Origin of the sequence: Helcococcus kunzii ATCC 51366 (genome assembly GCF_000245755.1) — a bacterium.
Classification (GTDB): Bacteria; Bacillota; Clostridia; order Tissierellales; family Peptoniphilaceae; genus Helcococcus; species Helcococcus kunzii.
Genome location: NZ_JH601088.1, coordinates 807335 through 865005 on the forward strand (window position 1 = coordinate 807335; position 57671 = coordinate 865005).

Sequence of the window (57671 nt, forward strand, 5' to 3'; positions counted from 1 at the left end):
GGTTCTTTGTCAAATAGTGTTGGTAAAGAATTAGAATAACATTTTATTGGAGTTAGAGTAGAATCTAGCTCCATTGTTATTTTAAATTGTATTAAATTGTTGTTTTAATTTGAAAGAAATTAATATTCTATTTCTAAAGTGAAAGAATGACTTATATCCAAAAGCAACCTTTTTTATAGTTTTGATATAGTTATTTACTCCTTCAGTATAACCGTTTGAATAAGTATATTTTAATGCGTTGGTCACATATTCTATATGTTCAATTAATGTTTCAAATACTGTCCTCATCTCATCTGATACATTATCTTTTAGCATTACTAGATGTGTTTGTAAATCTTCAAAATTTTTAGTTCTAATGTCGCCTAGAATTATTTGATATGCATCATAAGTGTCTTTAAGCTCTTGATCACATTTTATACAATCTTCAACCAGTGTTTCCTGAGACTTAAGCTCTCTAAAATGTGTATATTTGTAAAAATGTGAAGATCGTAAGGTAGAAGAATCTTTAAGAATTAATTTCCAATATTTTTTAAGTCGTTTATATTCCATAGTTGAAGTGTTAAAATTTTTCATAGCAGCTATCCTAGTCTTATTTAAGGCTTTAGATATTAAATTTACAATATGGAATCTATCAAGAATTATCTTTGCGTTAGGAAACATCTCTGTTATCAAACTCATGTAAGGTGTGTATATATCAATACATACAGTCTCAACCATAGCTCTCGCTTCATCTGTAAATCTAGAGAAGTATTTAGTCAGAAAATGAAGTTGTCTATTTTCAACAATATCAATTATTTTATTATTTTCAACATCAGTAAAAATGAAACTCATTGAACCGTCAGCATCTTTAGTTGATTTAAACTCATCGAAAGAAATATGTTTGGGTAACCAAAGATAACTAGGTCTGTAAGATCTAAAGTCTTTGTCAATATATTTTGAAACAGTAGAATGAGAAACATTGTTTAAATTAGCGATATCAATCTCACTTACTTTTAGAGAAATATCTTTTAAAATTTTAGTTTTAAGTCTATTTGAAATTGATTTAAATTTACTAATTAGACTAGTTTCAGCGATGAAAGTAGATTTACATTCTTTGCAAAGAAATCTCTGTTTTTTAAGATCAATGGCGGCAGGTTGACCATTTACAGGAAGAATTCTAACAATTGAATTTTTGCTACCGTGTTTAATTATTTTACTATCATCACAATTACCACATTTAGGGCAAGAGTGAGATTTATATGTTAATTTAGCACAAAAAACAATAGTATGAAGATTGTTAATCAATTTTTCATAAATTTCATCAGAAAAACTTATATTATCATCTGTTATTGAAAGCATTTTTGTAGTAAAATTATTAAAAGACATTTTGTTCTCCTTAGATATGTTTTTGGTTAATCTAATTCTAAGATAAATTGAGCAATTTGTCTTTTTTTATTTTAAATTAAAGATAGCGTTGATGAAATTTATCCACCAACACTATTTATTGTAGAACCATATTTTAGAGGCAGTGTAAAAGCTGCCTTTTTTAATTATTTTTTATAAAGTATAAAAAAATTAATGTTTTCAAAAAATTAAATAAATAAGTTAAATCTTTATTCCTGTTCTCGCTAAATTGTATAATATAGAACGTTTATACAGTTTATTAATTAATGAATGAAAATGTTCACTTTTTTTTTTTTTTTTTGATATAATTAAAATAGCATAAGTAAATAATTTATTTGGAGGGAAAAATGGAAAACATAAAAAATAAAAAGAATATTAAATTATTAGTAAGTATGATGGCTTTCGCTTTAATTTTTGTATTTAGTTCCTTAGTAAATTCATTTCAAACAAAAATTAGTATTCCAAATAATCAAAAAAAAGTATTAGAATATAAACCTAGCGAGTATAGAAGAATGTATGCTTTTCATGATTATGGTTCTGTGGTTCCATTTGATGATGCAAAATTCCATGGAGAAGCATATGGTTTTGATAGAAATTACGTATATATGCAATATAAGAATGCTATTGGTGATAGTAAATATGTATATAAAATTGATGAACAATTCAATGGGAAAAAGGCGAGTAGGACTTCAGAAGCAAAATATGATTTCTTTAAAACTGATTCATATCTTAAAGTAGAAGGTGGATCAAATCAATATAAGATAACAATAAAATAATATGAAAAGAATTTATGATTTAACAAAATTAAATATTAAACTACTAAAGAATTATTTTATAATTTTATTATTACAATTTTTATTTATGCTAATTGTTTTTATGGGAATTGTTCCTAACTATAGATTTACTAATCAAACATATAATACATTTAAAAATTCTGCATTGTCCAAGTCTATACTATATTATAATGATATAGATGCGATAAATTTTAATGTTATGGATATAAGTAAGAAACAGAAAAATGATATTATAAATAAAATAAAAACTAATTTAATAAAATTAGAGGAAATTAGTAGAAGTAATAGCAATATTACTTCTACTTCTCCTAATATAAATAGATATTTTTTTGAAATAAATGGTGAAAAATATGATGCAGAAGTCATTGAAAAAGAAATACTTGATATATATTTAAGGGATAAAATCGATTTAATTTCTTCTGATAATATTAAAAAAAATACTATTCAAGCTTATATACTATCTAATGATAGAACAAGAGAGCTTTTTAATATTGGAGATGTTTTTGAAACATCAATAAATAATTACTATGATGATAAAACGGTAAATTCTACAGATGTAAAAATACAGATTGCTGGATTTCTTAGCAATGATATTCCTAATATTATAAGTAGGGGTGTTTACTCTGATGGAATTTCATCGGCAGGTTTATTATTTGATTATGAGTTACCTTCTGTAAATGATATACATATATTTTTTGAATATAACGATTTATTAAAATCAATAGATTCAATTGATAAAATGTCGAGTAATAACTTATTTTCTAAAATAATTTATTTTAATCAAAATACTAAAGACGAAGAAATAAACAAACTTAATGAAAAAATATTATCACTTAATATAGGTAATTCCAATACAAGTAAACAATTGCTTGAAAACCAAAAAAATAATATCAATTATTTATTAAGTAAGTCAGTTGATAAAATAATTATTGCGATTATTCTGATTATTACAACTATTATAGTTTCTTCTTTTATTAATTCAAAAAAGACAAAGAAAGCTATTATAATATATAGATTAAATGGAGCAAAAATAAAAGATATTATTATTGCAAATTTTATTACAAATATATTACCTTTTATAATTGTATTTTTACCTTATACAATCTTTTCACTAATAAGAAATTCTCGATTTTATGCAAATATCACCGGAGATATTTATTTTAGTAAAATCAGATCATTATTAACTTTAAATGAAATTTTAATTATTTCACTATTTGTATTTAGTATTATTCTAATATATATAGTTTTATCCAGTATAAAGATGATTAATTTTTATAAAACTGATAAGAAAGTAGGAAAATGAAATGAGGTATATAAAATTTTATATAAAAAATACTATTAAATGGGTTTTATATAATTCTTTACTACTATCGATTATTCTTTTTTGTATTTTTCAATTATATGGAAATATAAATTTTCAGTATTACAAGGATAATTTAGAGATATTAAAAAATGTTGGAATATATGGAAATATAGATAGAATTGATATGAATATTATCAAAAAATTAGAAAAAATTGATAAGTTTCGAAATATAAACTTTTTATTAGAATTGCCTGATTTAGAACATGGTAAAGACGAATATATAGATAAAATAAAATTTAGTGTAATATATGGAGAGAAAAACAACATTTTGAAAATGGGAGAAATAATTGATAATAATTCTTCTGGAAATATAATTGTTTCACCAGAATATTTTAGTAAAAATGGATATTCATTACATGATAAAATAAAAATAAATGACAGTATTTTTACTATTGTTGGAGTAAGTAATTATAATATTGAAAATACGTTTATTATCTCATATAAGGATTATAAAAAACTTGGTTTGAAAGTAAATGGGTATTTTTTACGAGCAAATGATAAAATAAAAAGAAATGATATTAATGAATTTCTTCAAAGCGCAAGAAATATATTTAATGATGAAACATTAAAAATAGATCATCCAAATAATGATATTTCAAATATATTGGATGAGATAATATTTTCATTTATAATTTTTGTTTTAGGTTTATTAAATATGTACAGTTTATATAAATTTACATTATACAAAAAAGCAAATTTTATGAATGTACTACTCTTATCTGGATTTAGCAAAAAGCAAATTTATATTTCAGAGATTGTGTCAATTTTATTGACTTTTGTATTTGCTAATATTTTTTCAATATTATCTTATCTATTATTTAATAAATTTATTTTAAATAATATTTTTAATATAAATAATAATCTTATGTATGCAGAAAATTATATATATGTATTCTTAATTTATATTGTTTTCTATTTATTATCTATGTTGCTAATATTAATTAATAATTTTACTATATTTATTTCAAAAAATATTAAGGAGTCTAATATATGATAAGTATGTCTAAACTATCAAAAACATTTGTTACTAAAGGGTTAGATAATCTTCAAGTACTAAAAGATATTGATTTTAGTGTTAATAAAGGAGATTACATTTCTATAATGGGTACTAGTGGTGTAGGGAAAACGACTTTACTTAATATTATTGGTTTGATTGAAAAATTTGATTCAGGTACATATCTTTTTGATAATATGGATGTAACTAAATTAAGTGAGAACGAATTAGCTAAAATTAGAGGAAAAAGAATTGGATATGTATTTCAAGATTATTTTTTACTAGATGAACTTACAGTTTATGATAATATATATGTTTCATTAATATTAGAAAAAAAATCGAATAAAAAAGAACTAAATAATCGAATAAAACAATCGATTATTTCTTGTGGATTGGATACTAAAATATTAAATAAAAAAGTAGGATTACTTAGTGGGGGACAAAAACAAAGAGTAGCAATAGCTCGTGCAATTGTAAAGAAACCGGATATTATTCTTGCAGATGAGCCAACTGGTTCAATAGATGAATCAAAAAAAGAAGAAATATTAAATTTGTTTGATTTATTAAATGAACAAGGAATTACAATTATATTAATTACACATGATATAAGTGTTGCAAATAGAGCAAAAATAAGATATAAAATTGAAAATAAAAATATTTTTAAGTATTAAATTAAGAATATATAAATCATACTTTTTTATAAGAAAAAGATTAATAATAAGATTAAATGGAGTTAGAGTAAAATCTAGCTCTATTTTTTTTATTTATCTTGAAAACATTAACATAATATTGTAGAATATGATTATAATATTATAAAATATTATAATGCATTATAAAATATTATAGGAGGCATAATGAAACATAACAAAATAGTAGTTGGTATTTCAGGTAGTGTGATTGTCGATCAAGGTGGTATTTTCCCAGGTTATAGACGTTCATATGTTAATGAAGATTATGTGTTATCTGTTATTGCTAATGGGGGAGTTCCATTTATATTACCTGTAACAACTGATGAATCCATTATCGAATCATACATAGATAATATAGATGCTTTAATTTTATCTGGTGGACATGATATATTTCCATTAAATTATTCTGATCAGCCTTTACAGAAAATAGGTGAGGTATATCCTGATAGAGATAATTATGACTTTAAGTTATTGGAGTTAGCAATAAGGAAAGATATTCCGATTTTGGGAATTTGTCGAGGTTTTCAAATAATAAATGTGTTTCATGGTGGATCTTTATATCAAGATTTATCATATAGAGATGAAGAGACATTTAAACATAATCAAGGACATTCTTCAGATTTGGTGACACATACTATACATATAAAAAAAGATAGTAAATTATTTTCATTGTTAGAAGATGAAAAAATACTTGTAAATTCATTTCATCATCAAATTGTAAAAGAGGTAGGTGATGATTTAGAAGTGTCAGCACAAGCGGAAGATGGTGTAGTTGAAGCTATTGAACATAAATCATATAAGTTTATGTTAGGGGTACAGTGGCATCCTGAGATGTTACATAAAAAAGAAAAGCTTATGAATAATATATTTAAAGAGCTAATAGATCAAGCTAAAAAGTGAGGAAATCATGAAGAAGAAATTAGGATTTTATTCGATAATTTTATTGACAATTAATTCAATAATTGGGACAGGAATATTTTTATCACCAGGTTCAGTAGTTGCAAAAGCTGGCGATAAGGCACTTATTGTTTATGTACTTGCTGCTATATTTGCAGCAGTATTAGCGGTGACATTTGCTGCTGCAGCGAAATATGTTTCAAGTGGTGGAGCTGCTTATGCTTACACAAAAGAAGCTTTTGGTAATGACGCTGGTTTTTATGTTGGTATAACTAGATACTTCGCAGCAAGTATTGCATGGGGAGTAATGGGGACAGCAGTTATAAAAACAGTGTTAAATATTTTTAAGATGGATAGTTCAAATACTGTAAATATTAGTATTGGTTTTTTAGTGCTAATGGCTGTATTATTAATTATCAATTTATTAGGGACAAAAGTTTTTGAAGCAATTAATAATTTATCTACTATAGGTAAAGTTGCGGCCCTGATTACAACTATATTGGTAGGATTTGGAATTATTATTTTTTCAGGTGTAAATAATATTGATTCAATTAAAAACTTAGTAGATGACAGTGGCAAAGCTTTAGGATCAAATATGGATATATCCACTTGGGTAATGGCAGTTATTGCAGCATTTTATGCATTCACAGGGTTTGAAAGTGTTGCTAGTGGATCAGAAGATATGGAAGAACCTGAAAAGAACTTGCCAAGAGCTATACCGATAGCTATTGGAATTATTGCTATTATTTATATTGGTATTGTTGGTGTTGCTATTATGATTGATCCAAAAGCAATTGTAGAATCAAAAGAAGTTGTTGCACTTGCTGATGTATTCCAAAATCCAATTATAAATAGAATAATCATAGTAGGAGCTTTAATATCAATGTTTGGTATAAATGTTGCTGCTTCTTTCCATACACCACGTATCCTTGAAGCCATGTCTAGACAAAAGCAAATCCCAAGTGTATTTGCAAAACGTACTGATAAGGGATTCCCAATAGTTTCCTTTTTAGTAACTATAACAATTGCAATTATTATACCTTTAGCATTTAAATTTGATATGACAAGTATCATGATTATAAGTTCAATATCTCGTTTTGTTCAATTCTTGATTGTTCCTTTAGCCTTGATTACATTCTATTATGGAAAAGAAAAAGGAAAAGTAAATAAAGTTAAAAAGAGTACGATTGTAGATCTTATTATACCAATAATTGCATTTGTTTTTACTTTATTACTATTATACAAATTTAATTGGAAAGGTCAATTTACAACATTAAATGAATCAGGAGAAAGTGTAACAAATACATTTGCTATAGTCTCAATGATTATAGGATATGTAATTATGCCACTTATTCTTATGATTTGGAGAAAGAAAGCACATAGAAAATAATTGAATTAAAGATTTGAGGAGGGAAGTATGATAAAACGATTAACATGTAACAAAACACCAAAAGCTGTAGGGGCATATTGTGTAGCAACTAGAGTTGGAAATTTAATTTTCACTTCAGGTCAATTACCTATAAATGCAGAAACTGGTAAAATTGATGAAGTAGATTCTATAGAATGGCAAGTAGAACAATCAATGAATAATATTAAATACATTTTAGAAGAAAATGGCTCTTCATTAAATAGTATCGTAAAGACAACAGTATATCTTTCAGATATTAATGATTTTGCTAAATTTAATGAAGTATATAAATCATTTTTTGAAGAGTCATATCCTGCAAGAACTGCATTTGAGGTTGGTAAATTACCGATGAATGCTTTAGTTGAGATAGAATGTATCGCAGAGGTAGAATGATGTGTAACACTAAACTTTTACATGGATATGATGTAGTTGATAAATACACTGGTGCGGCTTCCATACCAGTGTATCAAACCTCTACATTTAGCGTGAGTGATTTATATACTGAAGAAAAACGACATATGTACACAAGATTTTCAAATCCAACGATTGATGCTCTTGAAGGAGCAATTGCATGTATTGAAAATTCCAAATACGCATTAGTGTATTCTTCAGGAATGGCAGCAATATCTCAAGTATTGATGTTATTAAAAAATGGAGATCATGTAATTTTTCCAAATGAAGTATATGGAGGAACTTGTCAATTTTCAAGAAAAATATTACCACAATATGGTATAGAAACATCTTATGTTGATATGTCAGATATTGAAGTGGTTAAATCACATATAAAAACTAACACAAAGATGATATATATTGAGACACCTTCAAATCCTTTATTGAAAGTAACAGATATAAAAACTATTGTGGAAATTTGTAAACAAAGAAATATTTTAAGTGTAATAGATAATACATTTATGACAAGTTTATCTCAAAATTGTATAAATCTAGGTGTAGATATAGTAGTTGAAAGTGTGACTAAGTTTATTAATGGTCATAGTGATGTTGTTGCAGGATTGGCTGCTACGAACAATGAAGAAATTTTTGATAAATTAAAACTATATCAAAAGAATTTTGGGGCGATTTTAGGTGTACAAGATGCATGGCTTGTCTTAAGAGGGATAAAAACTATGGGGATAAGATTAGAAAAGTCTATATCAAATGCTCAAAAAATAGCCGATTTTTTATCACATCATCCTAAAATAAAAAAGGTATATTATCCAGGACTTAAAGATCATAAAAACCATGATATACACATGAGTCAAGCTAAAAATGGCGGAGCTGTTTTATCATTTGAATTAGAATCAAAAGAAGCTTTAATTAAATTTACAAATAAAATAAAGATTCCTATTATCGCTGTAAGCTTAGGTGGTGTTGAATCCATTATCTCTCACCCTGCAACGATGTCTCATGCATGTCTATCTGAGGAAGAAAGAAGAGAACAAGGGGTGTTATGCACGCTGTTAAGACTTTCATGTGGTATAGAAGGTGTTGATGATTTAATTGAAGATTTTAAGCAGGCACTAGAAGATTAGATATTTGGAATTTTGTGGTAGGAGGGGGAATGGATATATTAGATAAATATATAAAATTTTTAGATTTTCTTGTTGAATTTTTAGGTAAAGATACAGAAGTTGTTTTACAGGATTTTAGAAATGGTTTTGATCATTCTGTCGTTTATATAAAAAATAACTTATCTGGTCGAAAAAAAGGTGCACCAGCAACAGATTTTGTTATGGATGTATTTAAATCTAAGATATATTTACATAAAGATTATATTGTTAATTACCGTACAAAATCACTAAACGGTATGCAGTTATATTCATCTTCATTTTTTATTAAAGAAAATAATAAATTAATAGGTATGATTTGTCTAAATACTGATAAATCTAAAATATTAAAATTGAAAAATTTATTTGAGGCAAGCTTAAAAATAATTGATGAAGAAACCACAATAGAATACATAGATGACGATGAAGAACTTGTTAAGGAAACATTTTTTTCAAATTCTGAAAATTTGATCGATGCTGTAATTTTAGAAGAAACTCAAGGTAAAGATATATCTAAATATCCTCTTACCAAAGATGAGAAAGTCGCAATTGTGCGTTCTCTATATCAAAAAGAATTTTTCAACTTGAAAAATAGTATTGAAAAACTAGCTAATGTTTTTTCTATGTCAGAAGTAAGCATTTATAAATATATTCAACAAGTTAAAAGTGAACAGTAAATTTTTTTGATAATTTCTAAATATTATGTTATCCTATAAAAAATAATTTGATAGGGGGTTTTATGGATAATATAAAAAATATTGTTGAAAAATATAATATTGTAAAGATAGAGCCTATTAATAAAGGATGGTCAGTTGATGATAAATATATCTTAATTGATAAAGATAACAATAAGACTATTTTGAGAATTTCTCCCCCTGATCAGTACGAAAAGAGAAAACGACAATATAAGATGTTACAAAAAGTTTCCACTTTAGATATCAATACAACTAAAGCTATAGACTTTGGTTTATTAGATAATGACTATGTTTATATGATTATAAGTTTTATCGAGGGTGGAGATGGCATTGTTATGTTACATGATGCTGATGATGAAACAGCATATAAATTTGGATATGAAGCTGGTTGTATATTACAAAAAATCCATTCATTAGATGTCGGTAGACAAGAAAAAACTTGGAAGGAAAATTATCAAAATAAAATAGAAAGAAAAATATTTGCAATAGAAAATTGCGGTGCAAAAATTGAAATGCAAGATGAGATTATCAAATACTATAGAGAAAATGCACATATAATTGATAATCAACCAATTAAATTTTGCCATGGAGATTATCATTTAGGAAATATGTTAATAAAAGATGATGATTTAGGCATAATAGATTTTGACAAATCTGCTTTTGCTGATCCCTATGATGAGCTTAAGACTTACAGGTGGAATGTAATAGTCAATAAGTATTTTCAGACTGCGTTAATAAATTCATATTTTGATAATAAAATTCCAGATAAATTTTGGAAAATTCTTAAGTTTTATACGGCTGAGGCGATGATATCTCAATTGCCATGGGCTATGCAATTTGGCAAGAAAGACATAGAAATGGCTTATTTTATGATAAAAAAACAATTAGAATGGTATCAAAACCTAGAATTAGATATACCAACGTGGTATATGGGGATTAAATAAGAGAAAGGAGCTGATTCTAAAAAAAAGAAAGTCTTTAGAATCAGCTCCTTTTATTATTTTTTAAAATAATTTTTAATATACCTAAATCTCAATCTTTGCTCTAAATCCTCTTGCAGCATAATAGGAGTCTGCACCATTGTGGTATATGAAACAAGTATTATATCTTTTATCTCCAAATATAGCTCCACCAAGATTTCTTATACTGTCTGGAGTAAGTAACCAGGATGAAGTTTTTAAATCAAAGTCTCCTAATGATTGTAAAAATTTATATTCTCCTTCATTTAACATTGTCAATCCATATTGTTCGCATATTTTCATTGCACTATTTTCTGGTTTGTTTTTCTTTCTAGATTGTAATGCTTTATCATCATAGCAATAAGATCTCCTATTTGGGCTTTCTTTACTTGTATCCATAATTATATATTTATCGTTTTTATCATCGTAAGAAACTATATTTGGTTCACCTTCAGTTTCTTCCATGTAATCTAAAGCTTGTATTATTTTATCATCTTTAGAGATTTTATCTTCAATTTTGTCCCACTCTACATTGACAAATGCGCTTTTATTTATTCTCTCTTTTAATATGTTTAGTAAAACTTCTGTTTCCATTTTATCCTCCTATAATATTTAACTCTATTATAACGTATTAGTGAAAAAATGATTTATTTTAATATTATTAAAAATAATTACATTATTGCAAAAAAATGATGTTTAGGTAATACCCCCGGGGGGTATATTAGATGTTGTAGTTAGAAATTACAAATAAATGACAATATATATAAAGGAGAAAAATTATGTCAAAGAAAATTGGAGTTATGGTAGGAAGTTTAAGAGCGGAATCATTTAATAAAAAGGCTGCAAAAGCTATAGTGGAATTATTACCTCAAGATTTTGAAGTTGAATTTTTAGAAATTGGAAATTTACATTTCTACAATGAAGAATTTGATGTGGAAACACCAGAAATTATTGAAAAATTTAGAGAAAAAATTACTGAAAAAGATGGATTTATTATTTTCACACCAGAATATAACAGATCCGTAGCACCTGCATTAAAAAATGCAATTGATATAGCTACAAGACCATGGGGACACAATCTTTGGATAGGTAAAAAAATTGCTGTAGGTTCTGCTTCAATATCTGGTACAAGTGCGTTAAGATCTAATTATGAAATGAGAACAATATTAACTTTCTTAGGCGCTGAAGTATTATCTCAACCTGAATTAATGCTAGGAGCAGTACAAAATATATTTGATGAAAATGGTAATGTTATAGAAAGTTCAAAACCATTCTTTCAAGCATTTGCAGATGGATTTATAAATTTATTTAATAAATAATTAATATCATAACAAATGATGAGGCTGTTCTAATATAACTTTTTGTTATTTTAGAACAGTCTTTTTTTTTTATATAATTTTTAGGAATATATTACTAAAAGATTACAATTTATATGATTATTGTTTTCAATTTAAAATAACTGGGTACATATTAGTTATAGAAAATAATAATATTATTTAGTTTAGAGATTTAATTTATTGTATTATATTTTCTATTAAACTAGATATTCATAAAAAACATAGGGGATAAATTATGAATTGGATAGTAAGTATTATAGTAGGTGCACTAGCAGGTTGGATTGCTAGTATGATTATGAACAAGGATCAATCAATGGGAGCATTCGCTAATATCATTGTTGGTATTATCGGTGGTGCAATTGGTAACTTTATAGCAACTCAAGTAGGAGTAGCTCCAGTTGGTAGAGAATTCTCCATTGGTGGTATAGCTATTTCAGTACTTGGTGCAGTTATTTTACTATGGATTATTGGTTTAGTAACAAGAAAATAATTATTGTCTAATATATTTTAATCATGTAGGATGTTTAGTTCTACATGATTTTTTTTATTTAAATACATTTATTAAATTTCGAAAATGTGATTTAATATATATGAGTGTATAATTTATATTAGGAGGATTTCATGATTGAAGTAAAAAATCTTAGAAAGGTTTTTGGAGATAAAGTTGCAGTAAATAATATCAGTTTTGATGTAAGAAAGGGAGAAATTTTAGGTTTTTTAGGACCTAATGGTGCTGGTAAGACAACTACAATTAATATGATAGTCGGATTATTGGAGCCAAATGCGGGTGAAATCAGTATTGAAGGGATAGATGCGATTAATGATTCTTATGAAGCAAAGAAAAAGATTGCTTATCTTCCTGACAATCCAGAAGTTTATGAAAATATGACGGGAAGAAAATTTGTTAATTTTATAGGCAATATATTTGAAGTGCCAAAAGAATTGATAGAAGAAAGAACAAAGGAATATGCTAATTTATTTGATTTAATCCCTGATTTGGATGATTTAATTTCGTCATATTCCCATGGTATGAAACAAAAAATTGCACTTATTTCTGCTTTAGTTCATGATCCAGAAGTTTTGATTTTGGATGAGCCGATGGTTGGACTAGATCCAAAGTCTTCATTTAATCTTAAAGAAATATTTAAGCAAAGATGTAAAGAAAATAAATCTGTTTTCTTCTCATCACATGTGATGGAAGTTGTTGAAAAAATTTGTGATAGGATAATAATCATCAATAAAGGCAATATAATCGCACAAGGTACTATTGAAGAATTAAAAGAACACTCAAATTATAAAGGTGATTTAGAACAATTATTCTTGGAGTTAACAAATGAATGATTTAAGAGTTTTGTTAAAGAAAAAATTAGGGTATTACTTTGATTTAAAAGCATTTTTTAATAGTGAAAAAAATGGTAAGAAAATAGCAACAGCTATTTTTGCATCTATTTTTATTTTAATATATTTTGTAATAGCTCAAATGTTTTTATTTGCGATTTATGATATCTTTTTAAAAAATGGTGCACATAAAGAAATAATTATTATCGCAATGGCAGTCTATATATTTTTAATAATAGCATTTTATATGCCTATTTTGATATATAAGACATATTATTCAGATGATGTAAAGATTCTTTTAACATTACCTGTCAAATCAGATAATATCATGTTGAGCAATTTGATATTTTCAAGTTTTTCAGCTATGGCATATTCACTTTTATTTACCTTACCTATGTTGATAAAAGTAGGTAGATATCTGAATAAAAGTATACTATTTTATATAATTGCTTTGATTGCAATTTATCTTGTAACTTCAATTATATTAAGTATAGTATCATTTATTTCTACATTTGTTATGAAATACATTAATAGAAGCGAAACATATAAAAAAATATTGAGATTTATTTCTACACTTATTTTAATGTTAGTAATGATTTTCTTACAAGTTTATATACAAATTATGTTTAGAGATTTTGCATCTTCACAATTAATTGATAAAGCATCAGATTTTACTAATAAAGTATATATTACTATGCCTTATTTGAAACTAATGATAAATGCTTTATTTGCTGATAATGCACTGATAGTTATAATGAATATCTTAGCACTTGCAATTATAGCTGGAGTGCTGTTATATATTATCGTTAAGACTTTTTCAAAGATAATGGTTCAAGGTATTTTATCAGCTGGAAGTGTTAAAAATAAGAGAAACAGAAAGGCTGGAGAGATTAGAAATACTTCAGTTATAAAAGAAATAATGATAAAAGATATAAAAAATATTTTATCTACACCAATATTTTTTATGAATAAATTGCTTGGTGGTGTAATTATTTTAGTATTATTATTTCTTCCAATGTTCACTGGAGAATGGGATAATACAGCGATGCAATCTACTCTTGACATGTTAAGAAGTTTTTTAAATAATTTTAATTTATTAACAATGGGATTGGTTATTTTGGGTGTAATGATAATAACAATGTTTATATCTAATACTTCAGAAACAACCAGTTCAACATTCACAAGAGAAGGAAAGAATATTTGGTTGATGAAATCACTACCAATTAAAGCGACTGATCAGGTAAATGGAAGGATTTTGGCGTCCGTTATTATAACTATATTATCTGGAATTCCAATGTTATTGGCTTTGATGTATTTATTAAGACCAAGTATTTTAGTCATATTAACAATACTTTTAACATTTTTAATTACCATAGTATTTATGAGTACAGTTTGTTTAATCCCTGGGATATTAATAGTTGACACGAAATGGGAAAATCCTTCAAAAGCCATAAAAGGTGCAAAATCATTAATACCTATAGCAATATTTTTTGTGATTGCAATATTAATGGCTGGTTCAGTATATCTAACTGTAGGTTTGGAATTTGATAAAATTGGTGATAGTATTTTTTATATTGCAATATCATGGTTAATGGTGTTTATTATATCAACATTTATATTAAATAAAGTATTAGTAAAACTATATGAAAAAAATTTAAGAAAGATGGACTAAAATGGCGTTATTGTTTAAGATTGTTGATTCAAATTTAAATTTTAATAACATTAATTTAAAAGAATTTAATAATTTAGAAGAAGTAAGTGAACTTAATTCATGGAAGAATGATGTAAATATTATACATGTTTTGGCTTATTCTGATAAAAACACAAATATTAGTTTAGATTTAGAAAAAACATCTGATATAAACTATACAATTTATAGTGTTAAAAAAAGTAAAGTATATGGGGGAGAACCAGTACCACCTATACCACTATATACAGATGAGGATAGAGTAGATTCTTCTGATATATTGATTAAGAAAAATGAAATCAAATTATCAGCAAATGAGTTCCAATCATTTTTTATAGAAATATATATAGATAAAATTTTTCAATTTGATCATACAGACATTAAAATTAAACTTGAGGTTGATTCAAAGATATATTCAAAAAATTTTACAATAAATATTGATGATAAAATTGTAGATTTTTCTTATCACTTTGATATCGAATTATGGCAATATCCTTATAGAGTTGCTGAATACTATAATGTAGAGGCTTTTTCTGAAAAACATCTTGATATTTTAAGACAACATATCAAACCATATAAATCAGTTGGAGGAGAGTTTACAACAGCTACTTTATGTGAAGATGCGTGGGGTGGTCAAACATATGGGAAAGGTGATGTCAAATATCCATCAATGATTAAATGGATCAAGACTTCGAACGGAGTTAACTTTGATTATACAGATTTCGATAAATGGATTGATTTTTGTTTAGAAGAAAATATCGCAAAAAAAATAATTGTATACGGGATGGCTCCTTGGCATCAATCATTTACTTATTATGAAGATGATAAATTAATTTATGAAAAATTTGATTTTGATTCTGAAAAATATATGAATACCTGGAAAATATTCTTGACAGACTTTATTTCTCATCTAGAAGATAAAAATATTTTCGAAAAAATATATTTAGGAATAGATGAACAAGGTTTTTGTAAAGAAGTGTTTGATGCTGTAGAACAAGTAAAAAACTCTAAAGGCGAGACCTTGAAAATTGCTGCAGCAATTGATAACTATACTGCTAATGCAAAATATGCAGAAAAAGTATCACATGTATCAGTATCTATGATAGAGTTTGAAAAAGATAGAGATAGATTTTATAGATTTTTGGATGATAGAAGAAATAAAGGCAAAACTACTTTACTTTATTCATGTGTGGGGCATAAACCTGGAAATTTCTCTTTAAGTCAGCCGGGAGAAACTTATTTTACAATAGTTTCTGCTAGTTTGGCGGATGGATTTTTAAGATGGGCGTATGATGCATGGGTAAAAGATCCTATAAAAGATGCAACTCACAAGTCTTTTGAACCAGGTGATTGTTTCTTAGTTTATCCATCACTTGATGAAAAATATTTACCAAATATATCTATTCGTTTGCTAAAGATAAAAGAAGCTCTATATGATGTATATAAAATTAGAGAAAGACTGAAATACGATAAAGAAACAATAATGTCAGTGCTTAATAATTCCAATACAAAAATAGTTCATAGTACAGATTATTTAAATAAAAACGAAATTAATAAATTAAATGAAGATATCAAGCGTATTAAAGAGCTTTTTTAATTTACTTAATTCTGTTTATTGCTATAATTAAATTAGGTGACGTAGTAATTTTAAAAACTTAGGGGTGAAAAATGAAAATTAAAGCATTATTGTTATCAATCGCAGTATTATTACTTGTGGGATGCAATCAAAAACAAAATAATGAAACTGAAACCAAGCCAGAATCTAATATAGAAACTAAAACAGAAGTAAACAAAGAAAATGATACCAAAGATGAAGATGATATAGCTAATAAAAAGATAAATTTTAAATCATCCGATCTAAAAATTAACGAATATAAATTTGCAGACGGTACAACAGAACAAGAAAAGAAAGAATACACAAGTACAATGAATGAATTGTTTCCTTATGGTGTAGAATGGCAAGTTAAATTGTACAATGACGAAATATCTGCTGATGAATATAAATGGAGTGAAGAAACAATAAAAGATCTAAAATCTACAAATGAACAGCTTCACAAAAAAATAAGTGAAATAATATCTTATTTGAAGAGTGAAGGATTTTACCCAAATCTAAACTCAAGTACATGCCAAATATTTGTAAATGAAAATGAAATTCAAGGTGTTGTGGTATACACTACTTGGATATCTGATACAGATAAAACTGTTAATAATTTTGAAGTTCATATTGCACCAGATAAATCTATAATTGTTGCGGGTATAAAATCTGTAGAATAACTTTTATTAAACAATAGACTGATATCTTTAACTATAATAATGACAGAAGAATCCCTTATATTTATAATACATATCCTGAAGGGTTTAAAATATAGAAATTATATTTCATAAGTTTGCCTTTTTGTTGAAAGTAGTTAATTTTTTTGTTATTATTAAAAATGTCGAAAGGCAAAAATTTAACAAAATTAGGGGGGAAAAGTGGATAGAAGAAAAAGACTACTTTGTATAATATTATCTTTAGTATTTTTGCTTAGTGCATGCACTACAAATAAAGATATGGATACAAAAATAGAAAATTCCGAAAAGATGGGAAAAGCTAAAATCTCTGGACATAATGGAGATATTTCTGTAGAGGTTAACTTTAAGGATGGGAAAATTGATAATATTAAGTCCGAGCATAAAGAAACAGAGGGCTTAGGCTCAAAAGCAATCGATGATTTAACAAAGAAAATTATAGATAATCAAAACCTAGATATAGACATAATTTCAGGTGCTACTGTAACATCTAATGCTTTTATTTCTGCAGTAAAAGAAGCTGTTAAAGATGCGGGTTACAAAACTGAAGATTTTAGTAAAAAAACTGAAAAAGTTACTAAAAAAGAAAAAGAACTTACATATGATTTAGTAGTAATTGGTGGTGGTGGAGCTGGATTTGCCTCAGCAATATCTGCTAAAGAAGAAGGGGTTGAAAAAGTTGCAATATTTGAAAAGCTACCAAATGTTGGTGGTAACACTTTAATATCAGGAGCTGAGTATGCTGCTCCAGCAAATGATTTACAAAAAAAAGAAGGTATCAAAGATAGTCCTGAACTATTTGCGAAAGATGTAGAAAAAGCAGGAGGAAATCCTGAGTTGATAAAATATCTTTCAGAACATGCAACTGAAACTGCTAAATGGTTAGCAGATGATGTAAAAGTTGAATGGTTGGATTCACTAATGTTTTTTGGTGGACATTCTGTTAAAAGATCTTTAATTCCAAAAGGGCATTCAGGAGTTGAGTTAATCAATAAATATCATGCAAAATCAAAAGAATTAGGCATTGATGTACTTACTGAACATAATGTTAAAGAAATTTTGACCAATGATAATAAGGTAGTAGGAGTTAAAGTTGAAACTCCAGATTCAATAATCACTGTACATTCAAAAGCAGTTATTATTGCTTCAGGTGGATTTGGAGCTAATGATAAAATGCTATATAAAAATGATAAAGAAATTGACGATAAGGTATTATCAACAAACAGTCCTGGAGCAACTGGTGATGGTATTGTAATGGCTCAAAAATTGGGTGCCGACACTGTTGATATGGATAAAATCCAGTTATATCCAATATGTGATGTTGAAACAGGAAGATTATTATATGTTGGAGATACAAGATTAGTAGGTGGAGCTTTATTAGTAAATAAAGAAGGTGAAAGATTTGTAGAAGAATTAGCTACACGTAGAGAAATTTCACTTGCAATTAAACAACAAACAGATAATGTGGGATATCTAATTTGGGATGAAAAATCATCAGAGCTAACAGGTACAATTCATTCACATGAAGCTGAAGCTAAGAATTTATACGATCGAGGTTTATTAGTTAAGGCTAATACAATTGAAGAACTTGCTGAACACTTTGGTGTAGATGCAGATAAATTAAAAGCTACAGTAGAAAGTTTTAACAAAAATTCTAAAGAAAATAAAGACCCTGAATTTAATTTACGTATGCTTGGTTGGACAATTGAACAAGCACCATTTTACATGTTAAAAGCTGGTCCAGCTGTACACCATACAATGGGTGGATTAAAGATTAATGTTAATGCTGAAGTTTTAACTAAAGATAATGAAATAATACAAGGTTTATATGCGGCAGGGGAAGTAACTGGCGGTATTCATGGTACAAATCGTTTAGGTTCAGTTGCGCTTGCTGATATATCCGTATATGGAAAACAAGCCGGCGTACAAGCTGCTAAATATATTAAAAAATAAAATTAATTAAAAAGTTAGAGAAATTTAGTGTAGAAAAGATTTAATATCTTAAACACTAATTCTCTAACTTTTTTTATAATCTTATATTAAATAATCATTAAGTAAAAAACGATTATTGCATAAAGTATGCTATATAATGTACCTATTAAATAATACTCAGCAAATCGTTTATTTTCTTCTATTTCCTTAAATCTTGCGATGGATTTTGCTGTATAAATTAACCCGATAGCACTGACTTGTCCCATTGAAAGAAAAATTATTGATAAAATTCTTTCTAGTGAACCGATTAATGCACCAGCGCCAATCTCTGTTTCTGTATCAACTGATTTAATATTATATTTCTTAAAACCAATTTTAAATAGTATATTTGCCGGTTTTGTAACCAGTACTAAAATAAGAATCCAATTTAATATTGTTCTATCAATAATTAATTTTGAAATTACAAAAAATTGTTTTTTAAATAGAATTTCTGTAAAAAGTAATATTACAAAAATGTGAAGAAATTGATCTACTAAAAATAATTTTAATTCTTGTCTACTATTTTTTATTGAGATCTTACTTTTAATTATATCGATTAAATAATGTGATACTACAATGATTAAAATGGTCAATAATCCTATCACAACTGTATTATATTTTATAAAAAGTATAACTGGTAAAATAAGTAATGCTGCATGGGTTAAAATATGCTTAGTTAGATGTTTTTTACTTTTTAATTTCATATCTGAAATTTCTTGGCTCTGTAGTTGAAAATCACCTAAAAAATGTATTATTAAAAGGATTATGGTTATATCACTCAACATATTCATAATTGTCCTCCAAAATTTTTGTGATTTGATTTCTTGCGTGTAAATATATTTTTATATTACCCAAAGATAATCTTTTACTTAAGCTACTTTGGGATATTTTCATTTTCTTTGCTAAATTTTGCTGATTAAAGTTTTCTTTATAGATGTCTTCATTTAACATTGCTTGAAAAGTCTCTTTTTGTAAATCAGTCCACTGATCTTTTATTGTTTCAGAAAGTAAAAAGATTGTATTGATAATCTCATCTATATCTTCTTCTTCGCTTTTAAAATATATATTACTTCTACCACTGTAATTGTTATTATAGATATATTCTATAGCGGCTCTTGCATACCAAAAAGCTTCACCATCAGATCCTATGCTCAGTATAGGGTTTATTTGGGTGCTTATTTCTCCATAACCTATTCCGATTCTAAATTCATGGGGGATTAACAGATACAATTCATCTAATATTTTCATTAAATTATTATCTAGTTTCAATATCGCCTGGAATTCATCTCCAATCGTCAATGTAAAATTGGAAATAATGGTTTCTTTATATTTTTTATTTAAATTATTAAATATTTGTTTTAAGTTTTCTTGAAAAACATTTCTATTTTCTATTTTTTTTGATTGAATTAAATCGCCAATGATGGCTATATATTTGTTCATAATATATCCTTTCCTTAAATAAGGAAAATTTATATTTTTTCCGTATTTAAGACAAATATAAAAAATTGTGTTGATTTGCATATTTTTGTTATAATTTCCTCAAATAAGGAAATTATCGATTATTTCCTTATATATGGAAATAATATAATAAACAATATATTTTGTCAATAATTATATTATTAACTATTGAAATTATGCGAAATGCAGCAATTATAATATTCTTTGTGGATAAGTATTTTGCAATTGTTTACAGAGAATATTTATGTTAAAATATTTGTATAAAGGAGAAATCGATGAAAAACAAAATTTATATAACAGGACATAAAAATCCAGATACTGATTCAATAGCTTCAGCTATTGTTTATTCAGATTTGAAAAGTAGGATAGACAGTGACAATGAATATGTGCCGATAAGACTTGGGGATTTAAATCTTGAGTCAAAATGGGTTTTAGAAAAATGGCATCAAGATGCACCTAAATATGTTGAAAACTTAAAACAAAAAGTTGAAGATTTAGGATTAGTAAAACCATTGACAATTAAAGATAATATTTCAATCTATCAAGCAGCAAACTATTTGCAACCAAGAAATATATCATTTTTACCAATAGTTGATGATGAAGGTAGATTAAAAGGGATAGTTACACTTTCAAACTTGACAAAATCATATATGGATGTTTGGGATGATGTTATTTTATGGAGAGCCGGTACAAAAATTGAAAATATTGTAGAAGTGCTTTCAGGTGAAATAGTACATTTACCAGAAAATCCGAATAAATTTGATGGAAGGATGTTGGTATACGCTTCTCAAGTTGACGAAGAGGGACATTCCAAAGAAGGAGACATTTTAATTGTTGGTAATAGACTTGACTCTCAACGTGAAGCGATTGAAAGAAAAGTTGGTATACTTATTGTTTCTTCAGGACATAAAGTTGAAGATGATATTTTGCAAAAAGCTAAAGAAAACAATGTAACTGTCTTAACGACAAAATATAATTCATTTATGGCAGCTAGATTGCTACCTCAAGCAATACCAGTTTCATATGTTATGACAACTGATAATTTACAATATTTCAAGCCAGAGGAATATCTTGAGGATGTAAGTAGAAAAGTCAAAAATACAAGATTTAGAAATTTCCCAATTGTAAATGACGACTTAGTTGTTATCGGTGAATTAAATCGAAATGATTTACTATTTGATAAGAAAAAACAACTTATACTTGTGGATCACAATGAAAGCAATCAATCAATTGATGATAGAGATAATGTAGAAATTCTTGAAATTATTGATCATCATAGGGTTGCAAACATTCATACCAATTCTCCAATTTACTTCAGAAATGTACCAGTTGGATGTACATCTACAATTTTAGCAATGATGTATAAAGAATATGGTCTTACACCAAGTAAAGAAATGGCTGGATTAATGGCATCAGCTATAATCTCAGATACTTTACTATTTAGATCACCAACTACAACAGAAGTAGATAAGAAAATATTAAGAGAATTAGCAGAAATTGCAGAAATTGATTTAGAAGCATATGGTGAAGAAATGTTTTCTGCAGGTACATCACTTGAAGGTGTAAGTGTAACAGATATACTTATGACTGATTCAAAGAAATTTGAAATTGAGGATAAAAATGCTAGAGTTTCACAAGCATTTACAACAAATTTAGATTCTGTAGAAAAATTTATTGATGAAATAATTACATCAATGACTAATGTAAATAACAACGAAAAGACTGATGTCTTTGCATTATTTATAACTGATATATTTAATGAACAATCATTAGTTATAACAGTTGGAAAATTAAATGAAGTTATTGCGAACGAATTTGGAGTTGAATATAAAGAAAAAGGATACCTTGTAAAAGATTTATTATCAAGAAAAAAACAATTCATACCAGCACTAACACGAGCTGTTAGCAAAATTAAAGAAGAAGAATGAGGATGAATTATGAACGCATATTTTAGACGTGATTTAGATGAGGAAATCTATTTATTTAATGAAGGTAAAAACTATGAATCTTATGAGTTCTTAGGAGCTCATAAGTATCAATACCAAGGAAAAACATGGTTAAGTTTTTGCGTATGGGCACCAAATGCAAGAGAAGTTTTTCTTATGGGGGATTTTAATGGATGGCATGATCATAATTTAAGGATGAGTAATATTAATAATTCTGGAATTTGGAATATCTGTATTGATGAATTCCAGGATTATCAAAATTATAAATACAGAATTATCACTCCTGATTTTAGATCCATTATCAAATCTGATCCATATGCATTTTATTCTGAATTTAGACCTGGTACTGCAAGTAAAATTTATGATTTTCGGGGTTTTCAATGGTCAGATAAATCATATATGAAAAAAAGATTAAAAAAGGATCATCAACATAAACCAATGTCAATATATGAAGTACATTTAGGTTCCTGGATGAGACATTTTAACAATGATTATTATACTTATATGGACTTATGTAAAGTATTACCAGACTATGTAAAGAGTATGGGCTACACTCACGTTGAAATTATGCCTCTAACAGAGTATCCATTTGATGGCTCTTGGGGATATCAAGTAACTGGATATTTCTCAGCTACATCAAGATATGGGGATCCAAAAGGTTTAATGAAATTAATTGATGAATTTCATAAAAGAGGTATAGCGGTTATTTTAGATTGGGTACCGGTACATTTTGCAAAAGATGATAGCGGTTTACGTTTATTTGATGGTACAGCTTTATTTGAAAAAGCTGACCCTTATAGAGCTGAAGTAGAAGGTTGGGGTACTTTGTACTTTGATTTTGGGAAACAACAAGTTAGAAACTTCCTGATTTCTTCAGCATTGTTTTTCCTTAAATACTTCCATGTAGATGGATTAAGAGTTGATGCTGTTTCAGCTATGCTTTATTTAACTTATGGAGGAAAAAATTTAGTTAATGAATTTGGTGGAGATCACAATCTTGAAGCAATTGAATTCGTTAAAGAATTAAATTCAGTTGTGCATTTATATCATTCAGATACTGTTATGATAGCAGAAGAATCAACAGCTTTTCCAAATCTTACAAAACTTGTTGATCAAGATGGTCTAGGTTTTGATTTTAAATGGAACATGGGATGGATGAATGATACACTAAAATACTTCGAGAAAGATCCAATAGATAGAAAATATCATCACGATAAGTTGACTTTTTCTATAACATATTGCTTTAGTGAAAATTTCATTTTACCATTTTCACATGATGAAGTAGTACATCTTAAGAAGTCAATGATATCTAAAATGCAAGGTGATTATTATACTAAATTTAGAGCTTTGAGAGCATTATACGCATATCAATATGCTCATCCTGGAAAGAAACTTATGTTTATGGGGGATGAGATTGGAGTTTTTGATGAATGGAATGAAAACAAAGAATTATCTTGGTTAGTTCTAAATTATGACAATCATAAATATTTACAAGAGTTTGTTAAAAATCTAAATGAAATTTATAAAAAAGAAAAACCACTACATCAAATCGATGATTCATATGATGGTTACAATTGGCTAGAATTAGACAATGCCGATGAAAATATTATAGCTTTTGAGAGAATAGATAAGGATGGAAACAAGGTAATTTGCTTCTTTAATTTCTCACCTGTTTATAGGACTAATTATAGATATGGAGTGGATGAGAAAGGAATATATAAAATAATTCTTAATTCCGCTCATAGAAAATATGGTGGTGAAATACAAAGAAATACACCTATATATTCGAAAGAAATACCACACAAAGATAGACCATATTCAATAGAAATTGATCTACCTTCATATCAAGCTTTGTTTATTAAATTAAGTACAAAAAAATAACAGGAGGGAAAAATGGCTTCAAAAAATGAAATGGTAGCAATGCTACTTGCAGGAGGACAGGGAAGTAGACTTAAATCACTAACAGCTCATACAGCAAAACCCGCAGTTCCGTTTGGAGGAAAATATAAAATAATTGATTTTGCAATTTCAAATGCTGCAAATTCAGGTATTGACAATATTGGTATTTTAACTCAATATAAACATTTTTACTTAAACGAACATATTGGTTTAGGACAAGCGTGGGATTATGACAGATTAAAAGGTGGACTAAAAACACTATCTCCTTATTATACTGAAGATGGAGGAAGATGGTATAAAGGAACTGCAAATGCTATATATGAAAATATCGATTATTTGGATAATATTGCACCTCAATATGTTCTGATATTATCAGCGGATCATATATATAAAATGGATTATGATAAAGCATTACAATTCCATAAGGATAATAATGCCGATGTCACTATTGCTGTAATGGAAGTTGATTGGGATGAGGCGAGTAGATTTGGTATCATGAATACAGATGAGACTGATCAAATTATAGAATTTGAAGAAAAACCAAAAGAACCAAAGAGCAATTTAGCATCTATGGGAATATATATATTTAATTGGAATGTTTTAAGATCAGCTTTAATTGAAGATTATAACAATAAAGAATCTTCATATGATTTTGGACATGATGTTATCCCAATGCTTTTAAATGAAGGCAAAAAGATGATGGCATATAGATTTAAGGGATATTGGAAAGATGTAGGTACAGTGAAGTCATATTGGGAAGCAAATCTTGATTTAATCAAGGATGAAAGTGGTCTTGATATTTACGATACAAAATGGAAAATAAACACCACTTCTAAAAACTTACCTCCACAATACATAGGTAAAAATGCTAAAATCACAAATTCCTTAGTCAATGAGGCGTGCCAAGTTTATGGTATTGTAGAAAATTCTGTATTATTTGACCAAGTGACTATTGAAGAAGGTGCTGAAGTATATAATTCAGTCATTTTACCTGGTACAATAATCTCAAAAGGATGTATTATCCATAATGGTGTGACAAATCCTAATGTGTATCTAAAAGAAAATACAAAAGTTGGTACTAGAGGTTCAGACAAAGTTTATCTAATTCAAAAAGATAAGATTACAGAAGAGTAGGAGATTATTATGAAAAAATTAATGGGAATAATTAAATCAGGTATTAACACTAGTGCCTATAATGCTCTATTAAACACAAGACCAGATTATATGCTACCTTTTGGATCAAGATATAGAGTTATAGACATTACACTTTCAAATTTTTCAGAACATGGCATTACAAATGTCCTATTACATGGTAGCCAACATATAAGATCAACACTTGACCATGTTGGTAATGGGAAGCATTGGGAAATGGATAAAAGACAAAATGGACTTGTGATTAGTTCACCTACAACTAGTGAAACAGATATTAGAAATAGAAGAATCGCCTCTTATTATGATTCTCTACCATTTGTTGAAGACAGTCCATGTGAACATGTGTATATTGCAAATCCTATGTTAATCGCAAGGATAGATATAACATCAATTTATAAAAAATACTGTGAGGGAGATTATGATGTAATTTTCCTTTATAGAAAACAAGAGGATCCTACTGGAAGATATTTAAATGCTAGAAAAGTTATCTTTGATAAAGAAGGAAATGTAGAAAATATCGGTGTTAATTTAGGTACAAAAAATGTATTTAATTTATTTATGGATCATATAATAATTAAAAAAGAAGTTTTTAAAGAAGTAATCACAGAAGCAATGGAAACAGAAAATGCATTTACACTTTCTGAATCTATTATAAATAATAAAGATAGACTAAAAATCGGTGTATATGAAATAAAAAATCATGTTGAATACATTAGAGATTTAAATTCTTATTATTTAGCAAATCTAAATTTATTGAATCCTGGTATATATGCAGACTTATTCTTATTTGGATCAGGCATTTTGACAAAAAATAAGGATGAACCTTCTACACTATATCAAGAAGGTAACAATGTAACAAACTCTATAGTTGCAAATGGTTCTATCATTGCAGGAGAAGTATCAGATTCTGTTATATTTAGAGGTGTTCAAATAGGTAAAAATGCTATAATTAAAAATTCAATAATATTTGAAGGTGCAAAGATTGGGGATGGAGCAATAATCGTTAACTCAATTGTTGATAAAAAATCAGTAATTAAAGATGGAGTTTTTGTACAAGGGACAAAAAACAATCCTTATGTTGTTCCTAAGAAATCAGTATTGGAGAAGTAAATGAATATATTATACGTTACTAGTGAATCTACTCCTTTTATAAAAACGGGAGGTTTAGCAGATGTCGCAGGTTCACTTCCAAAATATATTAAGAAACAAGGACATGATATTAGGGTAGTCTTACCTTTATATTCTCAAATCGAAGAAGAATTTAAGAAAAAATTAAAATATCTAAAATATGTATATATTGATATAGCCTGGATGCATAGATATTGTGGAATATTTGAAATTGAATATGATGGTGTAACTTACTATCTACTGGATAATCAAGATTATTTCAATAGGCCAAAAGTTTATGGAGAATTTGATGATGCTGAAAGATTTATTTTCTTTTCTAAAGCAGCAGCTCTTCTTCCAAAAATACTAGAGTTTCCAGTTGATGTTATCCATACTAATGATTGGCATTCAGGATTAGTGCCAGTTTATGTGAATGATTTTAGAACAGGTGATGACTTTTATAAAGATGTGAAAACTGTTTATACAATTCATAATCTTAAATATCAAGGTATTTTCGATGGTTCCGTATTTCATATGACTGGCCTTGATGTAAAATACATGAATTACAATGATTTAGAGCATCATGAAGCTATAAATTTTATGAAAGGTGGAATTGTACATTCTACTAAATTTAACACAGTTTCAAAGACATATGCACAAGAAATAAGAACTGAATTTTTTGGTGAAGGCTTAGATCCAGTTATTAATTTCCATTCACACAAATTATCAGGTATAGTAAATGGTTTAGATTTCGATGTATGGAATCCTGAAACAGATAAATTAATTTATAAGAATTATAATAATAAAACTTATAAATTAAAAGCAGAAAATAAGAAATATTTACAAAAGAAATATGGATTGCCAGTAAGAGAAGATGTGCCATTAATTGGTATGGTTACAAGACTAACATCAATGAAAGGGCTAGAAATATTAAGATTTGTATTTGAAGAATTAATACAAGAAGATATTCAATTTGTAGTACTTGGTACAGGAGAATATGAATATGAAGAAATGTTTAAATACTTTGAATATAAATATCCTGATAAAGTGGCAGCAAGGATATACTTCAATGCAGAAGAATCTAATCAAATTTATGCAGCATCAGATTTATATATGATGCCATCCATTGCTGAACCTTGTGGTATTTCTCAATTGATTGCCATGAGATATGGATCCTTGCCAATTGTCAGAGAAACAGGTGGATTAAAAGATACTGTTGAACCATATAATAAGTATGAAAATACAGGTACTGGATTCACTTTTGCAAATATCAATGCTCATGACTTACTGTTTAAGACAAAAGAAGCAATTCAATTGTACTGTAATGATAGAGAAAAATTTAATATTTTAATAGAAAATGCTATGAAATCTGATTTTGATTGGGAAAGATCTTCACAAGAATATATTGAACTATACAGGAGTTTATAGTGAAAAAATATGATGAATTAGAAAATCAAATAGAAGGAAATCTATATGAACTTTTTGCTAAAGATTTTTCTACAGCTAGAGAAGGCGAAATTTTCGCCTCTCTTGCTAATAGTATTAGAAGATTTATTGGGAAAAAGTGGTTTGAGACATATAGAGATAATATAAAAAATAAAGTTATTTATATTCTTTCTTATGAGTATACAATTGGTGATCAATTATTAAAAAATTTAATAAAATTAGACTTCTTAGAAGAAACTAAAGAAGTGTTAAAGTCAAAAAATATTGACTTTGATGAAATCAGAGAAAAAGATATAGAATTTGCTTTAGGTTTTGGAGACATGGGGGATTCTACCCAAAAATTTGTCGAATTACTTACAGCAAAAAAAGAAAATGTATATGCTTATGGTTTAAGATACAGAAGGGGGATGTTAAAACAAGAAATTGTACAGGGTGAACAGATAGAAAAACCTGATGATTGGCAAATAAACAAAAATCCTTGGGAACACGAAAAAGGATTTAGTCATTTTGTTAATTTTAAAGATTTTTCTGTAAAAGCTATACCTTATGATATCCCAATATTATCAAATGATGGAGAATATGTAAACACATTAAGATTATGGAAAAGTTTTTCTATAAATGATTTGGATTTTCAAATGTTCTCAAATGGACAAATATTAGATTCATATGATGAGATAAATAGAGCTAATTCTATCGTTGAATTTTTATATCCAAGTGAAAACAATAAAGAAGGATTAAAACTTCGATTAATGCAGGAGTATTTCTTTGCAAGCTCTTCTATGCAAGATATTTTCAAGAAATTTAAGAAATATCAAGGTAACAATATACTTGAGATGGATAAACATATTAAAATTCAGATACATGATGTACATCCAGTGCTTGCAATGCTTGTATTTATTGATTTAGCAATGGGAAAATATGAACTATCATTTGAGGAATCATTAAATATCGCAAAAAAAGTGTTTGTATTTCTTCATGCATCACTATTACCAGAATCATTCCAAGCGTGGGATATTAATTTAATAGGTGAGGTTTGTCCAAATATATTGGATATCATATTTAAACTTGATAAACATATAAAAGCAGAATTCTTATCATCTGAAAGGGATTTTGATTATCCTCTTTTAATTATTAAGGATGGTTATGTTGATTTGTTAAACATTGCTTATTATATATCTAATAGTGTTATAACGGTAAGTGATGCACATATTGATTTGATAAAGCACAAATATATGAAAGATCATTATAAGAGATATAACTATAAAATGTACAATCTTAATGTACCATTTGATGGTAAACAATATATTAAAGAAATTTATCCAGAATATAAATATAATCCTGAATCTAATGGTTATGTCGACTTTGATTTTTATAAAAAAGTTAAAATGGAAAAGAAAATTAAGATGTTAGATCATCTCAATATAGATAAAAATTTAATCAATATGAATTCCGCATTTGTTTCACATCTTGGAGTTTTTCATGAATATAAAAGACAAATGCTTTCCGTATTAGGTGTTGCACTGCAATACTTTAGATTAAAGAGAAATCCAAATTTAGATTTACCTGAAAGGACATATTTATTTGGAGGTAAGACTTATCCTAATTACTATATTGCAAAAGAAACTATTAAATTTATCAATGAATTAGCAAATCAAATAAATAATGATTTATTTATTAAAGACAAGATTAAGATTGTATTTATTGAAAATTATAATTTAACTAAATCTAATATAGTAATTCCTGCAACTGACATATATCAAAAATTAGGTATTTTTTCAATGCAATCGGATGATTATGGTTTGGATAGAGCTATACTAAATGGTTCAGCTATAGTCAGCACAAATAGCTATTTTGATGATAATATTCTTAATAAAAATGATGTTAAATCATATACATTTGGTGACAGTAAAGATGACATGATATTTAGTAATAATTATAATTTGTATGAATTCTTAGAAAACAATCCAGAAATAGAGGATTTATTTAATTTCTATAGAAGTTTACCAATGAGTACATTTCCATATGATATAGATAAAATTTATAATTCGATATATTACTTCAATGATGAAAATCACATTATTAAGGATTTATATGAATACACTGATACATTAGAAAAGGCAATAAAAGATTATTCTGATGAAAAATTATGGTATAATAATTGTCTGTATAATGCTGAAAAAGTATTATCTTTAAATGATAAAAATTATTTAGAAAAATATATTGAAATTATGGAGAAATAAATGACAGAAGTAAAAAACTATTTAGACGATATAAAACTAGGATTAACATATACGCCTGAAAAGTCAACTATTAGAGTGTGGGCACCATCACAAGATAATATAATTTTATGTTTATATGACACTTACAATACTCAAAAACGTGATGAGTTTGAAATGAAAAAAAACATTTACGATGTTTTTGAATACTCACTTGAAGGTGATATGGAGGGTAAATTTTATACTTTTCTAATTGGAAATCAAGAAGTTGTTGATCCTTATGCATTTGCAAGCTCTGCGAATAGCAAAAGAGCAGCTGTTATCGATTTAGAGAAATCTAATCCTGAAGGTTTTAAGGAACATGAAATACCATTTAATGATAAAGATAAAGCAATTATTGTAGAAACTCATGTTGCCGATATTTCCATAGATGTTACTTCGGGGGCAGAAAATAGGGGATTGTTTTTAGGTTCAAGTCAAGAGGGGACAAAATATAATAATTATAGTACGGGTATTGATCATTTTAAGGATTTAGGTGTTACTCATGTTCACTTATTACCAGTTACAGACTATTTAACAGTTAATGAGTTAAAACCTCTATCACAATATCCTGATAACTACAACTGGGGATATGATCAAGAGCTATACAACAATATTGAAGGTTCTTTTTCAACTTCGCCAAATGATCCTTATAGTAGAATAAGAGAGTTTAAGACATTTATACAAAGGTATCATGAAAATGGGATGTCAATTGTTCTAGATGTTGTATATAATCATACCTTTAGATCAAAAGACTCACCTTTTAATGTTATCGAACCTAATTATTACTATAGATTAGAAAACGGTTATTTCTCAAATGGGTCAGGTTGTGGTAATGAGTTTGCATCAGATACTCAAATGGGAAGAAAATTTATTGTTGACTCACTATGCTATTTAGCGAAAGAGTACAAAATAGATGGATTTAGATTTGATCTAATGGCTTTAACTGATATCGATACAATTATGTTAGCTAAAGAAAAACTTAGAGAAATAAATCCAAATATTCTTATATATGGTGAGCCATGGATGGCTTTATCTTCACCTTTAGCTTATGAAAAGCAAATTGTTATAGGAGCTCAAAAAGATAAAGGTTTTGCTATTTTTAATCCATTTTTCAGGGATGCCATAAAGGGAGACAATGATGGTAGTGAAAGAGGGTATATTCAAGGTGAGTATTATTATAAGAAAAATATTCAAAATGGGATAATTGGATCGGTTGGATTAAAAAATAATAAGGGAGAGTCATTCGCTAATCCTTTAGAATCAATCAACTATTTTAATGCACATGACAATCTAATTTTTTATGATAAATTAGTAAAATCAGATGTAAAAGAGAGTGAAATTAAGGATATCACATATATGGCTTTTTCTCTATTAATGACTAGCCAGGGGTTACCATTCTTCCATTCTGGAAATTCATTTTTAAGAAATAAAAAGGGCAATCATAATTCATATAATGCTCCAGCTGATGTAAATGGAATTGATTGGGCGTTGAAAGAAAAAAATTATGATTTGTTTACTAAGATTAAGGAATTAATTTCATTAAGAAAAGAATTGGGTATATTTAATCTGAAAACTGAAAATGAAGTAAGAGAAAAGATTGAATTTTTAAATGATTTAAAAGATTCACTAATTGCATATACAATAAAAGGTGAGACAGATAATTATCTAATAATTCATAATTTTGGTAATTCTTCTGAAGAAATACCTATGTTTGAAGATATGGATAAATTAAATCTGATTTGGAAAAATAAAAGAATAGATGAAACTGTAACAACAATTGAGATTGAAAAATACACAACAAATATTTACAAAATTTTATAGGAGGAAATATGGATTATAAGTCAGTATATAACGAATGGCTAAATAACAGCTATTTCGACGAAGAAACCAGAAAAGAAATTTTATCTCTTGAAGGTAATGAAGTAGAAATAGAAGATAGATTTTATCAAAATCTAAAATTTGGTACTGCTGGTTTAAGAGGTAAAATTGGAGCAGGTACAAATAGAATGAACAAATACACTGTTTCACTTGCAACTCAAGGGCTTGCTGATACAATTAATGAATATGGTCAAGAAGCAATGCATAGGGGAGTTGCTATTTCTCATGATGTAAGACATAAATCTAGAGAATTTGCAGAAATTACTGCTTCTGTTTTGGCGGCTAATGGAATAAAAGTATTTATTCATAAGGATATAACTCCAACTCCATTACTTTCATATACAATAAGAAAATTAGGAACAATTTCTGGTGTTATGATTACAGCATCACATAATCCAAGAGAGTATAATGGCTATAAAGCATATTGGGAAGAAGGATCTCAAATTTTAGATGATATTGCTAATAAAATTTTAGAAAACATTGAAAAAGTTGGTGATTACAGCAATGTTAAAATGATGGATTACAATGAGGGCTTAAACAAAGGAATTATTGAAATTGTTGATCAAAATGTTATTGATTCATATTTCCGTGATGTATTAAATCTTTCTATTGAAGATGAAAATATTGATAAGAGCATTAACATTGTCTATTCTCCATTAAATGGTACTGGTAGAGAGCTAATTACAAAGATTCTTAAAGAAAGAGGATTTGAAAATGTTCATGTAGTTAAAGAACAAGAAATGCCAGATCCAGATTTTACTACAGTTGGTTATCCAAATCCAGAAGATCCTAAAGCATTTAAGCTTTCTGAAGAATTAGGTAGAGAAGTTGGTGCGGAATTATTAATAGCAACTGATCCTGATGCAGATAGAACGGCACTTGAAGTAAGGGATAAAGAAGGTAACTACATTTTCTTAACTGGTAATGAAATTGGTACTTTACTAACAAATTACATTCTTTCAAGACTTTATGAAAGAGGAGAATTACCTGAAAATCCAGTGATAGTTAAATCAATTGTAAGTTCAGATTTACCTGATAAAATAGCTAAAAAATATGGTGTTGAAAGCGAAAATGTGTTAACTGGTTTCAAAAATATTTATGCTCCAGCTAACGAATGGGATAAGACAAAAGAAAAGACTTTTGTGTTTGGTTATGAAGAAAGTATAGGATATTCATATGGTTCCAATGTAAGGGATAAGGATGCCGTTTCATCTGCGATGATGATTGCTGAGATGGCTGCATACTATAAAGCTCAAGGCAAATCTTTATTAGATGTGCAACAAGAGCTTTATGATGAATTTGGATATCACGGTTCAAAACTTATTTCAATCGTTTTAGAAGGATTAGATGGGCAAAAATTAATTGGTAGAATTATGGAAGATTTTAGAAATAATCCTATTAAAGAAATTAATGGTCATAAATTGGTAGAAGTAATTGATTATGCAAATGATGAAACAGGTCTACCTAAATCAAATGTAATGAAATATATTTTAGATGATGGTTCATGGTATGTTTTAAGACCATCTGGTACTGAACCAAAGATTAAATTATATATTTATTCAAACGCAGAAACTAAAGAAGCTGGGGATAATATGGTTAATGCTATATTTGAAGCCGCAAATGGGAAGATTAGGGAAACAGAGTAATAAAAAAGCAAAAAAAGATAAAAAAGCAAAAAAAGATAAAATTTATATGTCGCTACTCCGCGGCAAATAAAAAGTCAGAAAAATAGTTTTGGTTATCTAAAGCTATGTGGTCTGACTTTTTATTTTTGCTCGTTTTACGCGAAAAATTATAAATTTTATCTTTTTTTTACGCGAAATTGTGTGGGGCTAGGGTGTTTGTTGATTATTTTGAAGTATATATGAAATGATTGATGGAAAATTGTATTTAAAAAAATTGTATTTAAAAAATTAATAATTTTGAGAAAGAGGGTTAGAGTTAAATCTAACTCTTTTTTTAATAATTTCTTAATAATTACTTTATAAGATTGTAAAGTAAGGTGTGTTGTTCATTATTATGTAATTTGATATAATTATTTTAAATTAGAATAAATAAAAGTAACAGGAGAAAAAATGAGAGAGATAGTTAATGGATTACGTAATGTATTCTTCACAGATTTTATTGGTGATTTGAATTTGTATACAATCATTTCTTCAGTGTTTAAGTTTGTTTTTGTATTTATCGTTCTTTATTATATTTATATTATTGTTAAATTGATTATTCTTGATATTAAAAATATTGATTTAGTAAATAAGGTAGAGAAGGCGTATATTACATTTATTGATCATGGAGAGCAAAGAAAGTATTTATTAGAAAATTTAACTACAATTGGTAGAAGTTTTTCAAATGATATTGTACTGGATAGTAAGATTGTGTCAAAACATCATGCGGATATAAAAAAATCAGATGGTAGTTATTATATTATTGATTTAAATTCTTCAAATGGTACTAAGTTAAATGGAGAGTTTGTTGAGAAAAATTTAGAGTTATTAGATAAAGATGTCATTGAAATAGGTGATTATAAATTATATTATTCACTTGAAATACAAGATATTGAAAAATATAAAGAAGAAATATAGGAGCAATTATGGATATAAAGACACTTAATGCAATTAATTTGCAAAAGAAAAAATCATATCATAATTTATTAATTTTTTCTCTACTGGTTTTTCAAATTGTTGGCATATTTCTTGCTATATTAAAAAATGATGAGATTACTTATAATGCATTATATGGTTCATTTGCATTTATAATTTTTTCTCTACTGGTATCTATCTATATCCCTAAGCTTACAAAGGGGGATAGTACTTTTATATTTTTAGTAAATTTTCTATATAGTATATCTTTAGTTATACTGTTAAGATTGGATAGTTCAACTGCATTTAAGCATATATTGTGGTATTTTTTAGGAATTTTCGTGTTTTTTATTGTCTATAATATTATGAAATATTTCGGAAAATACTTAAAAGACAAGTTTTGGCTATATTTTGCAATCACTCTATTAACATTTTTAGCTACTTTAGTTTTAGGGTTTACTAGTGGTGGTGCAAAAAACTGGATAAGTATAGGTGGATTTTTTACAATACAATTGTCCGAGTTTGCTAAAATTTCTTATGTGTTTATGATTGCAAGTTTTTACAATAATTATGATGATTTTGTTAAGCGTAAATTTGGAAAATATTATTTAGTATTTTCAACATATCTTTTTTCAGGATTATTCTTTTTACAAGGAGAATTAGGTACTGCAGTGTTATTATTTGCAATAATGCTAGGTACTATGTTTATATTTGAAAGAAGATATACTTTTATTATATTAAATATTTTAATTGGATTAGTTGGTGTCTATCTTGCTTCTTTTGTGCTTTCACATATTAAAGTTAGGATAGATATTTGGCTAAATCCATGGAGTGACGCAAATGGACGAGGGTATCAAATTATCCAAGGTTTATTTTCAATTGCGAATGGTGGATTTTTTGGTACAGGTATAGGTTTGGGTAGACCAGAATTGGTTCCAGTTGTAGAGTCAGATTTTATAATAACTGCAATCATGGAAGAAATGGGAATATTTATGGGATTCTCAATTCTTATGATGTATATTTTAATGTTTTATAAATCAATTAAAGTATCTCTTCAATTAAAATCTAAATTTTATAGTTCATTAGCTTTAAGTATTGGTTTATTATTTGCTATGCAGACATTGATAATCTTTGGTGGAGTATTAAAATTAATACCTTTAACTGGAATTACCACACCATTTTTAAGCTATGGTGGTTCATCTATGATAGCTAATTTTGCTCTATTATCTGTATTGCAATACTTAACAGCAAGATCAGGAGATTGGGATGGAAATTAATAAATCAAAAAATAAAAAATTAGTATTTCTTCTAGCATCTATTGTTGCTTTGTTTCTAATTCAAGCTTTGTATTTAGTTTTTTTTCAATTAACTAAAGCTGATGAATTAAATAATCATAAATTAAATGCTAGAAATCAAGTCGATGAGACTTTGATAGCTAGAGGTACAATATTTGATAGAAATGGTAAAGAACTTGCATATTCTAAATTAGTAGATGGTGCTTATCAAAGAGAAAATCTATATAATTACTTATATTCTACAATTATAGGATATAACTCTATACAATATGGAAAATCAGGACTTGAATTAACATATAATGCTGATTTATTAAATTTAAAACACAATGCGGATATCTTTACGCGATTAGATAATTTATTCGATAATAGCGAAAAAGGAAATGATTTATATTTGACAATAGATGATAAATTACAATCATATACCTATGATTTACTTGGAGATAAAAAGGGAGCTGTTATAGTTGCAAATCCTAAAACTGGAGCAATTTTAAGTATGGTTTCAAAACCTTCTCTAAGTATTAAAGGATTAGAAGATAATTGGGATGAAATTGTAAATTCAGAAGATGGTTTAATGTTAAATAGAGCTACACAAGGTTTATATGAGCCTGGCTCAATATTTAAGGCATTTACATCAATTGCCTTTCTAAGAAGTGGAATGGACTTAAATTATAATGATACGGGAGAGGCAACTATTGCCGATTATACTGTACACAATTTTGATAATCAGAAATATGGTGAAATGGATTTAGAGAAAGCTTTACAAGTATCATCAAATACTTATTTCTTTGAAAAATCACAAGATGTGACAAATGAAATGTTCTCAGATACATTAAAGGATTTTGGTATTGGAGTTGATGACAGTTTCCCAATAAACAGAAATAAGTCAATATTCCCATATAAGAAGGGTTTATCAAATCTAGAAAAAGGAAATACTGCGTTTGGGCAAGGTGAAATGTATGTTACTCCTATTGATATGTTACAAATTGCAATGGGTATTGCAAATGATGGTGTAGTTTATAAACCATATATAGTAAATAAGATTAATAGATCAAATGGGGAAGAAGTTACTAATCCTAAAATTTTATCTGATAAGATTGAAAAAAAATATGCTGAAACAGTCAGAAAATACTTGCTTTCAACTGCAAAATATAATGGCTATACATTAAATTCTGGTCAGACAATGGCAGGGAAAACTGGTACTGCAGAGACTACAAATAATCTAAATAATGCATGGTATTTAGGTATGTCACCGGCTGATGATCCAAAATACGTAGTTATTGTAGTTGTTGAAAGAACTGAACAACTAGCCGGACGTGTGGCAGCACCAATTGCTATAAAAACACTTGATTATATCTATCAAAACAATATTGACAGTAATTAACATAGAATTTAATTAGATTTTACCTAAACTTTACATTGGTAAATTTTACTATGATATAATTTTTGTAGAACTAAATATATTTTTACAGGAGAATATAATGTCTAAAAAAATTTTTAAGAAGATTTTATCTTTAGTAGTAGCAATTTCAATCATTTTACCATTTTCACAGGTAAATGCTTTTACGGATAAGTCACTTCCTGCAGATTTTGAACTTTCAATTAGTAATGGTAAATATAGAGCGAGAAGGACATCATTTCCATATGATTATTCTAAACTTATTGACCCAAATACTATGAAGGAAATAACTGCAGACAATAACTATAGTATAATTAATGATAGGTCATATTTTTTCCTTGTATTAGAGGGAATGGGCTTTTCTTATGTTGACTTTGTGACAACACAAAAAAAGGACAATGGTCATTATTATACATTAGATGATGTGGATCAAAATTTATTAACTCTAAAAAAATTAAGTAATAGGACTTTCTACAATAATATATTAAATAATTACTATAATTATCTTGTAAGTAATGAAAAGAAATTATTGGGAACAAAAGATTCAAATAATAGAACTATTACTCAAGAAATAATTAAAAATAATATTTCCAATTATAAAAGAATAGTTGATAAATTAAAAAATATACCACTACCTGATAATAGTAAAATTTTTTATAAAGCAGCTAGTGCTGAATTATTGGATTTTCATTATCAAATAAGATTTTATAATTTTGATTACAATAGATACACAGATTATAAACAGGCTAAAGAAATGACTAAATTTTTAGCTAATGCGATCGCTCATTCTCACAAAGATTTGAGTGTTGAAAAAATAATAGAACACGGCGATACTATATATGAACCAGTTGTGCCACAAGATTTTACTAAAATTGGTGAAGCGAGATTTGAAGAAGCTTGGTATAATCAAATGTATGATAAAAAACTTGATGGTTATAGATTTATGAAGAAAAATGGTAAAGAAGCATATGGTTGGAGTTGGACTCCCTTGTATGATTTAAGTGGTAAACCATTAGGTAAGAGTAATTGGAAATTCTTTAATTCAAAAGGTTTCAATATGAATCAAACATACAATGAAAATGGAAAAACTTGGTTATCACAAGAAGGACCAAATACTCAATATTATAGAGGTTGGTGGACAAATCCTAGCAATGGATCAAAATATTATTTCAGATTAGGATCTGGTACTATGGTAAGAGGTCACCAATACATTGATGGATATTGGAGATATTTTAGAGGATCAGGTACACTAGCTATAGGTTGGCAATTTATCAATGGAAGTTGGTATTATTTTAGAAAAGGGACAGGTACAAGAGTCTCAGGTAGACAATATATTGACGGAAGATGGTATAGATTTACATCTGAAGGAAAATTAATAGACAGAAAATAAAAAATATGGAGCTGTCGCAAAAATTTCTTTTGCAATAGCTCCATTTACTATTTTATATGTTTTATCATATATTGAGACAAATTACATAATAAATTTTTCTGTAATATTTTTCCAGAACCAATTTTTATCAAATATTATTTTCTTAATTCTTTTATCTGATAATTTAATTTCTATATTATTTATGTGTTCTATCTCTTTATGAAGTCCATCCACACCAAAAGCGAAATATGATTCTTCAGGCTTTGAGGTTATAAGTTTTATAATAGTATCCTTTGGAACAATTAGGCTCTTATCAAGTGATCTATGTAAAGTAGATCTAATTGGTGCGAGTGGAGTTATTTGAAATGCATCTATATTTTGAAATAATATAGCTCCTCCTGCAGAAAGATTATATGCTGTTGAACCTGAAGGAGTAGAGAATATAATCCCATCGCCAGCAAATTTTTGAAGAAGAACATCATCTACAAATAAATCAAAATGAATGGCTTCAGTGTATTTAGTTTTTAATACCAACTCATTAATTGACTTAAAAATATGTTTATCATTATCTGTATTTACAATACAATCTATTACCCTTAAGTCAATTTCTATAAAATCCTTATTTCTTATCTTTTCTATAGCATCTAAAACATCAGTATGTTTAACATCATTATAAAATCCAAGATGTCCTGTATTTATACCGATAAATGGTATTTCTGAAAAATTGGAATCATGTATCGCTTTTATAAAGGTCCCATCTCCACCAATTACAATGTTAAAATCTGCTGTTTCATCGTATTCTTCATTAATGACAAAGTCATGCTTTTTTAATTCGTTTATGACTATTTTTTTTATATCTTCTGTTAAATTGTATCTATTAGAAAATATATTTACTTTTTGAGACATTACGACCTCCGTGTTTTCTTATAATAAAATTACCATATTTAAAAAAACTTTTCAAAAATAGTGTTAAATATTTAAACTTTGGGTATAGTTATGTTATAATAAGTATATCCACAGAGATTTTATAATTAACCTACACTTATTATAAGGGCATCCGGAGTTCATGTGTAGATGTAACGCCTTAAATGGACTATTGATATACGTGACAGGTAGCCCACCTTCACATACTGAAGGTGTAATTATGGTTTCTGTGGATTTATTATAATAAAAAGTAAATTGTAATAAAAAATATAGGGGGAATATATGTCAATAAAAGACTATTTTGTAGCAAAACAAAGAGAACTTGATAGAAAAAGAAAAATGGATACAGCTGGTAAAGTTGGATTAGGATTAGCTATTGGATCATTAATTGGATCTGCTGCTGGTTTACTACTTGCTCCAAAATCAGGTGAAGAAACAAGAGAAGATATTAGATTAGCTGCTGAAAATGCTGGAGACTCAATTAAAAACAAATCCAAAGAAATTAGTAATGAAGTTTCTAAGACATATAAAGACACTGTAAATAAATTAAGTAAATTTAGTGATGAAAAATTGACTGACTTAAAAAATATTGCAGATGATGTTGAAGATAAAGCTGTTGAAACAAAAAATAAAGCTGAAGACAAAGCTAAAGAATTAAAAGACAAAGCAGAAGATACAGCTGAAAATGTTAAAGATAAAGCTAAAGAAACTAAAGACAAAGCTGAAGACAAAGTTAAAGAAACTAAAGACAAGGTAGAAGATAAAGCAAAAGAAACTAAAAAAGACGCAGCTGAAGGTGTTGAAAAAACAGCAGAAAAAGTTGCAGATAAAGCTAGAGAAGTTAAAAACAAATAAGGGGGCATTAAATGCTTGCAAATAATGCAATAAATATCTCATTCACATTTTCCGATTTTTTAATGGCTCTACTTGCTATTGCTGGTGTTGTTGCATTAGTGTTTTTAGCTAAGCTATTAATATCAATATCTAAAATAACTGATTCAGTTGGTAAAGTCTTAGAAGATAATAAATCTAGTCTTGATGAAGCTATTAGAGATTTACCTAAAATTACAACAAATATTACTGGTGTATTAGATAATACTAATAGACTAGTTGCTGATGTGAAACCAAGTGTAGTTTCTATGCTTACAGATGTAAATAATGTTACAAGTAAAATTTCAAATGTAACTACAAATGTATCTGATACAGTTGAAGTTGTAGGTTTAGCTGCAGCTGATACTGCAAGTAGATTTACAAACACTGTAACAAATGCCACAGATTATTTAGCTTTAATTAAAGGTATATTATCTTATATCGGAAAAAGAAGAAAATAAATAAGCAAATTTAAAGATGGAATGAAAGTTTCATCTTTTTATTTTGTATTTATTATACTATTTAAGCTATATAATAAAGTATACAAAATACATTTAAATAGCGATTTAGACAATTATTCCACTTGTAAATATTGACTTTATATGTTATAATTCATTAGTCAAATAAACACATTATCTGTTTATATTTGTGTGCCAAACTGGTCGGATATTTATAGGATAATGGAAGAGGCAGAAAAAAACACAAAGGAGAAATGATATGTCAGTTATATCAATGAAAGCCTTACTTGAGGCAGGTGTACATTTTGGACACCAAACAAGAAGATGGAACCCTAAAATGGGTAAATTTATTTTTACAGAAAGAAATGGTATCTACATTATTGACTTACAAAAAACAGTTAAAAAAGTAGATGAAGCTTATGATGTAGTAAGAGAAGTTGCTGCTGAAAGTGGAAATATCTTATTTGTTGGTACAAAGAAACAAGCACAAGATGCTGTAGAATTTGAAGCAAAAAGATGTGACCAATATTATGTATCACACAGATGGTTAGGTGGTATGTTAACAAACCACAAAACAATCAAAAAATCAATTCAAAGATTAGAAGACATCAAAACAATGTCAGAAGATGGTACATTTGATTTATTACCTAAAAAGGAAGTTATTAATTTAGAAAGAGAATTAGAAAAATTAGAAAAATTCTTAGGTGGTATCAAAGATATTCCAGCTTTACCAGATCTATTATTTGTAATTGATCCTAAAAACGAAAATATTGCAGTAAAAGAAGCAAGAAAATTAGGTATTCCAATAGTTGGTATTGTTGATACTAACTGTGATCCTGATGATGTTGATTACCCAATTCCTGGTAATGACGATGCTATTAGAGCGGTTAAATTAATTACTGCTGCTATGGCTGATGCAGTTATCGAAGGAAGACAAGGTGAATCAAATGATGTTGATGCAGCAAGCTTTGCTGAAGAAACAGAACAAAATGAATCAGAAGAAACAATTGAAGAAGATACTACAGAAGAAACATCTGAAGAAGTTGACTTAGAAGAAGTTAACGCTGAAGATTTACAAGATTCATTTGATGAAGATTCATCAGTTGATGCAGAATAATATAATAAACAAAATTAATAGGAAGTAGTATATCTACTTCCTATATCACTATAATAACATAAAAATATTTAGGAGGATAAGATGGAAATAACTGCAAAAATGGTTAAAGAATTAAGAGATCTAACTGGTGCAGGTATGATGGATTGTAAACAAGCTTTACAAGAAACAGAAGGTGATATTGATAAAGCTGTACAATTATTAAGAGAAAAAGGTGCTGCAAAAGCTGTTAAAAAAGCAAGCAAGGTTGCTGCTGAAGGTGTAGTAAAGATGAAAATTTCTGAAGATGGTAAAAAAGCTTCATTAGTTGAAATCAATACACAAACAGATTTTGTTGCTAAAAATGATAAATTCGTTGAATTATCCGAAAAAATTATTGATCATATTTTTGATAACAATATTAAAACAGTTGAAGAATTAAACAATTCTACAATTGAAGGTAAACAATTTACAGAATTCCTAAATGAACAAATTGCAAACATAGGTGAAAATATAGTTGTAAGAAGAATTGAAACATATGAAGCAGGAGATAATGAACTTATTTCTGGATATGTTCACTTCACAAATACAAATGGTGTTATCCTTAAAACTAAAGCAGATAGCGAAGAAACATTAGATGCTGCTAAAGATTTATTACAAAATATCACAATGCATATTTCAGCAATGGGACCAAATGTTGTTTCATACAAAGATTTTGATGAAGACTTTATAGCAAAAGAATTAGATCAAATTCAATTAAAAATAACAGAAGATAATGAAAATAAAGCTATGATTGGTAAACCAACTCGTGAATTACCAAAATATGGTTCAAGATCACAAATTTCTGATGAAGTAATTGAAGAAACAAAAAACAAAATTAGAGAAGAATTATTAGCAGAAGGAAAACCTGAAAAAATCCTAGATAAGATTATCCCAGGTAAGATTGCAAAATTCCTAGAAGAAAATACTGAAATTGATAGACAATATGCATTATACAGTCAATCATTCATTTTAGATGATAGTAAAACTGTAGAAGAAATTTTAAATGACAAATCTGAAGAATTAAATGGTTCTATTGATGTAGTAGAATATGCAAGATTCAAAGTAGGCGAAGGTATTGAAAAAGAAGAAGAAAACTTTGCTGAAGAAGTTGCAAGTCAAATGAGGGGTGAATAATTTTCACAAAGCTTATTAAAAGAGAACATTTAATGTTCTCTTTTGTGTTATAAGGGGAAAATCTATGTATGCAAATAAAAGAGTGCTAATAAAATTAAGTGGTGAGTTTTTAGCCGGTAAAAAAGGCTTTGGAATGGATGATGATGCAATAAATTCAATTGCTAAAGTATTAAAAGATGTACATGAATATGGTGTAGAAATTGGTATCGTTGTAGGTGGTGGTAACTTCTGGAGAGGAAGAAATGACAATGATATGGATAGAACAGTATCAGACAATATTGGTATGTTAGGTACTGTGATGAATGCTCTAAGAGTACAAGCAGCATTAGAATCATTAGGTTTAGAAACAAGAGTTCAAACAGCAATTCAAATGAATGAAGTAGCTGAACCATTTATTGTAAGAAGAGCAATCAGACATTTAGAAAAGGGTAGAGTTGTAATTTTTGCAGCTGGTACAGGTCATCCATATTTTTCAACAGATACTACTGCAGCATTGAGAGCTCTTGAAATCAAAGCTGATTGTATTTTACTTGGCAAAACAGGTACAGATGCGATTTATGATAAAGATCCAAACAAACATGATGATGCAAAGAAATTTGAAAATTTAACTTATCAAGAAATTTTATCTAAAAATTTAGGAATTATGGATGCGTCTGCGACATCACTATGTCAAGATAACAATATGCCACTTGTAGTTTTTGGTATAGATGATCCATCAAATTTATTAAAGGTTGTAAAAGGCGAAAAAATAGGAACATATGTTGGAGGAAATAATGGTAGATAAATTAATTAAAAATGGTAAAGTCCATTTAGAAGAACATGTAAACAAATATAGAGAGAGCTTAAATACTATAAGAGCTGGTAGAGCAAACCCAGCTTTAGTTGAAAATATTGGATTTAATTACTATGGTACAGAAACACCAATCAAAAATGCTGCAACAATTACTGTTCCAGAAGCAAGATTATTAGTTATCCAACCATGGGATGCATCACAATTAAAAGAAATTGAAAAAGCTATTTTAGCATCAAATATTGGTATTACTCCATCTAACGATGGTAAAGTATTGAGATTACCATTCCCTGAATTAAATGAAAGCACAAGAAAAAATCTTGTAAAAGATGTAAAGAATAAAGGTGAACAATCAAAAATTGGTATCAGAAATTATAGACGTGAAATGATTGATACAGTTAAGAAAGCAGAAAAAGATAAAGAAATATCTGAAGATGAAAGAAAAGCATTAGAAGATGACGTTCAAAAATTAATAGATGAATATATTAAAAAACTTGACGAAGTGACAAAAGCTAAAGAGAAAGAATTACTAACAATATAATAAATTTTAGAGAGAAAGCATATGGATGATAATAAATTAAAACAATTAATAGAAGATTTTTCATTAGAACATATTGCAATAATTATGGATGGAAATGGGCGATGGGCAGAAAGAAAAGGACTGTCTAGGTCGGCTGGGCATGACGCCGGTATGGATAAAGTTATTGAAATAATTGAAACAGCTGATAAATTAAATATTAAATACTTAAGTCTATATGCTTTTTCTACTGAAAATTGGAAAAGACCAAAACTTGAAGTCAGTACATTATTTTCAATATTAAATATTTTTGTAAAAAATGAATTAGATAGATTAAATAGAAAAAATGTAAAAGTTACTACAATGGGTGATACTAGTAAATTACCATTCCAAAGTAGAAAAGCACTTGAATATGCTAAAAATAAGACTAAAGATAATACTGGTTTAGTTTTAAATATTGGTATAAACTATGGTTCAAAAGAAGAAATAAAAAATGCAATTATTGATATGTACAATGATATAGAAAAAGGTGATTTATCTATAGAAAATATAGAAAATGAAACTCTTTCTAAATATCTTTACACTCATGATATACCAGATCCTGATTTACTTATTAGAACTGGTGGAGAATTGAGATTATCCAATTTTATGCTATTTCAATTAGCATATTCTGAGTTTTATTTTACAAAAGTATTATGGCCAGATTTTAATGAAGATGAGTTTAAAAAGGCTATTGAAGATTTTATTAAGAGAGATAGAAGATTTGGCGGATTAAATAATGAATAACTTTATTACTAGAGTATTAACTGGTATTATCATAATAGCAGTTTTTCTAATATTAATTTTTATAAATAGACTATTACTAGTATTTGGGATAATTGCTATATCTACAATAGCAATTTATGAAATGTTAAATGCTTTCAACAAGATGAATTATAAAACGAAAAATTACGCATCTTATATATTTAATATTGCTTTTATAATTTTTGCTGAGTATTTGGATTTTAAATATATGTTTCCAATTTTTACAATATATATAATTTCACTTCTAATATCGATAGTATTAGATGTGAATTTTACATTTAGTGAGCTTACAACTAATGTATTTATAGCTATATATATTACAGTACCATATGCTTATGTGTTGCAATTAAAGGATCCAAAATGGGTGTTATATGCTTTTGCAATCCCTGCTGCAACTGATACATTTGCATATATTTTTGGTATGTTGTTTGGTAAACATAAATTAATTGAAAGGCTTTCTCCTAAAAAAACGATTGAAGGTGCAATTGGGGGTATATTAGGGGGCATATTCTTTACATTTGCCTTCATGAAATTATATAATTTAGAATATAATATAATTATATATATTGCCGCAATTATATTTTCTATAGTTTCACAAATAGGGGATTTATTTGCTTCATTAATTAAAAGAAAAGCAAATATAAAAGATTATGGAAATATATTGGCTGGACATGGAGGAATAATGGATAGGTTTGATTCATTATTACTTGTTGCTCCACTAGTATATATTTTAGTAAATTATTTGAGGTTAGTATGAAAGAATTTTTAAATATAGGACTTGGTATTGTGATGTTTCTTTTCTTAATCACAATTCATGAGGGAGGACATTTCTTAGGTGCAAAATTATCAGGTATTAAAGTAAATGAATTTGCAGTAGGAATGGGCCCAAAGATTTGGGGGAAACAAGGTGGAGAAACACTATATTCATTTCGTGCATTGCCAATAGGTGGATATGTTATGATGGAAGGTGAGGAAACTGATTCTGAAGATTCCAGAAGTTATAATAATTCTAAACCATGGAAAAGATTTTTAACTATTCTAGCTGGACCAGCGACAAATTTAATATTTGCCGTGTTGATATTTTTAATTATAAATTTATCTACAGGAGTTGTTTCAAATAAAATTGAAAGTTTTTCAGAAAATTCTCCTGCACAACAAGCTGGTATGCAAATAGGCGATGAAATCAAATCTGTAAATGGTAGTAAAATTCGTATTTTTCCTGAAATAGGTGACAATTTAAACAAATCTAAAGACAAAAACAAAGTTGAAGTTGTTGTAAAAAGAGCTCAAAAAGAGTTAAAATTTGATATTGTTCCACAAGAAATGGAAGGAAGAAAAGTAATTGGTATCACTCCACTTGTAGAAAAAGGTTTTTTACCTAGTCTAGGAAACGCTTTTAATTTAACTATATTTATTATGGTACAAATTTGGACAAGTTTGATTGGTTTATTCTCCGGTGTACTTGGACTTGAACAATTGGGTGGTCCTGTCGCAGTTATAGGACAAGTATCTACTGTAGCAAGTATGGGATTTGATAAGTTTCTATTTTTTGCAGCGATGATTTCTGTAAACTTAGGATTCTTTAATTTAATACCTATACCAGCGCTAGATGGATCTAAATTGTTATTTATCACTATAGAAATGATAACTGGCAAACCAATAAATAGAAAATTTGAACAAATTATTTCTATCATTGGCTTCTTATTCTTAATTGGTTTAATGATAATAGTGACGATAAAAGATGTAATTAAATTATTTTAAAGGATATTTTAATGGAATTTAATAATATTATTGATGAATTTAATAATAAAAACAAAACGAAACTGATGCTTGATGAAGTTTCGTTTTTTAAAATTGAAAACGAATTAGAGATAATATTTCTTTCAAAAAACATAATTGATAAGGAAGATGTCTATTTCTTTTTTAAAGAAAAATTACAGGATTTTGGTATTAATATATCTATTGATGTTATAACATTGGAAGATGTATTTAAATATCTAAATACAGTATTTCCAAATTTAATTTATGAAATAATTGAGGATAAGGTAAATATCAAAGTTGTAAATAAAAAAGAAAAAGATTTCTATTTATCAAAAGATATTTTTCAAAGGTTTAGAAATAAAATAGATCAATTTGATATGGATATTGATTTTATACTAAATGATGGTTTCGATGAAGAAGAAATATTAAATCTAGAAAAACAAAAAAAAGAACAGGTTTTACAAGAAATTAAAATGGCTCAATCTGCTCAAGAAAAAATTGAACAAAAAAGAGCACAGCAATCCGAAAAAGATGATAGTTCTTTATTTAGATACGGTTTTTATAAGGCTGCTCCAGCTGAGTTTACAGAAATTGAAGATTTAATAGATGATGTAAATAAAGTCAAAATTAAGGGAATAGTATACGAGCTAGAATATGTCAAAGTAAAAAGTGGACAATTTGTAAAGTTTGATGTTGATAATGGTAGATTTGCAGTCTCTTGTAAACTATATGTAAGAGATGATAAAATTGAAGATTTTAATTCTAGATTTAAAAATGGGATGAATGTTATCATTTCCGGTATTTATAAATATGATGAATGGGAAAAAGAATCTGTCTTAAATGTTTCTAGTATTGAAGAAACTTTTATTACAAAAAAATTAGATTTAAGAGATGACAAAAGAATTGAGTTTAACATTCATACTAAATATTCAAACTTAGAATCCGTCGTAGATGTTAGTGATTTATTTACAAGATTAAAAGATTGGGGACATACTTCAGTAGGTGTTTCCGATTTATTTAATGTACAAGCGTATCCAGAAATATATAAAGCTACTAAATCAAGCGGTATAAAATTAAATTTAGGTATACAAACTAATTTTATTGAAAGTGATGTTTCTATAATGAAAAACTATTATAATTTACCTATTAAAGGCAAAGATTATGTAGTATTTGATATTGAAACAACAGGATTATCAAACTTTAGAGATAAAATTATAGAATTTGGTGCTGTAAAAGTTAGAGATAATGAAATTGTTGATGTTTTTGAAGAATTTGTAAATCCAGAAGAACCATTAAGTACATTTACAACTGAATTAACTGGGATTACTGATGATATGGTAGTAAATGCAGATACTATTGATAAAGTAATGCCTAGATTCCTAGAGTTTAGCAAAGATTGTATATTAGTTGCTCATAATGCTGAATTTGACGTTGGTTTTGTTATTGAAAAATCTAATATGTTAAATTTAGAAATTAAGCCTATATATATCGATACCGTATATCTTTCAAGAGTATTAAATCCTGACTTTACAAATCACAAATTAAATACTTTGACTAAACATTATAATGTTAACTTATTAAATCACCACAGAGCTTCAGATGATGCGAGAGCTACAGGACATGTATTTATTAAGATGTTAAAACAGCTTAGTGAAAAAGGTATAGAAATTGATGAAAACATTAATAAGATAACAGATGAATTTATTCCAAATCAACACAAAGAGTATCAGGGAACTATTTTTGTTCAAAACAAGATTGGATTAAAAAATCTATACACAATAGTTTCTAAATCAAATCTAGACTATTACAATAGAGAGCCAGGAATACCTATGAATGTACTTGAATCTCTTCACGAGGGTTTATTGATTGGTACTGGTAATTACAAGAGTAAATTGTTTAATCTAATCGCCCTAGAATATGATGATGAAGTATTACTAAATGAAGCAAAATCTTTTGATTATATAAGCCTTATTCCTTTAGATTTTCATAAGCATTTAATTAATCGTGGATACATAAGGGATGAAGAACATCTTAAAAATATTAATTTAAAATTAATTGAAATTGCTGATAAATTGGATAAATTAGCTTTAGCTATGGGAGATGTTTATTATATCGATAAAAAAGATTATCCATTTAGAAATATATTAAAGAATTATCCTAGAAAAAGATCTCAGGAAAATTCTGGAGCATTTTATCTAAAAACTACACAGGAAATGCTTGATGAATTTAGCTATTTAGATTTAGATTTGCAAAAACAGGTAGTTATAGAAAATACTCATAAATTGGATGAAATGATTGAAAATATTTCTCCTATTGCAGATGGTACATTCCCACCAAGAATAAAAAACGCAGAACAAATATTAAAAGATGATTCATATGCAGTTGCAAGATCAATATATGGTGATGAATTACCAGAAATTGTATCTTCAAGATTAGAAAAGGAGCTTAATTCTATTATTTCAAATGGTTATGCTGCTTTATATATGATTGCAAAAATGTTAGTTAAAAAGTCTAATGATGATGGATATCTTGTAGGGTCAAGAGGTAGTGTTGGGTCAAGTTTTGCTGCAACAATGGCAGAAATTACTGAAGTAAATCCACTTCCACCTCATTATGTTTGTACAGAATGTAAACATAGTGAATTTGTATCTGATCCAAGATATACATGTGGGGTAGATTTACCAGATAAGAAATGTCCAAAATGTAATATTGATATGAGAAAAGATGGTTTTGATATACCTTTTGAAGTTTTCTTAGGATTTAATGGAGATAAAGAACCAGATATTGACCTTAACTTTGCTTCAGTTTATCAATCTAGAATTCACAAATATACAGAGACATTATTTGGTAAAGATAAAGTGTTTAGAGCTGGTACTTTAGGTACTATAGCTGAAAAAACTGCATATGGTATGGCTAGAAAATATAAGACATTTTATCCTGAAGATGAAATGATAAAAACTGATAAAGCAAATATTAATCGTGTAAAAAGATATATAACGGGAGTTAAAAGAACTACTGGACAACATGCTGGTGGATTAATTATTGTGCCTGAAGATAAAGACATTGAAGATTTCACACCCGTGCAATATCCAGCAGATAGAAAAGATAGTGGAATTATAACTACACACTTTGATTATCATGCTATCGATACAAACTTATTAAAATTGGACCTTTTAGGTCACAATGCTCCTACAATTATAAGATTGTTATCAGATATGAGTGGTATAAATGCTGTTGAAGTAGATTTAGCAGATAAAGATACCATGAGTATATTTAATTCAACTGAAAAATTAAATATAGCTCATGACTATAGCAATATAACAGATGGTTCTTTAGGTATACCAGAATTTGGTACAAAATTTGTAAGAGGTATGCTAGCTGATACAAAACCTACTACATTCGAAGAATTGATACGTATTTCAGGTTTATCTCATGGTACGGATGTTTGGTTGGGTAATGCTCAAGAACTTATTAGAAGTGGCACCTGTGAGCTTAGAAGTGCAATCTGTACAAGGGATGATATCATGAATTATCTAATCGAAAAAGGTGTGGACTCTAAATTATCATTTGACATAATGGAAGCTGTTAGAAAGGGTAGAGGAGTTAAAGAAGAACAAATTGTAGAAATGAAAAAATGTAATGTACCAGATTGGTATATTGATTCATGTCAGAAAATACAATATATGTTCCCTAAAGCACACGCTGTAGCATATGTAATGATGAGTTATAGAATTGCATATTTCAAAGTTCATCATCCTGCGTATTTTTACGCTGTATATTTCACAAATGCAATAAGTGATTTTAAATATATTCACATTTCTAAAGGACTAAATTATTTAACAACATTTATCAATTCATTAAAAAGCTCTGAAGGTTTTGAAATAGATAATGAATTTTATTGTTATGAGTTAGCGGAAGAAATGTTTGCGAGAGATTTGAAATTTGAGGCGGTAGATTTGTATAAATCACATCCAACCAACTTTACTGTTATAGATGAAAAAACAATTTTACCTCCATTAATGGCGGTAGAAAATGTTTCAGAAGCTATGGCACTTAGAATAGACGAAGCACGTCAAGATTATAAGTTTATTTCTAAAGAAGATTTTATGAAGAAAACAAAAATCAATAAGACAGCACTAGAATCACTTGAGCTTAGCGGTATATTAGATGGTCTACAAGATACAAATCAAATTGATTTCTTTTCCATGTAATAAGCTCTTTATAATAAGCGATTTACTTGACCGTACTTTGATAAATTGATATAATAAGACAAGATGATAGAATGTTACTAAAGAGTGGGATACACCCACTCTTTATTTATTGATATGAACTCTTGACATGATTTCGTATGCTAAATCGAAAATAATACAACTACAAAACAAAAAGGAGCTTTTATGGTAAATGATTTAATCAATAAATTGAAAAATGAGTTTGAACATGATATTAATGAGTTAGGATATGAATTAGTCGATATTGAATTTAAGACTGAAAGTGGAGAAAACTTTTTAAGATTTTTTATATACAATGAAGAAGGTATAACAATTGAAGATTGTGAAAAAGTTTCAAGATTTTTAGATGTAAAATTAGATGAGCTTGATCCAATCAATAAACAGTACTATTTAGAAGTATCATCTCCAGATTTAAATAGACCATTAAAAACGGATGATGATCTGCGTAGAAACTTAGGGACAATAGTTGAAGTTGGACTATATAAAAAAATAAATGGAAGTAAAAATTATCAAGGTGAGTTAATATCATACGATGATGATAGCATTACTTTAGAGATTGATGAAGAAGAAGTAAAACTGGAAAGAAAAGATATCAGTATTATAAAAGTTGCGATTATATTTTAGAGGGGAAAGATGAGTAAAGAATTTATAAAAGCTTTAAGTGAAATTGAAAAAGAGAAAGGTATAAAAAAAGAAAGCATATTATCAGCTTTAGAAAAAGCTCTACTAAAGAGTTATGAAGAAAATTACAAAGCTTCAAATGTAGAAATTGAAATAAATCCCGATACAGGAGATACAAAAGTTTATTCTATTAAACAAGTAGTGGAAACAGAAGACGAAATTGAAGATCCTGATGTACAAATTATTTTAGAAGAAGCTTTAACTCATTCAAAAAGAGCAAAAGTTGGTGGAGAAGTTAAAGTAAAAGTAACACCTAAAAATTTTGCGAGAGTTGCAGCACAAAAAGCAAGAAATATTGTTATTCAACAAATTAGAGATGCTGAAAGAAAAGTTGTATTTGATAATTATATCGATAAAGAAAAAGAAATCATTAATGGTGTAGTTCAAAGAATAGATTATAATAATGTCTATATTGACCTTGGTAGATCAGAAGGTCTAGTACCTGAAAAGGAATTAGTTGATGGTGAAGATCTACAACCAGGTGATAGAGTTAAATTATTTGTTAAGGAAGTTAAAGAAACTACTAAAGGTCCACAAATAATTTTATCAAGAAAAGATCCAGATTTTGTTACAAGACTATTTGAAATAGAAGTACCTGAAATTAGTCAAGGTATTGTTGAAATTATGAGTGTTTCAAGAGAAGCTGGTTATAGAACTAAAATCGCGGTATATGCAGAAGATCCAAATATTGATCCAGTGGGAGCTTGTGTTGGTGTTAAGGGAGCAAGAGTAAATTCAATAGTTGAAGAAATCAATGGTGAAAAAATTGATATCATTACATGGAGTAAAGATATGAAAGTATTTATCTCAAATTCACTATCACCAGCTGAAGTTGAGTCTGTTTATATAAACGAAAAAACACAAGAAGCTGTAGCTTTTGTACCAGATAATCAATTATCACTTGCAATAGGTAAGGAAGGTCAAAATGTTAGACTTGCAGCAAAATTAACTAATTGGAAAATAGATATTAAACCTTTAAGCAATAAAGAAGAAGTTTTAGAAAATCTTGATTTTTCTGAAAATGAAGATGAAATTGAAGAAGAAAATTCAATAGATACTGAATCAACAATAGAATCTGAAAATTCAACTGATGAAATGGATAATATCGAAGATAACGATGAAATTTCAGAAAATGAAGAAAGTATTGAAGAAGATGAAGCATTAGAAGATATTGATGAAACTGATATTGTTGAAGAAAATTTACTAGAAGTAGAAGAAGAAAATGAAGAAATCTAATATAAAACTTAGAAAGTGTATAGTATGTACACTTCAAAAAGATAAAGATGATTTAATAAGAATTGTAAGAGACAAAGAAGGAAAAATAAGTATAGATAATAGTGGAAAACTAAATGGACGAGGTGCTTATATATGCAAAAATAAAGAATGCATACAACAGGCTATAGAAACTAAAGTTTTAAATAGGCACTTAAAGTCAAAAGTAGATGATGATATCTACAAGGAGTTAGAAGCTATGTGAAAGGTGGATATATGTCAAAAATCAGAATATACGAACTAGCAAAAGAAGTTGACTTAAGTAGTAAAGAATTGATGAAAGTACTTGATGAAGAATTCGGTCTAGAATTTACAAGTCACATGGCTGTAATTGACGGGGAAAATTTGGAGTTAATTAGAGAGTATTTTAATGAAATTGAAGAAGAAAAAGCTAAAAAAGCAAAGAAAAATGTTCAATTTGAAGAAGATATAGAAGATGTTGATGATGATATCGATGATGAATATAAAGAATACGAAGAAAAAGTAGTTAAATCCAAAAATAAAAAGAAAAAAAAGAAAAAGAAATCAGAGGCTAATATAAAAACTGCAGAAGAAAAAGTAGAAGAAGAAAAAAACAATGATTCAAATATTGTTTACATTGAAGAAGATATAACTGTAAAAGAATTTGCTGATGCAATTGGTAAGCCAGTATCTACATTAATCACTGAATTGATGAAATCTGGTTTAATGCTAAATATGAATCAAAGTTTAACTTTTGAACAAGCATTTGAACTTGGTGCAGCATTTAATATTGAAGTAGAAATAAAAGAAGATGAAATTAGTGAAGAAGATGATATTTCTAAATTAGATTTTGAAGATAAAGAAGAAGCTCTTGTTTTAAGAGCTCCTGTTGTTACAGTTATGGGTCATGTTGACCATGGTAAAACATCTCTTCTAGATAGTTTAAGAAATTCAAGAGTTACAGAATCAGAAGCTGGTGGTATTACTCAGCATATTGGGGCATCCACAGTATATGTTAATGATAAAAAAATTGTATTTTTAGATACTCCAGGACACGAAGCATTTACTCAAATGAGATTAAGAGGTGCAAATACTACTGATATAGTTATTTTGGTTGTCGCTGCTGATGACGGGGTTATGCCACAAACAATTGAAGCGATAAATCACGCGAAAGTTTCCGGTGTACCTATAATTGTTGCTATTAATAAGATTGATAAATATGAAGCAAATCCAGACAAGGTTAAATCAGAACTTACCGAATACGGTCTAACTCCAGAAGAATGGGGTGGAGATACAATAATGATGCCTGTATCAGCTTTAACAGGTGAAGGCATGGAAGATTTAATGGAAATGATCCTAATGGTTGCTGAAATGGAAGAATTAAAAGCAAATCCTAATAGACCAGCAATTGGGGTAGTTATTGAAGCTAATCTTGATAAAGGTAGAGGACCTGTTGCGAGTGTATTAATTAGTAAAGGTACTTTACACCAAGGTGACTTTGTTGTATCAGGACATTCAAGCGGTAAAGTAAGAGCTATGTTTGATAGTAATCAAAAAAATGTTAAGAAAGCAAAACCTTCAACAGCTGTACAAATTTTAGGTTTATCAGATGTACCAGAAGCTGGTGATAAAATATATGCAGTAGAAGAAAAATTAGGTAAAAAATATGCTGATTCTGCTAAACAAAGAGAAAAAGATGAATATATCAGAAGAACATCTAAAGTTAATTTAGATCAACTATTTGAAGATATTAGCGAAGGTGATGTTAAAGACTTAAATATTATTGTTAAAACAGACGTTAAAGGTACAATAGAAGCAGTTTCTTCATCTTTAGAAAAACTTTCAAATGATGAAGTTAAGGTAAATATTGTGCATGGTGCAACTGGTGGTATCAATGAATCTGATGTTATGTTAGCTTCTGCATCAAATGCTGTAATTATTGGATTTAATGTAAGACCAAATGCTATAGCTAAATCTCAAGCTGAAGAAAACAATATTGAAATAAGAACATATAGAGTTATTTATGAAGCTATTGAAGATATTGAAAAAGCTATAAAAGGTATGCTTGCACCACAATACGAAGAACAAGTTACTGGTATCGCAGAAATTAGAGAAGTATTTAAGGTACCAAATGCAGGAAATGTTGCAGGTATTTATGTAACTAATGGTCAAATACAAAGAAACGGAAAAGCTAGACTTATAAGAAATAATATCGTGGTATTTGAAGGTGAAATATCCTCATTGAGAAGATTTAAGGATGATGTTAGAGAATTAAATCAAGGATATGAAGGTGGTTTAAGTATCAAAAATTATAACGATATTAAAGTTGGAGATACAATTGAAGCTTTCATTGATAAGGAAGTAGAAAGATAGGATAGTTATGGATAAGAAAAGAATTAAGAGAATAGAATCCGAACTAAAAAAAGAAATTTCAGCATTAATTAATACTGAATTAAAAAATCCAAGAATTGCTCCTATAACATCCATTACAGAAGTTGATTTAACAGATGATTTACAATCTGCAAAAATATATGTATCTGTATTTGGAAAAGAATATGAAAAAAAAGAAACCATAGAAGCTTTACAACATTCAATAGGGTTTATTAAACGTGAATTAGGTAAAAGAATGCAATTAAGACATATTCCTGAGTTAAAGATTATTCTTGATGAACATATTGAAGAAGCAATGAGAATGGAAAAATTAATTAGTGATGTTATAAAAAAAGATGAAGAGGCAAGAAATGAACGTGAAGAATAATTTCTTTAAGCTTGTTCAACAATCAAATAATATATTAATAAGTGCACATGTAAATCCAGATGGTGATGCAATAGGATCATCATTTGGATTAGCACTTGTGCTTCAAAGTTTAGGTAAAAATGCAAAAATCATTAGAAATGATCATTATCCAACAAATTTAGAGTTTTTAAAAAGAGAAGATTTATACTTTAACGATGATTTTGATGATATTGATTTATTTATTGCTGTTGATAGTGCCGATATAAAAAGAATTGGGATAAGTAAAACTTATTTTGATAAAGCAAAATCTACAGTATGTATTGATCATCACATCACAAATGAAGGGTATGCGGATATAAATATTATCCTAAGATCAAGCTCTACATGTGAAATGCTTGCAGAAATGCTTATTGATTATGATGTATACATTCCTCAAGATGCTGCAACATATTTTTATCTTGGTATATTGACTGATACTTTTAGATTTAGTTATGTATCTGCGAATTCAACAACATTAAGAGTTGCTGCAAATTTACTGGATATAAATGCGGATAAAAATTTAATTCATGAAAATCTCTATGAAAAATTAAATACAAATCTTTTATTTTTCCAAGCTGAAGTTATAAAAAATGCAACAAGAATCGGAGATAAAATTATCGCAGCTAAAATTACAAGAGAATTAGTGCGTAAATATGGACTTGATTTTGATAAAATTGAAAATATTGTATCAGTGTTAAGATCTATCGATGGCATTGAAGTATCTGCTATAGTACGTGAAGATGGAGATATTGAACAAAAATTAAGTTTCAGATCACAAAATATAGTAGATGTATCCGAAATTGCTAAAGAATTTGGCGGTGGAGGACATACTAGAGCTGCGGGAGCATCATGTAAAGGATCTGTTGATGAAGTATTTGATATATTATTAAACAGATTGGAGAAATTATATGAAGACGGGGATATTAGTCGTTAATAAATCAGAAAGTTTAACTTCACATGATGTTGTGTCTATTTTGAGAAGAAAATTAAATATAAAAAGAATCGGACATACGGGTACTTTAGATCCTATGGCTACAGGAGTATTGCCTATATGTATAGGAAATTCGACAAGAATTAGCAGCTATATAATGGAGCAAGGAAAATCCTATATAGCAGAATTAAAGTTTGGCACATCTACTACAACATATGATTCAACGGGAGATGTAGTAGACAAATCAGATAACACATTATTTTCAGAAAAACAGATAAATGATGCTTTGGCATCTTT

51 protein-coding genes (1 of these 51 cut by a window edge) are annotated in these 57671 nt (G+C 27.8%); 46 read left to right on the forward strand and 5 right to left on the reverse strand.

The genetic code is table 11. The features are described from left to right. Positions 1-81: 81 nt before the first annotated feature. Positions 82-1365, reverse strand: a complete 1284-nt coding sequence (locus HMPREF9709_RS03560) for an ISL3 family transposase (protein WP_005397997.1) — start codon at positions 1363-1365, stop codon at positions 82-84. Positions 1366-1730: 365 nt separating this feature from the next. On the opposite strand from HMPREF9709_RS03560, the gene HMPREF9709_RS03565 reads away from it, so the two are divergent. The 10 genes from HMPREF9709_RS03565 to HMPREF9709_RS03610 all read left to right on the forward strand — a co-directional run bounded on the left by HMPREF9709_RS03565 (position 1731) and on the right by HMPREF9709_RS03610 (position 10711). Next, positions 1731-2159, forward strand: coding sequence for a hypothetical protein (locus HMPREF9709_RS03565; protein ID WP_005397999.1), 429 nt, complete (start codon positions 1731-1733; stop codon positions 2157-2159). 1 nt (position 2160) lies between these two features. Then, entirely contained in the window at positions 2161-3480 is a 1320-nt protein-coding gene (locus tag HMPREF9709_RS03570; protein WP_005398000.1) for a hypothetical protein, read from the forward strand. A gap of 1 nt (position 3481) precedes the next feature. Further along, the gene (locus HMPREF9709_RS03575) at positions 3482-4534 is read left to right on the forward strand and encodes an ABC transporter permease family protein (protein ID WP_005398001.1); all 1053 of its coding nucleotides are present in this window, start codon (positions 3482-3484) and stop codon (positions 4532-4534) included. Further along, the gene (locus HMPREF9709_RS03580) at positions 4531-5205 is read left to right on the forward strand and encodes an ABC transporter ATP-binding protein (RefSeq protein ID WP_005398002.1); all 675 of its coding nucleotides are present in this window, start codon (positions 4531-4533) and stop codon (positions 5203-5205) included. Before HMPREF9709_RS03575 ends, HMPREF9709_RS03580 begins: the two co-directional genes overlap by 4 nt. Positions 5206-5388: 183 nt before the next feature. Beyond that, the gene (locus tag HMPREF9709_RS03585) at positions 5389-6123 is read left to right on the forward strand and encodes a gamma-glutamyl-gamma-aminobutyrate hydrolase family protein (RefSeq protein WP_005398003.1); all 735 of its coding nucleotides are present in this window, start codon (positions 5389-5391) and stop codon (positions 6121-6123) included. Positions 6124-6130: 7 nt separating this feature from the next. After that, positions 6131-7510 carry an APC family permease gene (locus HMPREF9709_RS03590; protein WP_005398004.1) on the forward strand — a complete coding sequence of 460 codons (1380 nt, stop codon included), beginning with the start codon at positions 6131-6133 and terminating at the stop codon, positions 7508-7510. Between the two features lie 27 nt (positions 7511-7537). Further along, positions 7538-7921, forward strand: a complete 384-nt coding sequence (locus HMPREF9709_RS03595) for a RidA family protein (RefSeq protein ID WP_005398005.1) — start codon at positions 7538-7540, stop codon at positions 7919-7921. Beyond that, positions 7918-9057 (forward strand): trans-sulfuration enzyme family protein, encoded by a 1140-nt coding sequence (locus tag HMPREF9709_RS03600; protein ID WP_040463815.1) that lies wholly within the window; start codon positions 7918-7920, stop codon positions 9055-9057. The genes HMPREF9709_RS03595 and HMPREF9709_RS03600 overlap by 4 nt, the downstream gene beginning before the upstream one ends. A gap of 29 nt (positions 9058-9086) precedes the next feature. Next, entirely contained in the window at positions 9087-9749 is a 663-nt protein-coding gene (locus HMPREF9709_RS03605) for a helix-turn-helix transcriptional regulator (RefSeq protein ID WP_005398007.1), read from the forward strand. Between the two features lie 62 nt (positions 9750-9811). Next, positions 9812-10711: a phosphotransferase gene (locus HMPREF9709_RS03610; RefSeq protein WP_005398008.1), complete on the forward strand. Its 900-nt coding sequence runs from the start codon at positions 9812-9814 to the stop codon at positions 10709-10711. 81 nt (positions 10712-10792) lie between these two features. Here the strand turns inward: HMPREF9709_RS03610 and HMPREF9709_RS03615 are convergent, their stop codons facing one another. Continuing rightward, the gene (locus HMPREF9709_RS03615; RefSeq protein ID WP_005398009.1) at positions 10793-11320 is read right to left on the reverse strand and encodes a DUF4256 domain-containing protein; all 528 of its coding nucleotides are present in this window, start codon (positions 11318-11320) and stop codon (positions 10793-10795) included. 185 nt (positions 11321-11505) lie between these two features. On the opposite strand from HMPREF9709_RS03615, the gene HMPREF9709_RS03620 reads away from it, so the two are divergent. The 7 genes from HMPREF9709_RS03620 to HMPREF9709_RS03650 all read left to right on the forward strand — a co-directional run bounded on the left by HMPREF9709_RS03620 (position 11506) and on the right by HMPREF9709_RS03650 (position 19330). After that, positions 11506-12045: an NADPH-dependent FMN reductase gene (locus HMPREF9709_RS03620; RefSeq protein ID WP_005398015.1), complete on the forward strand. Its 540-nt coding sequence runs from the start codon at positions 11506-11508 to the stop codon at positions 12043-12045. A 253-nt stretch (positions 12046-12298) separates the two neighbouring features. Continuing rightward, entirely contained in the window at positions 12299-12553 is a 255-nt protein-coding gene (locus HMPREF9709_RS03625) for a GlsB/YeaQ/YmgE family stress response membrane protein (RefSeq protein WP_005398017.1), read from the forward strand. A 131-nt stretch (positions 12554-12684) separates the two neighbouring features. Continuing rightward, positions 12685-13404, forward strand: a complete 720-nt coding sequence (locus HMPREF9709_RS03630; protein WP_005398019.1) for an ABC transporter ATP-binding protein — start codon at positions 12685-12687, stop codon at positions 13402-13404. After that, positions 13397-15073: a putative ABC transporter permease subunit gene (locus HMPREF9709_RS03635; protein ID WP_005398021.1), complete on the forward strand. Its 1677-nt coding sequence runs from the start codon at positions 13397-13399 to the stop codon at positions 15071-15073. Before HMPREF9709_RS03630 ends, HMPREF9709_RS03635 begins: the two co-directional genes overlap by 8 nt. Position 15074: 1 nt before the next feature. After that, on the forward strand, positions 15075-16685 hold the full coding sequence (locus HMPREF9709_RS03640) for a DUF4091 domain-containing protein (RefSeq protein WP_005398023.1): 1611 nt from the start codon (positions 15075-15077) through the stop codon (positions 16683-16685). A 71-nt stretch (positions 16686-16756) separates the two neighbouring features. Next, entirely contained in the window at positions 16757-17362 is a 606-nt protein-coding gene (locus HMPREF9709_RS03645; protein ID WP_005398025.1) for a hypothetical protein, read from the forward strand. A 198-nt stretch (positions 17363-17560) separates the two neighbouring features. Continuing rightward, positions 17561-19330 carry a flavocytochrome c gene (locus HMPREF9709_RS03650; RefSeq protein ID WP_005398031.1) on the forward strand — a complete coding sequence of 590 codons (1770 nt, stop codon included), beginning with the start codon at positions 17561-17563 and terminating at the stop codon, positions 19328-19330. 86 nt (positions 19331-19416) lie between these two features. On the opposite strand, the gene HMPREF9709_RS03655 is transcribed toward HMPREF9709_RS03650, so the two are convergent. Together HMPREF9709_RS03655 and HMPREF9709_RS03660 are read right to left on the reverse strand one after the other, a co-directional pair. Continuing rightward, a complete protein-coding gene (locus HMPREF9709_RS03655; RefSeq protein WP_005398033.1) occupies positions 19417-20139 on the reverse strand; it encodes a DUF3307 domain-containing protein in 723 nt (240 codons plus the stop codon). Then, entirely contained in the window at positions 20123-20788 is a 666-nt protein-coding gene (locus tag HMPREF9709_RS03660) for a SatD family protein (RefSeq protein ID WP_005398034.1), read from the reverse strand. The genes HMPREF9709_RS03655 and HMPREF9709_RS03660 overlap by 17 nt, the downstream gene beginning before the upstream one ends. A gap of 293 nt (positions 20789-21081) precedes the next feature. Between HMPREF9709_RS03660 and HMPREF9709_RS03665 the strand changes: the two genes are divergently transcribed. The 12 genes from HMPREF9709_RS03665 (at position 21082) to HMPREF9709_RS09550 (ending at position 39152) form a co-directional block, all read left to right on the forward strand. Further along, positions 21082-22734 (forward strand): putative manganese-dependent inorganic diphosphatase, encoded by a 1653-nt coding sequence (locus HMPREF9709_RS03665; RefSeq protein ID WP_005398035.1) that lies wholly within the window; start codon positions 21082-21084, stop codon positions 22732-22734. A gap of 9 nt (positions 22735-22743) precedes the next feature. Further along, positions 22744-24633, forward strand: a complete 1890-nt coding sequence (gene glgB, locus HMPREF9709_RS03670) for a 1,4-alpha-glucan branching protein GlgB (RefSeq protein ID WP_005398036.1) — start codon at positions 22744-22746, stop codon at positions 24631-24633. Positions 24634-24645: 12 nt separating this feature from the next. Further along, on the forward strand, positions 24646-25785 hold the full coding sequence (locus HMPREF9709_RS03675; protein ID WP_005398037.1) for a glucose-1-phosphate adenylyltransferase: 1140 nt from the start codon (positions 24646-24648) through the stop codon (positions 25783-25785). Positions 25786-25794: 9 nt separating this feature from the next. After that, a complete protein-coding gene (gene glgD, locus HMPREF9709_RS03680; protein WP_005398038.1) occupies positions 25795-26913 on the forward strand; it encodes a glucose-1-phosphate adenylyltransferase subunit GlgD in 1119 nt (372 codons plus the stop codon). Next, positions 26914-28338, forward strand: coding sequence for a glycogen synthase GlgA (gene glgA / locus HMPREF9709_RS03685; protein ID WP_005398039.1), 1425 nt, complete (start codon positions 26914-26916; stop codon positions 28336-28338). Next, the gene (locus tag HMPREF9709_RS03690; RefSeq protein ID WP_005398040.1) at positions 28338-30596 is read left to right on the forward strand and encodes a glycogen/starch/alpha-glucan phosphorylase; all 2259 of its coding nucleotides are present in this window, start codon (positions 28338-28340) and stop codon (positions 30594-30596) included. The genes glgA and HMPREF9709_RS03690 overlap by 1 nt, the downstream gene beginning before the upstream one ends. Beyond that, positions 30597-32435 (forward strand): type I pullulanase, encoded by a 1839-nt coding sequence (pulA, locus tag HMPREF9709_RS03695; RefSeq protein WP_005398041.1) that lies wholly within the window; start codon positions 30597-30599, stop codon positions 32433-32435. Between the two features lie 8 nt (positions 32436-32443). After that, on the forward strand, positions 32444-34138 hold the full coding sequence (locus HMPREF9709_RS03700) for a phospho-sugar mutase (protein ID WP_005398050.1): 1695 nt from the start codon (positions 32444-32446) through the stop codon (positions 34136-34138). Positions 34139-34567: 429 nt separating this feature from the next. Next, positions 34568-35074, forward strand: coding sequence for an FHA domain-containing protein (locus HMPREF9709_RS03705; protein ID WP_005398052.1), 507 nt, complete (start codon positions 34568-34570; stop codon positions 35072-35074). 8 nt (positions 35075-35082) lie between these two features. Then, entirely contained in the window at positions 35083-36348 is a 1266-nt protein-coding gene (locus HMPREF9709_RS03710; RefSeq protein WP_005398055.1) for an FtsW/RodA/SpoVE family cell cycle protein, read from the forward strand. Further along, on the forward strand, positions 36338-37747 hold the full coding sequence (locus HMPREF9709_RS03715; protein WP_005398057.1) for a peptidoglycan D,D-transpeptidase FtsI family protein: 1410 nt from the start codon (positions 36338-36340) through the stop codon (positions 37745-37747). Before HMPREF9709_RS03710 ends, HMPREF9709_RS03715 begins: the two co-directional genes overlap by 11 nt. Before the next feature lie 97 nt (positions 37748-37844). Further along, on the forward strand, positions 37845-39152 hold the full coding sequence (locus HMPREF9709_RS09550; RefSeq protein ID WP_005398058.1) for an N-acetylmuramoyl-L-alanine amidase family protein: 1308 nt from the start codon (positions 37845-37847) through the stop codon (positions 39150-39152). Positions 39153-39233: 81 nt separating this feature from the next. Here the strand turns inward: HMPREF9709_RS09550 and HMPREF9709_RS03725 are convergent, their stop codons facing one another. After that, complete coding sequence (locus tag HMPREF9709_RS03725) at positions 39234-40037, reverse strand: NAD(+)/NADH kinase (protein ID WP_005398065.1); 804 nt, start codon at positions 40035-40037, stop codon at positions 39234-39236. A gap of 300 nt (positions 40038-40337) precedes the next feature. On the opposite strand from HMPREF9709_RS03725, the gene HMPREF9709_RS03730 reads away from it, so the two are divergent. From HMPREF9709_RS03730 to truB, 17 genes are all read left to right on the forward strand, one after another. After that, on the forward strand, positions 40338-40910 hold the full coding sequence (locus tag HMPREF9709_RS03730; RefSeq protein WP_005398066.1) for a YtxH domain-containing protein: 573 nt from the start codon (positions 40338-40340) through the stop codon (positions 40908-40910). Positions 40911-40921: 11 nt separating this feature from the next. Further along, positions 40922-41386, forward strand: coding sequence for a DUF948 domain-containing protein (locus tag HMPREF9709_RS03735; protein ID WP_005398067.1), 465 nt, complete (start codon positions 40922-40924; stop codon positions 41384-41386). Positions 41387-41642: 256 nt separating this feature from the next. Then, positions 41643-42500 carry a 30S ribosomal protein S2 gene (gene rpsB, locus HMPREF9709_RS03740; RefSeq protein ID WP_005398068.1) on the forward strand — a complete coding sequence of 286 codons (858 nt, stop codon included), beginning with the start codon at positions 41643-41645 and terminating at the stop codon, positions 42498-42500. Positions 42501-42581: 81 nt separating this feature from the next. Then, positions 42582-43652 (forward strand): translation elongation factor Ts, encoded by a 1071-nt coding sequence (tsf, locus tag HMPREF9709_RS03745; RefSeq protein ID WP_005398069.1) that lies wholly within the window; start codon positions 42582-42584, stop codon positions 43650-43652. A gap of 64 nt (positions 43653-43716) precedes the next feature. Next, positions 43717-44436 carry a UMP kinase gene (gene pyrH / locus HMPREF9709_RS03750; RefSeq protein ID WP_005398070.1) on the forward strand — a complete coding sequence of 240 codons (720 nt, stop codon included), beginning with the start codon at positions 43717-43719 and terminating at the stop codon, positions 44434-44436. Continuing rightward, positions 44426-44983, forward strand: a complete 558-nt coding sequence (frr, locus tag HMPREF9709_RS03755) for a ribosome recycling factor (RefSeq protein ID WP_005398071.1) — start codon at positions 44426-44428, stop codon at positions 44981-44983. The genes pyrH and frr overlap by 11 nt, the downstream gene beginning before the upstream one ends. 21 nt (positions 44984-45004) lie before the next feature. Continuing rightward, a complete protein-coding gene (locus tag HMPREF9709_RS03760) occupies positions 45005-45745 on the forward strand; it encodes an undecaprenyl pyrophosphate synthase (protein ID WP_005398073.1) in 741 nt (246 codons plus the stop codon). Next, complete coding sequence (locus HMPREF9709_RS03765) at positions 45738-46520, forward strand: phosphatidate cytidylyltransferase (RefSeq protein ID WP_005398075.1); 783 nt, start codon at positions 45738-45740, stop codon at positions 46518-46520. The genes HMPREF9709_RS03760 and HMPREF9709_RS03765 overlap by 8 nt, the downstream gene beginning before the upstream one ends. After that, on the forward strand, positions 46517-47524 hold the full coding sequence (gene rseP, locus HMPREF9709_RS03770; protein ID WP_005398077.1) for an RIP metalloprotease RseP: 1008 nt from the start codon (positions 46517-46519) through the stop codon (positions 47522-47524). Before HMPREF9709_RS03765 ends, rseP begins: the two co-directional genes overlap by 4 nt. Positions 47525-47535: 11 nt before the next feature. After that, a complete protein-coding gene (locus HMPREF9709_RS03775; protein WP_005398079.1) occupies positions 47536-51735 on the forward strand; it encodes a PolC-type DNA polymerase III in 4200 nt (1399 codons plus the stop codon). A 183-nt stretch (positions 51736-51918) separates the two neighbouring features. Beyond that, a complete protein-coding gene (locus HMPREF9709_RS03780; RefSeq protein ID WP_005398081.1) occupies positions 51919-52377 on the forward strand; it encodes a ribosome maturation factor RimP in 459 nt (152 codons plus the stop codon). A gap of 9 nt (positions 52378-52386) precedes the next feature. Then, entirely contained in the window at positions 52387-53670 is a 1284-nt protein-coding gene (gene nusA, locus HMPREF9709_RS03785; RefSeq protein ID WP_005398083.1) for a transcription termination factor NusA, read from the forward strand. Next, entirely contained in the window at positions 53657-53911 is a 255-nt protein-coding gene (gene rnpM, locus HMPREF9709_RS03790) for an RNase P modulator RnpM (RefSeq protein WP_005398085.1), read from the forward strand. The genes nusA and rnpM overlap by 14 nt, the downstream gene beginning before the upstream one ends. 11 nt (positions 53912-53922) lie before the next feature. After that, positions 53923-56040, forward strand: a complete 2118-nt coding sequence (infB, locus tag HMPREF9709_RS03795) for a translation initiation factor IF-2 (protein WP_005398087.1) — start codon at positions 53923-53925, stop codon at positions 56038-56040. A 7-nt stretch (positions 56041-56047) separates the two neighbouring features. Then, positions 56048-56425 carry a 30S ribosome-binding factor RbfA gene (gene rbfA, locus HMPREF9709_RS03800; protein WP_005398088.1) on the forward strand — a complete coding sequence of 126 codons (378 nt, stop codon included), beginning with the start codon at positions 56048-56050 and terminating at the stop codon, positions 56423-56425. Then, positions 56409-57377 (forward strand): DHH family phosphoesterase, encoded by a 969-nt coding sequence (locus HMPREF9709_RS03805; protein WP_005398089.1) that lies wholly within the window; start codon positions 56409-56411, stop codon positions 57375-57377. The genes rbfA and HMPREF9709_RS03805 overlap by 17 nt, the downstream gene beginning before the upstream one ends. Next, positions 57352-57671 carry the beginning of a tRNA pseudouridine(55) synthase TruB gene (gene truB / locus HMPREF9709_RS03810; RefSeq protein WP_005398090.1) on the forward strand. The gene runs 574 nt beyond the window's last position, so 320 of the gene's 894 nt are visible here — the first part of the coding sequence; the start codon lies at positions 57352-57354; its stop codon lies off the right edge, out of view. The genes HMPREF9709_RS03805 and truB overlap by 26 nt, the downstream gene beginning before the upstream one ends.

Coding starts and splice junctions, on each gene's coding strand:
- HMPREF9709_RS03780 (WP_005398081.1), top strand. CDS start 51,919: ATGGTAAATGATTTAATCAATAAATTGAAAAATGAGTTTGAACATGAT.
- infB (WP_005398087.1), top strand. CDS start 53,923: ATGTCAAAAATCAGAATATACGAACTAGCAAAAGAAGTTGACTTAAGT.
- HMPREF9709_RS03715 (WP_005398057.1), top strand. CDS start 36,338: ATGGAAATTAATAAATCAAAAAATAAAAAATTAGTATTTCTTCTAGCA.
- HMPREF9709_RS03730 (WP_005398066.1), top strand. CDS start 40,338: ATGTCAATAAAAGACTATTTTGTAGCAAAACAAAGAGAACTTGATAGA.
- HMPREF9709_RS03595 (WP_005398005.1), top strand. CDS start 7,538: ATGATAAAACGATTAACATGTAACAAAACACCAAAAGCTGTAGGGGCA.
- HMPREF9709_RS03660 (WP_005398034.1), bottom strand. CDS start 20,788: ATGAACAAATATATAGCCATCATTGGCGATTTAATTCAATCAAAAAAA.
- HMPREF9709_RS03580 (WP_005398002.1), top strand. CDS start 4,531: ATGATAAGTATGTCTAAACTATCAAAAACATTTGTTACTAAAGGGTTA.
- HMPREF9709_RS03600 (WP_040463815.1), top strand. CDS start 7,918: ATGATGTGTAACACTAAACTTTTACATGGATATGATGTAGTTGATAAA.
- glgD (WP_005398038.1), top strand. CDS start 25,795: ATGAAAAAATTAATGGGAATAATTAAATCAGGTATTAACACTAGTGCC.
- glgA (WP_005398039.1), top strand. CDS start 26,914: ATGAATATATTATACGTTACTAGTGAATCTACTCCTTTTATAAAAACG.
- HMPREF9709_RS03655 (WP_005398033.1), bottom strand. CDS start 20,139: ATGAATATGTTGAGTGATATAACCATAATCCTTTTAATAATACATTTT.
- tsf (WP_005398069.1), top strand. CDS start 42,582: ATGGAAATAACTGCAAAAATGGTTAAAGAATTAAGAGATCTAACTGGT.
- HMPREF9709_RS03705 (WP_005398052.1), top strand. CDS start 34,568: ATGAGAGAGATAGTTAATGGATTACGTAATGTATTCTTCACAGATTTT.
- HMPREF9709_RS03620 (WP_005398015.1), top strand. CDS start 11,506: ATGTCAAAGAAAATTGGAGTTATGGTAGGAAGTTTAAGAGCGGAATCA.
- pulA (WP_005398041.1), top strand. CDS start 30,597: ATGACAGAAGTAAAAAACTATTTAGACGATATAAAACTAGGATTAACA.
- HMPREF9709_RS03645 (WP_005398025.1), top strand. CDS start 16,757: ATGAAAATTAAAGCATTATTGTTATCAATCGCAGTATTATTACTTGTG.
- HMPREF9709_RS03805 (WP_005398089.1), top strand. CDS start 56,409: ATGAACGTGAAGAATAATTTCTTTAAGCTTGTTCAACAATCAAATAAT.
- HMPREF9709_RS03590 (WP_005398004.1), top strand. CDS start 6,131: ATGAAGAAGAAATTAGGATTTTATTCGATAATTTTATTGACAATTAAT.
- HMPREF9709_RS03765 (WP_005398075.1), top strand. CDS start 45,738: ATGAATAACTTTATTACTAGAGTATTAACTGGTATTATCATAATAGCA.
- HMPREF9709_RS03640 (WP_005398023.1), top strand. CDS start 15,075: ATGGCGTTATTGTTTAAGATTGTTGATTCAAATTTAAATTTTAATAAC.
- rpsB (WP_005398068.1), top strand. CDS start 41,643: ATGTCAGTTATATCAATGAAAGCCTTACTTGAGGCAGGTGTACATTTT.
- HMPREF9709_RS03625 (WP_005398017.1), top strand. CDS start 12,299: ATGAATTGGATAGTAAGTATTATAGTAGGTGCACTAGCAGGTTGGATT.
- rbfA (WP_005398088.1), top strand. CDS start 56,048: ATGGATAAGAAAAGAATTAAGAGAATAGAATCCGAACTAAAAAAAGAA.
- HMPREF9709_RS03775 (WP_005398079.1), top strand. CDS start 47,536: ATGGAATTTAATAATATTATTGATGAATTTAATAATAAAAACAAAACG.
- glgB (WP_005398036.1), top strand. CDS start 22,744: ATGAACGCATATTTTAGACGTGATTTAGATGAGGAAATCTATTTATTT.
- HMPREF9709_RS03560 (WP_005397997.1), bottom strand. CDS start 1,365: ATGTCTTTTAATAATTTTACTACAAAAATGCTTTCAATAACAGATGAT.
- HMPREF9709_RS03585 (WP_005398003.1), top strand. CDS start 5,389: ATGAAACATAACAAAATAGTAGTTGGTATTTCAGGTAGTGTGATTGTC.
- HMPREF9709_RS03575 (WP_005398001.1), top strand. CDS start 3,482: ATGAGGTATATAAAATTTTATATAAAAAATACTATTAAATGGGTTTTA.
- HMPREF9709_RS03700 (WP_005398050.1), top strand. CDS start 32,444: ATGGATTATAAGTCAGTATATAACGAATGGCTAAATAACAGCTATTTC.
- HMPREF9709_RS03605 (WP_005398007.1), top strand. CDS start 9,087: ATGGATATATTAGATAAATATATAAAATTTTTAGATTTTCTTGTTGAA.
- HMPREF9709_RS03570 (WP_005398000.1), top strand. CDS start 2,161: ATGAAAAGAATTTATGATTTAACAAAATTAAATATTAAACTACTAAAG.
- HMPREF9709_RS03710 (WP_005398055.1), top strand. CDS start 35,083: ATGGATATAAAGACACTTAATGCAATTAATTTGCAAAAGAAAAAATCA.
- pyrH (WP_005398070.1), top strand. CDS start 43,717: ATGTATGCAAATAAAAGAGTGCTAATAAAATTAAGTGGTGAGTTTTTA.
- HMPREF9709_RS03675 (WP_005398037.1), top strand. CDS start 24,646: ATGGCTTCAAAAAATGAAATGGTAGCAATGCTACTTGCAGGAGGACAG.
- HMPREF9709_RS03565 (WP_005397999.1), top strand. CDS start 1,731: ATGGAAAACATAAAAAATAAAAAGAATATTAAATTATTAGTAAGTATG.
- rnpM (WP_005398085.1), top strand. CDS start 53,657: ATGAAGAAATCTAATATAAAACTTAGAAAGTGTATAGTATGTACACTT.
- HMPREF9709_RS03630 (WP_005398019.1), top strand. CDS start 12,685: ATGATTGAAGTAAAAAATCTTAGAAAGGTTTTTGGAGATAAAGTTGCA.
- frr (WP_005398071.1), top strand. CDS start 44,426: ATGGTAGATAAATTAATTAAAAATGGTAAAGTCCATTTAGAAGAACAT.
- HMPREF9709_RS03760 (WP_005398073.1), top strand. CDS start 45,005: ATGGATGATAATAAATTAAAACAATTAATAGAAGATTTTTCATTAGAA.
- rseP (WP_005398077.1), top strand. CDS start 46,517: ATGAAAGAATTTTTAAATATAGGACTTGGTATTGTGATGTTTCTTTTC.
- HMPREF9709_RS03665 (WP_005398035.1), top strand. CDS start 21,082: ATGAAAAACAAAATTTATATAACAGGACATAAAAATCCAGATACTGAT.
- HMPREF9709_RS03615 (WP_005398009.1), bottom strand. CDS start 11,320: ATGGAAACAGAAGTTTTACTAAACATATTAAAAGAGAGAATAAATAAA.
- HMPREF9709_RS09550 (WP_005398058.1), top strand. CDS start 37,845: ATGTCTAAAAAAATTTTTAAGAAGATTTTATCTTTAGTAGTAGCAATT.
- HMPREF9709_RS03635 (WP_005398021.1), top strand. CDS start 13,397: ATGAATGATTTAAGAGTTTTGTTAAAGAAAAAATTAGGGTATTACTTT.
- HMPREF9709_RS03735 (WP_005398067.1), top strand. CDS start 40,922: ATGCTTGCAAATAATGCAATAAATATCTCATTCACATTTTCCGATTTT.
- HMPREF9709_RS03610 (WP_005398008.1), top strand. CDS start 9,812: ATGGATAATATAAAAAATATTGTTGAAAAATATAATATTGTAAAGATA.
- nusA (WP_005398083.1), top strand. CDS start 52,387: ATGAGTAAAGAATTTATAAAAGCTTTAAGTGAAATTGAAAAAGAGAAA.
- HMPREF9709_RS03725 (WP_005398065.1), bottom strand. CDS start 40,037: ATGTCTCAAAAAGTAAATATATTTTCTAATAGATACAATTTAACAGAA.